This window comes from Ruegeria sp. YTSC106, assembly GCF_059609765.1.
Window position 1 is genome coordinate 170,186 of sequence record NZ_JBXWMI010000005.1, and the last position, 56,009, is coordinate 226,194.

Consider the following 56,009-nt stretch of genomic DNA (forward strand, 5'->3'; position numbering starts at 1 on the left):
TCACTGTGCCCACCGGAAATTTCGGCGACATCTTCGCGGGCTATCTGGCCAAGCGCATGGGGCTGCCCATCGACCGTCTGATCGTGGCGACCAACCAGAACGATATTCTGCATCGGTGTCTGTCGGGCGAGGGGTATTTCAAGGGCGACACCATCCCCTCGATCAGCCCGTCGATGGACATTCAGGTCAGCTCGAATTTCGAGCGCGCGTTGTATTACGCCTATGGCGAGGACGGTGGAGCCGTGGCGCAGCTGATGGATGAGCTCAAGTCCGGCGGCTTCAACGTCAGTCAGGGCGCGATGGAGGCGCTGCGCGAGAATTTCGACTCGGGCCGGGTGTCCGAGGACGAAACGCTGGCGACGATCAAGCATACGCTTGCCGACAGCGCGGAACTGGTCTGCCCGCATACTGCGGTCGGGATCAAGGTCGGTGAAGACCACCGTGCCACCGGCATCCCGATGATCACCTTGGCCACTGCGCACCCCGCCAAGTTCCCGGCCGCAGTCGAGAAGGCAAGCGACGTACATCCGCCTCTTCCATCCCGCATGTCTGATCTGTATGAACGTCCGGAACGGGTGACCCGCATCGCCAACGATCTGGGCGCCATCGAGGATCATATTAAAGGGCACATCGCCGAGTGACTGTCAGACAAGACCAACTGAAGAACGGCTTTCGTATCGTCAGTGAACACATGCCGGGGCTGCAATCTGCGGCCATCGGCATCTGGGTGACCGCCGGTGGGCGGCATGAGCGGATCGAACAGAACGGCATCGCGCATTTCCTTGAGCACATGGCGTTCAAGGGAACCGAGCGGCGATCGGCGCTGCAAATCGCCGAAGCGATCGAGGATGTGGGCGGTTACATCAACGCCTATACCTCGCGCGAGGTCACGGCCTATTACGCGCGTGTCCTGAAGGACGACGTGGCGCTGGCAATGGACGTGATCGGCGACATCGTTTTGAACCCGGTGTTTGACCCGCGGGAGATCGAGGTCGAGCGTGGTGTGATCCTGCAGGAAATCGGTCAGGCCTATGACACGCCCGACGATGTGATCTTTGACTGGTTGCAGGAGCAGAGCTATCACGACCAACCCTTGGGCCGCACCATTCTCGGCCCGACCGAGCGGGTCAGTGCGTTTTCACGAGAAGACCTCTCTGGCTTCGTAGCCGAGCATTATGGTCCCGATCAGATGATCCTGTCCGCGGCAGGCGCGGTGGATCACGATCAGCTTATGAAAATAGCCGAAGAGATGTTTGGTCATCTGCGACCACGAACTGGGCTTATCGCCGAGCTTGCGCGCTTTACCGGTGGTGAGGCACGGCAGGAGAAAGAGCTGGAGCAGGCCCATTTCGCACTTGCACTGGAAAGCCCGGGCTATCGTGACGATGCGATCTATACGGCACAGGTATACTCGACGGCTCTGGGTGGGGGCATGTCTTCGCGCTTGTTCCAGGAAGTGCGCGAGACCCGCGGGTTGTGCTATACGATATTTGCTCAAACCGGTGCTTATGCAGACACAGGGACGACCACGATCTATGCAGGTACTTCTGCCGATCAGGTTGCAGAACTGGCCACGATAACCATCGACGAGATGAAGCGCGCCGCCGACGATATGAGTGCCGAGGAAGTGGCACGTGCCCGGGCGCAGATGAAGGCCGGGATGCTGATGGGGCTTGAAAGCCCGTCGAACCGGGCCGAACGATTGGCGCGGCTTGTGCAGATCTGGGGGCGGGTGCCTCCATTGGAAGATACCGTTGGCAGGATCGACGCCGTAGGAATCGAGGATGTGCGCGCCTTCGCTGAGACAATGGCCCTGCAAGCACCGGCGGCGCTGGCGCTGTACGGTCCGGTGTCAGCCGCGCCGACACTGGCTGAACTGCAGGAGAGGCGGGCGGCGTGATGCTGTTGGGCAGACGCAAGCTGAAACTCGAGACCGCGCGGCTCAGCTTGCGCCCGCCTGTACATTCCGACTTCAACGATTGGGCCGCGTTGCGGCGGGCCTCGAAAGACTATCTGACACCATGGGAGCCGATCTGGGCCAAGGACCACCTGAGCCGCAAGTCCTTCACCAACCGTGTGTACTGGGCACAACGTTCGGTAGCGGCCGGGACGGCAATTCCGCTTTTTCTATTTCGCCGCGAGGATGACGTGTTGGTTGGGGCCATCACGCTGGACAACATTCGGCGCGGTCCCGCGCAGGCGGGCACATTGGGGTACTGGACCGGTCAGGCCTTTGCCCGACAGGGGTATATGCGTGAAGCAATTGGCGCGATGGTTCACCATGCCTTTACCCGATTGGACCTGAGCCGGATTGAAGCCGCCTGCCTGCCGGAAAACCGGGCGTCGCGCGGATTGCTGGAAAGCTCGGCCTTCAAGTACGAGGGCGTGGCGCAGTCGTATTTGCAAATCAACGGCCGTTGGCGGACGCATGTTCTGTATGCCAGCCTGCGGTCTGACCGGCGCGGAAAAACCGACGCGGGATAGGGTGGGGGCGCTGCCCCCTTCGCGGCAAGCCGCGCCTCCCCCGGGATATTTGGGGCCAGATGAACAAGGGGCATGACTTGTGGGCGTTCTGCGCTACACTTCGGAATATGCGCTGGTTGATTGCGGCATTTATGGTGTTTTCGGGCGGGGCCGTTGCGCAGGAGCGTCGGCCAAGCCACTGTATTGCCATTGCTGATGCGGCACCCGGACTTGAGTATCTGCACAAGGCAGCGTGGCAGGATCCTGTGCCAGTGTTCTCGGTGCGGATCAGCTATATCGCGCATGCCTCTTTCATGATCCAGACCCGCGGCGGGCTGAATGCGGTGACTGACTTTACCGGGTTTATCGGCAGCGCAGATTTGATCCCAGACGTAGTGACGATGAACCATGCCCACGGCACGCATTGGACGGCACATCCCGATCCGGCCATTCCGCATGTTCTTCCGGGGTGGGGAGAGTTCGGGAAAGGTATCGAGCATCATCTGGATCTGGACGAGATGCTGGTACGCAATGTCTCGACCGACATCCGGTCTGTTTATGGTGGAGTCGAAGAACGCGGCAATTCGATTTTTGTGTTCGAGGTTGAGGGGTTGTGCATAGGTCATCTGGGGCATTTGCATCACGTGCCGTCGGATGAACAGTTCGCTGCGCTGGGCCGGTTGGATGTGGTCATGGCTGCTGTTGATGGCGGGACCACCATGCCTCTGCCCGAGATGATTGCGGTTCTGAAACGGCTGAAAAGTTCAGTCATCATTCCGATGCACTGGTTCTCGCAGTTCTCGCTGGATCGCTTCCTGGTGGATATCAGGGATACATTTCCGGTTGAGCGCGACGGGGTGTCGGAAATTACCGTCTCGCTGCGGGACCTTCCGGACCGCCCCACGGTTGTGGTGCTTGAGCCGCGCTATCTGATTGATCTTGAATAAGGCTTGCGGCAACCGCATCGCTTGGGCATTGAAGGCGTATGAATTTGAACCCCGCTGATGACCGTTTTGCTGCATTGATCCGTTCGAAACTGGGCGATAGGGTGATGCGCCCCGTGGAAGAACGGTATCTGGAAGAACCGCGCGGGCGGTTTGCCGGACAGATCGGTCTGCTGGCCTTGCCCCGCAACACCGAAGAGGTGGCGGTGCTGGTGGAGTTGGCTGCGCAAGCGCGGGTCCCGATCGTTCCTTATGGCGGCGGCACCGGTCTGGTTGGCGGGCAAGTGATGTCAGAGGGTCCGGCGCCATTGCTGATCTCGTTGGAACGGATGACCGCCATCCGGTCTGTCTTCCCGACCGAGAACATTCTGGTCGCCGAAGCCGGAGCCATTCTTCAAGACGTTCAGGCCGCAGCCGAGGCGGTAAACCGATTGTTTCCTCTGTCGTTGGCGGCACAGGGATCCTGCCGGATCGGGGGCAACCTGTCGACTAATGCAGGGGGCGTCAACGTTTTGCGGTATGGCAACGCGCGCGACCTGTGCCTGGGGCTTGAGGCGGTGTTGCCCAGTGGCGAGATCTGGCACGGTCTCAGCCGGCTGCGAAAGGATAATACCGGCTATGACCTGCGCAATCTGCTGATCGGGGCCGAGGGGACGCTGGGGATCATCACTGCCGCATCGCTCAAGCTGTTCCCCCGCCCGGCCGCCGTTGGGACAGCGGTGTTTCAGGTGGCTTCTCCCGAAGCGGCGATCGACCTGCTGGCTTTGGCCCGGGACAAGGTGGGTGAGGCGGTCAGCACGTTTGAGTTGATCCACCGGCAAGGGCTTGATTTTCTGGCCGAGGTTCTGCCGGATGTCCGTCAACCGTTCCGCTCGCCGCCAGAGTGGAGCGTATTGATTGAGCTGGGTCTGGCTGACAGGCCGTCACCATTTGGCGCGCTGGAGGAACTCTTCGTTTGCGCTGAAGAACTCGGTCAGGCTCAGGACGGAGTAATCGCCCAAAGTGAAGCGCAGCGGGCCGATTTGTGGGCGGTGCGCGAACGCATCCCCGAAGCCAATCGTCTGATCGGGTCGGTGTCGAGCCATGATATTTCCATCCCGATTTCCAAAATTCCCGACTTCATTTGCGAAGGCAGAGAATTGATTGCGGGTCTAGGGCCTTTCCGGATCAATTGCTTTGGCCATCTTGGTGACGGCAATCTGCATTACAATGTGTTCCCGCCCAAAGGGCAGAGCCGATCGGATTTTGAGGGCCAAAGAGGCGCGATCAAGAGGGCCGTACATGATCTGGTTGACGCCTTCGACGGCTCGGTCAGTGCTGAACATGGGGTGGGGCGCCTCAAGACCGGCGATCTGGAGCGCTATGGCGATCCGGCCAAGCTGGGCGCGATGCGGGCCATCAAAACGGCATTGGATCCGCAGGGCATCATGAACCCTGGCGCGGTTCTGAAAGGGTGAACACGGCCCGAGCGTCGGACCGTGCCCGGTTGTTTCTTACGAGGCAGGCAGGATCACCTTGTCGATCACATGGATCACGCCGTTCTTGGTTTCGATGTCGGCCTGAACCACGTTGGCGTCATTCACCATCACACCCGAATCCAGATCGATTGTGATATCGCCGCCTTGTACGGTTGCAGCCGTCATGTCATCGCTCAGATCACCTGACATCACTTTGCCCGGCACGACATGGTAGGTCAGAATGGCTACCAGCTGATCCTTGTTTTCGGGCTTCAGCAAGTTTTCGACGGTGCCTTCGGGCAAAGCTGCGAATGCGTCATCGGTGGGGGCAAACACGGTGAACGGGCCTTCGCCTTTAAGTGTGTCCACCAGTTCGGCGGCCTGAACTGCCGCGACGAGTGTTTCAAAGCTGCCAGCGGCGACGGCTGTGTCAACAATGTCCTTGCCGTGACCATCGGCGAATGCAGCAGTGCTAAACAGGATCGAGGCGACACCGGCGGCGGCGAAATTGCGGAACATGAGCTAAACTCCCTAGGTTGAAATGCTTCAAGCAGCATCACCCAAGGTACGGGGCAACCTGACCACAAGATCACTTGTATTGATCCGTTTTGCGCCTTGATCGGCGCAAAAACCGCGCTAAGCCTGCCCGGTTTTCAGTTTCCAATCACGCTTTTGTGAAAAACTCTTGGTCAGAGACCTTGGAATTCGCACAGGACATGCACGTCCATGCCCATCTCCTCCAGCACTTTACAGCCGCCAAGCTCGGGCAGGTCTATGATGAAGGCGCATGATACGATTTCGCCCCCAAGCCGTTCGATCAGCTTGATACCTGCCGCTGCCGTTCCGCCCGTAGCCAGCAGATCGTCGACCACCAGAATTTTTTCACCGGGTTGGATGGCATCGTCATGGATCTCGACGATCGCCTCTCCGTATTCCAACTTGTAATCTTGGCTGATTGTTGTGCCGGGCAGTTTGCCCTTCTTGCGGATCGGGACAAAACCGACGCTCAACTGATGTGCGATCGCACCGCCCAGAATAAAGCCGCGTGCTTCAAGCCCGACCACTTTGTCGATCCGCTCACCTGCATAGGGGTGCAGCATCTGGTCAATCGCCATCCGAAACCCGCGGGGATCGGCAAACAGGGTTGTCACATCGCGAAACATGATCCCTTCGTGAGGAAAATCGACGATGGTTCGGATATAATCTTTGACAGATTTGTTTCTGGACATGGACCAACCTTTTAGCGTCAAACAGCAATATTGTGTTTGGCCCAAGAGGATTGACCATGCAAGGAACAATTCCTTGGCAGGATTGGCGTCAATGTGAGGTTGCAGCTTTGAGCAGGCCAAAAAATCGGCGTAACCTGGGCCGTCACCACGATAGGTGCCTGACCCATTTATATTGTTGCTGCCGGCTCGACCAAATATCCCCAGCGCCCGGATTGCCGGGGGGACAGTGAGCAATCTGTTTGGGTTGCAATCCGATGGGCCTTGGCTCCGGGTGCGGTTTGATTCAATTGCCTTGCTCCGGCGAAAAAACTGCCTGTACGGCATGAAGCTTCATTGCCAATTTCCAATCATTATTGTTATGTGCCTGATAACGACAACAACTATGCTATGTATACACAAAGTATCGCCTATAGCAGCAAAGCTTCGTTAGGAAAATGCGCGTGGCCGGGAAGGATGGCAAAGGATCGACCAAGAAAAACAGTCAGTTGGTCTTACGCCTCGACAGGGACGAACGTGACTCATTTGTCGAGCTTTGCAAAGAACTGGACACGTCGGCCGCGCGCGAAATCCGCAGATTTATTCGTGGATTCATGAAAGAACACGCCGAAGACTGATGCGGTGTCAGGCCGGCCGGCGCAGGACCGCCGTGGCCATACCCATCCCGATCAAGGTCAAACCGCCAAACCGTGTCATTGCCGTAATGACGCTGGCGCGCCCGATCAGCCGCCGCAACCTGTCTGCCAAAAGGGCGTAGGCCAACGCGTTCAACCAGGCCAGCCCGACGAATGTGGCAATCAGGATGACGAACTGAGGTCCAAGCGGTTCAGCAGGGCGTATGAACTGCGGCACAAAGGCAATGAAGAAGGCGATGGATTTCGGGTTCAGGGCAGTGACGGCCGCTGCGTGGCCGAACACGCTGCGTGCGGTGACATCCCGCCCGGTGTCGACCATGCTCAATCCACCGGCTGGTGCGCTGCGCAACAGTTTGACCCCAAGCCAGACCAGATAGGCCGCGCCCACCCATTTGAGAACAGAAAACAACGAGGCCGAAGCCAGAACAAGTGCGCCCAGTCCCAACAAGGATGCGGTCATGGCCACAAGATCGCCCACTGCAACCCCCGTGGCCGAGGCAACGGCGACACTGCGCCCTTTGGATAAGGCGTAACTCAGTACCAACAGCACGGTAGGCCCCGGAATAAGCAGCAGGGCGGTGGATGCGGCAACAAAGGCCAGCCAGAGATCGAGTTGCATCGTCAAATTCCTGATCAGATCGCCCGAGAACGAGAGAATCAGTCCCGGGGATCAAGCTGCTTGAGCCGGGAGATTGTTCTGTAAGCCAGCTCCCATTTTCCGTGAATCACAAATTTAGTCAATCGCTTATTCGTGTTATGGGGGTTTCGGGACAATATATTCAATTTGTGCTATAACTACGCCGTTTTTTTTATTGTCACTTAATAAGGAGGTTCGTCATGAAACTTGTCGTTTCAATTTTTTTGTTGAGCGTATTGCTGATGCCGACTGCCACCGCTGCCTGCCCGGACGGGTATTTCAACTGCGGCGGGTCGCTATGCTGCCCTAAACCTCAAAACTAGTTCGGAGAGCTTGGGATGTCTGTTATCAGTTTACGCAACGCTGTCATTGTTGCTGGCGCACTGGCAATCATGGGCGCTGGTAAAACGCTTGTTTTGAATGCGAATGAACTGGATTTACAATACCAGAAACTTGTTGTTCCGAAGGGTTCACTACATGCGCCTGTGCTTGGTGCGGCTTATGCCTTGGATCATTCGACCGGAAAATTTAGACCCACAAAGATCTGTAATTTGTTTGTTGGGGGGAACGAATCTGGCCCGGAAGATGTTTCCTTCACCAGCCTTAGCCTTGTGGCAATCGGCTGGAACGGTGCCATGGATGCCGTAACCGACTACGTCGGTGACAAAATCGTAAAATCCATGAAGTTCTCGGATGAGAGCGCCAAGTGGGAATTCCAAAAAAGGTTCTGGAGTGCCCACGAGGGTATGTCATTCAGAAGCACCTGCAGGTCTCTTGTTGAGGAAACCGCTGCGAACCCCAACTACTCTGTTTTTCTTGTAGAAACCATCTTCTTTGATCCGGTTTCCGACGAAAAACAGGTTATGGTTCAAATGTCTCAGACTTCGGTAGTATTTGATGGTTGCGAAGATGCATGTCCAAAACCTGTCTCGCTTCAATCCGTGCTGAAAGTCGGCTGGCTTGCTCGCTCAAAGGGCGACTGGGGCATCGTTCGCATCCATTGAGGTCATTGAGACCCTGGCCGATTATCTCAAGTCGGTCTTACAGAATTCGCCCGGCCACAGCGTCCAGCTTGGCCAGCAGCGCCGCATCGCGACTATCGGGGGCCGTAAGGATCGCATACTCCAGCGCCCGATCGCAGCCATGCGGGCAGGGTGCGCGCTCGGAACCCAGTAGGGCAGGCAATCCCTTGACCAGTGCGCGGCCTTTTTCGGCATTGCCGGTCAGGGTGGCGATGATCGTGGACACGTCCACCTCGCCATGGTCCGGGTGCCAGCTGTCATAGTCGGTGACCATCGCGATCGACGCATAACACAGCTCGGCCTCTCGGGCGAGTTTCGCCTCGGGCATGTTGGTCATTCCGATCACGTCACAGCCCCATTGCTCGCGATACATCCTGGATTCTGCAAGGCTGGAAAACTGAGGGCCCTCCATCGCCAGATAGGTGCCGCCCCGGTGGATTGTGATGCCGGCGGCCTTACCCGCTGTCTCGCATGCGTCCGACAGGCGTGGGCAGGTAGGATGGGCAACGCTGACATGGGCAACGCACCCAGTTCCGAAGAAGCTCTTTTCCCGCGCAAAAGTGCGATCGATGAACTGATCGACAATCACGAAGTCACCCGGTGCCATATGTTCGCGGAACGATCCGCAGGCCGAAACCGAGATCACATCCGTCACGCCCAATCGTTTCAGCGCGTCGATATTGGCGCGATAGGGTACATCTGTCGGCGAGTGCACATGGCCGCGCCCATGACGCGGCAGAAAGGCCATTTCGATACCGTCCAGCGATCCGGTCAGGATCTGGTCTGACGGCGTTCCCCATGGGGTCTCAACCTCTACCCACTCCGGGTTCTCCAGCCCATCGATGTCATAGATGCCTGATCCGCCGATGACGGCTATCCTGGTTTGGGTCACTGTCCTGCTCCGCCTGAATACCTGATGTTGAATTTGTGCGGGTTCAGCCCGAATTTGACAAGAGGCCTATTCCTGTATCGCCAACAGGTTGCGCTGTTGTGATTGCCCGGTGAAATCGGCCCAGGCTATGCCAAACGCGCCCAGAGACCAGGTCAGATCCTGTGATTGCCCGTGTCTGTCTCGGAACACGAAGCGGAACGCATCTCCGGTCAGCATGGCGTCCAGCACGTCCTTGGCGCGTTGTTCTTCGAAGGTACAGCCAAGCCCGGTCAAGCATCCGGGGCGCCGGGTGCGCCATATGGTTTCTTCGCCTTGGTCGATGCGAAATCCGGATGCGGTGAAGAAAGTACCCGGCTCTATCCCGAATTCAACTTTGAAACCTTCCGGTTCCGGCGTAACGAAAACGAACTGTGCCGCGAATTTTGGCCGAAGGGAAAACACTTCTGCCCGTCGGATGTAGCACCGCTGCCGCAACGCACCGTTTTCTTCGCGCTCGTCACAGATCGAATTCCAGATGCCGAAAATCTCGTGATGCGTCACCCGCCAGTTTCCTGCCGTGTCATTGCCATTCAAATCCTGCGCGAGGGCGGGAAGGGCTGAGAAGAGAAAGAGGATGATCCAACGCATGATCTGACATGTGGTGGCTTCTTCGTGGTCCCGCAAATCAACTTGCCGCGAGCCCGAGATATGCATTATTCGCATGGCTGCATCCCGCTTAGTGCGGTAGCTCAATGCCAGCGCGCCAGCTACAACAACGCCTTCGCGCGAACATATAACCCCATAGGACTGTCTGATGCCCCGAGCCTTGCTGGCAAGCTTTGCCAATCGCCTCGCTATTCCCGATCTGCGCTGGGTGCCAGATGAGGGACTGACCTTCTCACGCCTGCGGATTGAGCTGCTGTCCGGTCTGACGGTTGCCCTTGCACTGGTGCCCGAGGCGGTGGCCTTTGCCTTTGTGGCGGGCGTGCACCCGTTGGTCGGACTCTACGCCGCGTTTTTGGTGGGGCTGATTACGGCACTGATCGGTGGGCGACCGGGCATGATCTCGGGCGCGACCGGCGCGCTTGCGGTTGTCATGGTGGCACTGGTGGCCGAACATGGGGTCGAATACCTGTTCGCGACCGTTGTTCTTATGGGAATCCTTCAGGTCATTGCCGGGGCCATGCACTGGGGGCGTTTCATTCGATTGGTGCCGCATCCGGTCATGCTGGGCTTTGTGAACGGTCTGGCCATCGTGATCTTTCTGGCCCAGATGGGACAGTTCAAAGTGCCCGGAACCATGGAAAACACCGGTCATGGATTGAGCGGTGGCGAATGGTTGTCCGGGATACAGCTTTACACCATGCTGGGTCTTGTCGGGCTGACCATGGCAGTGATCTGGATCATGCCGCGTATCACGCGCATCATCCCAGCGCCTCTGGCCGGTATTCTGGTTGTCGCGGCAATCGTGATCGGGTTTGGCCTTGATGTGCCGCGCGTCGGCGATCTGGCATCGATCGAAGGCGGTCTGCCTGCGTTCCATGTTCCAATGGTTCCTTTGAACTGGGAAACTTTTGAGATCATTCTGCCTTATGCGGTCATTCTGGCCGCCATTGGCCTGATCGAATCCCTGCTGACTCTGAACCTTGTGGGTGAGATCACAGGCAAGCGCGGTGGGGCCTCTCAGGAATGTATCGCGCAGGGCGCGTCGAATATCGTGACCGGGTTTTTCGGCGGCATGGGCGGTTGCGCGATGATTGGCCAGTCGATGATCAACGTGAAATCCGGCGGGCGTACACGTATAGCCGGTATCGCGGCAGCGCTATTCCTGCTGACCTTCATCCTTTTCGCATCACCCCTGATCGAGCAAATTCCGCTGGCCGCGCTGGTCGGTGTGATGTTCATGGTGGTGATCGGCACCTTTGCGTGGAACTCATTCAAGATTCTGCGCAAAGTGCCAATGACCGATGCCTTCGTCATCGTTCTGGTCACCGTCGTAACGGTGATGGAGGACTTGGCCGTTGCCGTCGTGGTCGGCGTCATTGTCTCGGCTCTGGCCTATGCGTGGAACAATGCCAAGCGCATTCATGCGGTGACCCGTGAATCCGAGACCGAACAAGGCGCGAAAGTGTATGAAATTCAGGGACCACTGTTCTTTGGGTCCTCTGAGGGCTTTATCGAACTGTTCGACGTCCAGAACGATCCTGAAACCGTTATCATCGATTTTGCCGAAAGCCGCGTGGTGGATCAGTCCGCCCTGCAAGCCATCGAGAATATCGCAGGAAAATACGAGGCAGCAGGCAAACGAGTCATGCTTCGCCACCTGAGCCGCGATTGTCACAAACTGCTGAACAAAGCCGGACACCTCATGGTCGACAGTGATGATGACCCGGACTACGAGCTGGCGGTAGATTACTCTGTCCGCACCGGTATTCTGGGCGGGCACTGACTTCGAAGGGCGGCCAATCAGGCCGCCTTTTTCAAGGGTCCAAGCGCTCCAGCTTATCGATATCTCCCGTCAGCAGAGCGCTTTCGGCTTCGGCGATCAGTTCGGCTGGCCAGTCCCACCACTTCAAAGAAAGCAGCCGCTCGATTGTGTCGGCGTCAAACCGGTATCGCCGTACCTCGGCAGGATTGCCCGAGACTATCGCATAAGGCGGGATGGTTCCACGCACGACTGAACCCGCGCCGATTATCGCTCCGTCACCGATATTGGCTCCGGGCAGGATCAATGCGCCATAGCCGATCCAGACATCATTGCCTATCACGGTGTCCCGGACGTCCGGCTGGAATTCCAACATGTGTTCCGGATCGAAAACTGGAAAGGGAAAGCAGGTTATCCCATCCATCGCATGATTTGCCGAGGCTGTCACAAAGCGGACGCCGTGGGCAATTTGGCAAAACTTCCCCAAAATCAGCTTTTCGCGCGAAAACTCGAACAGATAAGGGGCCAGCCGATTGGCCCAATCCTCGGGTTCGTCAAAATCTGATGCGTAAGTGTAATCTCCCACCTGAATTCTGGGGTGGTCGATCACTCGTGACAGAAAAGCCGTTCCTTTGTGTTCCGTGCCGTCAGGCAGAGTGACAGGATATCGGCGCGAAGCGTCAGGCAGGGGCATCAGTCATCCGGTCTAGAAAGGCTGAACAACTCGGAAACGACAGAGTAATCGCGATACCCAAGCCGCGCCAAAGGTTGGAACGAGGTCACGTCGAACATGCCATCCCGAATATGATCGTCGTGCAGGTGTACACCTGTCACTTCGCCAAACACCACCCGGTTGGCTTCACCGGGTAGGGTGACGATTTGGGTCAGCTTGCATTCCAGGGCGGCTGGGACCCCTTCAATCCGTGCGCAGGTGATGGTTTCGCATTCGATGGGTGAAAGCCCAGCATGTAAAAACTCATCAACTTCTTTCGGCAATCCGGCGGAACTTGCATTCATCGCGTCCCGGTGCGCATAGGCCACGACATTCACGCAAAACACACCCGTAGCCTCGATATTGGCGATGCTGTCCTTGCCGAAGCTCTGATCCTGTTTGGTGCCGGTCGAGGCAAACATGACCTGCGGTGGCGTATAGGCAACGCCGTTGAAGAAGGAATAGGGTGCCAGATTGTTGATCCCATCCGCATCCCGGGTCGAGATCCAGCCAATCGGGCGCGGCGTGATAATGGCATTGAACGGGTTGTGCGGAAGGCCGTGGCCGTCTTCGGGGCGATAGAACATCTGAACTCCAAGCGTTTGCCCAAGGCGTAGCGAAGTGCTAGGGCGATTTCCAGCAAGTAAAAGAGGGCAGGGTGCAGCAATTCGGGATCAGGCCGGAAGAGCCGGACGACTGGTGGGAGGTCGAAGCCCTTTATGACCTGTGTTTTGCACCGGGTCGTGAGGCCTTGTCGTCGTACCGGTTGCGCGATGACGTGCCGCCGGTTGCGGACCTGTCTCTGGTCGCGCGTGACGGTCAGGGGATTCTGGCCGGTGCGATCCGGTTCTGGCCGGTTCATGTCGGCGATCACGACGCTCTGCTGTTGGGGCCGGTTGCCGTGCATCCCACCCACCAAGGTGAGGGTCTGGGCGGATTCCTGATACATGAAGGGGTCGAAGCGGGGCGAACCCGCGGGTGGCAACGGGTCATGCTGGTAGGGGATGAGCCCTATTACATTCGGTTCGGGTTCACCCTATTACAAGGGGTCGAGATGCCTCCGCCCACAAATCCTGACCGGGTTTTGGGGCTGGAATTGTTGCCCGGTGCCTGGTCCGGCATTGAGGGGGCAGTGACACGTTGGAGCCTGTGACCTATTGAAACCATGCTGCGTAACGCCGATGTTTATAGACAGGAGGGCGTGAATGCAGAACGTAGTTCTAGTCGAAAACGTGGATACCGAGGCCGAACTGGATCGTTTGGCGGATCACTACCGATCTGCCGGAGGCGTTGGTGTCAAGTTGTTGAACAAACTGGGCGGCTCGGCCGAGTCATTGCTGGAACAGTTGCCGGAACCTGTGCGAAATGGCCTGACCGGCGCAACCGAGCAGGCGTTATGGCTGGCGATGCATGCGGCTCAGGGGTCACGGCGCGCTGTTCCCGATCAGCAGCCTTGGGTGAATACTGCCGTCACCACGGCCATGGGTGCGGCCGGGGGGCTGGGCGGTGTTTCCACAGCCCTGATGGAACTGCCTGCAACAACCGCGATGCTTCTGCGCGCCATTCAGGGGGCTGCGGCACGCGAGGGGTTCGATCCTTCTGCTGAAAACGTAAAGTTCGATTGTGTTCGCGTATTGTCGGCGGCAGGACCATTGTCGCATGATGATGGGGCAGATCTGGGTTTTTTCTCGGTTCGACTGACCCTGACCGGGCCGGCCATGCAACGTCTTATTGCCGCCGTTGCGCCGCGCTTTTCGATTGTGCTGGGGCAAAAACTGGCAGCCCAGTCCGTTCCTGTGCTGGGCGCATTGGCCGGTGGTGGTACGAACTACGTCTACACGCGCTATTACCAACAGATCGCGCGCGTGCATTTCGGTTTGCGCCGGCTGGCAATTGACGCTGATATTCCCCATGACGCTCTGGCGCGGCGGCTCTCTGCCAGAATGTAGGCGATCCCTTGCTCGACCTGACTGCCTTGGCGAACGACACATCATGTGGTATGTTTGCAGATGTCAGCCGCTAGATAGGTAAGCGTAAGATTTTTCGGTTGGCTGACGTTTGACCAAAAGGGTGCGTCGCTCAATGAAAGCACGATTGCTGCTTCATGACTTTCCCAAAGCTGCAAAGCAGCCTGTTTTGCGGCAATCTTCGGCTTTGTGTTTCCGGATCAAGCGCGGTCGTCCCAAGGTCCTGTTGGTCACGACACGCAAGTCACGGCGATGGATCGTTCCCAAAGGGTGGCTTATATCCGGCCTGAGCCCACAGGAAACCGCCTTGCAAGAGGCGTGGGAAGAGGCGGGCGTATGTGGCCGGTGCAACGGGACGCGATTGGGGCAGTTCCTGTATCTCAAGCACCATTTGAACCGGTCTCCAACCTTGTGTCTTGTGGATGTTTTTTCAGTGCATGTGCGGGTTTTGTCGCCAGACTACCCGGAAAAGAGCGAGCGCAAGCGCAAATGGTTTTCGCCGAAAAAAGCGGCGCAAAAGGTTGATTCCCGTGAACTTGCTGAATTGTTGCGCGACTTTAAGCCGTACACACATTAAAGTAGCATCTGGTAGGCTTGATATTGTCACCTTGATCGGTATCTATTCGCCAATCGATTTTTTGGACTGAACATGATTCAATACGCGTTGAAATGCAGCGAAGGCCACACTTTCGACAGTTGGTTCCAATCCGCCGAAGCCTATGACAAGTTGGCCTCTGTGGATATGGTCACCTGCGCGGTTTGCGGGTGCACGCAGGTCGAGAAGGCGATCATGACACCTCGCGTCCGCCCAGCGCGGAAAGCTCTGAAAAAAAACGAAATCCGGCCTGCCACAGAAGAAAAGATCGACGTGGCCAACCCATCGCCTGAGATCGAGAAGGTTTTGGCCGAGATGCGCCGCCATGTCGAAGAGAACTCGGATTATGTGGGGAAAGACTTCGCCAGAGAGGCGCGCAAGATCCACCTTGGCGAAGCTCCGGACCGCGCCATTTACGGAGAAGCCAAGCTGGATGAGGCGAAATCGCTGATCGAAGATGGCGTGCCGGTGGCCCCGCTGCCATTTGTCCCCAGCAGAAAGACTAATTGATCATGCACATCGTGATTACCGGCGCCAATCGCGGCATCGGGCAAGCGCTGGCACAGCGTTACGTCAGTCGGGGGGAGAAAGTCACCGGAACGGCGCGCGACGGCGGCATGCAGGTTCGTCTTGATGTGTCCGATCCCGCGCAACAATCGGCCATGGCGGAACAGTTGAAAGGTCAGCCTATCGACCTGCTGATCTGCAACGCCGGAGTGTATTTGGACAAAGGGCACTCGATCAATGATTATCCGGCTGACATGTGGGCGCATAGCTTTGCGGTAAATGTCACGGGTGTCTTTCTGACGATACAGGCCCTGTTGCCCAACCTGCGCGCGGCGGGGGGCAAGGTCGCGATCCTTTCGTCGAAAATGGCGTCGCACATCCTCGCGCCGGGTGGCAGTTATATATACCGCGCGTCCAAAGCGGCGGTTTTGAACCTTGGGCGGAATCTGGCAATGGATCTCAAAGATGACGGGGTTGCCGTTGGTATCTATCACCCGGGCTGGGTTCAGACAGATATGGGCGGTGCTGCGGCTGATATCGATGTGGATCAGGCCGTATCCGGCCTGATTGAACGATTTGATGTCTTGTCGCTAGGCACCACGGGGTGTTTTGAAACCTATGACGGTCAACCGCACGCTTATTGAGAGGTCAAAGCGGCTTTGGGGATTTCAAAGACCTCACCGGGTTCAATGTAGACCACCATCAAATCGCCGCGCGTTTCATGTGAGATTTTCGAGGTCGAGTTGCTGGAGTCCGGCACACCATCCTTGAAGTAGATATTACGCACATGTCCGCCACCCAGGGCCACCGCAACGGTTATACTGCCGTCGTCATGGCGGCGCAGCTCGGCGTTGCAGCTTTGCATGGGATCACCGGCATTTGCGGCGCAGGGAATTTTACCCAGCGCGTTCTTGCCGTCCGTCCCGGCGACACTCGCGACCTGGGCCAGTGCAGGCGATGAAAGTAAGGCAAAGGCAAGGGCTAGGCGAAACATGAAGAACCTCTTGAATTGGTTGTTCTTCATAGGCTGACACCGTGCCGGTGCAATGTAAAGCGGCCCTGCGCCGCAGGGGTGACCCCTTTGCGCCCTTGCCCTTGCGGTGCCCCTCGCTTATGAGGCACGGAACTTATCATCCAAGGCGCGGAGACTTTTGCCCCCATGCCCGTACTCGTTATGAAATTCGGCGGCACATCAGTCGCCCATCTGGACCGTATCCGCCGCGCTGCCAAGCGTATCGGCGTTGAAGTTGCCAAGGGCTATGACGTGATCGTCATCGTCTCGGCCATGTCGGGCAAAACCAACGAGCTTGTGGGCTGGGTGAACGAGACATCACCTCTGTTCGATGCGCGCGAATACGATGCCGTCGTGTCCTCGGGTGAGAACGTGACCGCCGGCCTGATGGCCCTGACCTTGCAGGAAATGGACATCCCTGCGCGCAGCTGGCAGGGCTGGCAGGTGCCGCTGATGACCACCAGTGCGCACAGTCAGGCGCGGATCGAGGAAATCCCGACCGAGAACCTGAACCAGAAATTCGGCGAAGGTATGCGCGTGGCCGTGGTTGCCGGGTTCCAGGGCATCAGCCCGGAAGGCCGGATTACCACGCTGGGCAGGGGTGGGTCGGACACCACAGCTGTTGCCTTTGCGGCAGCCTTCGGTGCTGAGCGCTGTGACATCTACACAGACGTTGATGGCGTCTATACCACCGACCCGCGCATCTGTGAAAAAGCACGCAAGCTGGACCGCATCTCATTTGAGGAAATGCTTGAACTGGCGTCGCTTGGTGCCAAGGTGCTGCAGACCCGCTCGGTTGAACTGGCGATGCGGTACAAGGTGAAACTGCGCGTTCTGTCAAGCTTTGAAGAACAATCCGATGAGGCCGGCACGCTGGTCTGCGACGAGGAGGATATCATGGAATCCAATGTTGTGGCCGGTGTGGCCTATTCCCGCGACGAAGCCAAGATGACCGTTGTTTCCGTGGCCGACCGGCCGGGCATCGCCACGACCATCTTCTCGGCCCTCAGCGAAGAGGGCGTGAATGTCGATATGATCGTCCAGAACATTTCGGACGAGGGCCGCACGGACATGACGTTCTCGTGCCCCACCGATCAGGTGGCCCGTGCCGAAAAAGCGCTGCTGGCGATCAAGGAAAAGGGCGAGTTGAACTATGCAGAGCTGGTGGCAGACACCGATGTCTGCAAAGTCTCGGTTGTGGGAATCGGGATGCGCTCGCAATCGGGTGTTGCGGCCAAGATGTTCAAGGTGCTCTCGGATGAGGGGATCAACATCAAGGTCATTACAACCTCCGAGATCAAAATTTCCGTACTTGTGGATCGGAAATACATGGAACTTGCCGTTCAGGCGCTGCATGATGCCTTTGAACTGGACAAGGCGGCCTGAGCTGATCGGCCAAAGGTTTCGCCTGACACATTAAATCGGTTGGGCCATGTCAGACGGCACGGAAACAGAATCCCGCAAGCTGCTGCGTCGGCTACGCGAAGAAATGGCAAGCGAAGCCGCCGGTCAGGAACGTCTTGACCGGATCACGCACCTGATTGCTGATAGTATCAGGGCCGAGGTGTGCTCGATCTACCTGTTCCGCGATGAAGACACGCTCGAGCTTTGCGCGACCGAAGGCCTGTCGCCCGAAGCGGTCCACAAAACCCGGATGCGCATGGGCGAAGGTCTTGTCGGGCGGGTTGCCAAGTTCGGCAAGGTTGTCAACACCGCCAACGCGCCGTCGGCCAAGGGCTTCCGCTATATGCCGGAAACCGGCGAGGAACGATATTCCTCCTTCCTGGGCGTGCCGGTTCAGCGCCTTGGGGAAAAGCTGGGTGTTCTGGTTGTCCAGTCCCGCGAGGCGCGCGAGTTTACCGCTGACGAGATTTATGCGCTTGAAGTGGTGGCCATGGTGTTGGCCGAAATGGCCGAATTGGGTGCCTTTGTCGGCGAGGGCGCGGCCTTGTCGCCACTGCACCAGCAATCCGTTCTGTTGCGCGGTGGCCCGGCGCAGGAAGGTTCCGCCGAAGGGCATGTCTGGCTGCACGAACCGCGCGTGGTTGTCACCAATCCAATTGCCGAAGACCCGCACCGGGAAAGCGAACGTCTGGTCGGCGCAGTAGAAGAACTGCGCGTCGGTGTCGACAAGATGCTCGAGATTTCTCAGGGCGGCGATAAGGAACAGCTGAAGGTGCTGGAAGCTTATCGTATGTTCGCCAATTCCAAAGGCTGGATGCGGCGGATGGAGGAAGACATTGCCCTGGGTCTCAGCGCCGAGGCCGCGGTGGAGAAAGAACAATCCCAGGCCCGTGCGCGCATGGGGCAGGTCACCGATCCCTATCTGCGTGAACGGCTGGCGGATCTGGACGATCTCAGCAACCGGCTGCTGCGCATTCTGACAGGGCAGGGCAAGACAGACAGTGCCGATCTGCCCACTGACCCGATCCTGATCGCGCGCAATATCGGCCCCGGCGATCTGCTGGAATACGGGCGGGCGCTGAAGGGGATTATCCTCGAAGAAGGCTCGGTTGGCAGCCACGCCACGATCGTGGCACGGGCGCTGGCGATTCCTTTGGTCGTTCACGTGGGCCGGATCACCACCGAGGCGCTGAATGGTGACCACGTTTTGGTCGATGGCGATCAGGGTGTTGTGCATCTGCGCCCCGAAGACAGCGTGGTCAGTGCCTTCCGTGACAAGATCGCGATGCAGGCCAAGGCGCAGGAACGCTATGCCTCGATCCGTGAAACCCCATGCGTCACGCGCGATGGATCGCGTATCAATCTGGTGATGAACGCAGGTCTGATGGCCGACCTGCCATCGCTTGGCACTTCAGGGGCCGAAGGCGTAGGTCTGTTCCGAACCGAGCTGCAATTCCTGATCCGCAACCAGATGCCGAAACGGTCCGAACTGGTGGGCCAGTATCAGCGCGTTCTGGACGCGGCGGGGGACAAAAGGGTGGTGTTCCGCACACTCGATATCGGGTCGGACAAGGTTCTGCCCTATATGAAACACGTGGCCGAACCAAACCCGGCGCTGGGCTGGCGCGCCATTCGCGTTGGTCTGGACAAGCGTGGTGTCATGCGGATGCAGTTGCAGGCCTTGTTGCGGGCTGCGAATGGTCGGCCTTTGACCATCATGTTCCCCTTTGTCGCCCAGGCCGAGGAATACCGCGAAGCCCGCTGGGAGGTGAACAAAACCATCGAGCGGGAAAAACGACTTGGCCATGTCCTGCCCGAAACGCTTGAGGTTGGCGCGATGCTGGAAACCCCGTCGCTGGCCTTTGCACCGCAGAAGTTCTTTGATGAGGTGGACTTCATTTCAATCGGCGGCAACGATCTCAAGCAGTTCTTCTTTGCCGCTGACCGTGAAAACGAACTGGTCCGCCGTCGCTATGACACACTGAATGTCAGCTTCCTGAGCCTGATGGAACGTATCGTAGAACGCTGCGATATCTCGGATACCCCGCTCAGCTTCTGTGGCGAAGATGCGGGTCGCCCGGTTGAGGCGTTGTGCCTTGCGGCAATGGGGATACGGACGCTGTCGATGCGCCCTGCCTCAATCGGTCCGGTCAAAAGCCTTCTTTTGCGGTGTAACCTGACGGAGGTTCGCAAAATCATCGCTGATGCACGCCATCGCGGCGACCAATCCGTGCGTCCTGCGGTGATGGATTGGCTGCGCAATCAGACTTAATGCGCAAAACGAGCCGGTTTTGTCAAACTATGCTTGATTTTTTATGGGCGACTTTCTAATAGACAAGCAATGTTAGCGATAACATATCAGGTTTTGCGGGTTTTCACGCCGTGCTAAGCTGATATCGGCAAACTCAAAAGGAGCCCGTGATGGTTTCACGCGTAATTCCGGTAGAGCCATTCGATCTGGTGCTTTTCGGCGCGACCGGCGATCTGGCGCAGCGTAAGATCCTGCCGGGCCTGTACCATCGCTTCGAGGTCGGGCAAATGCCCGACGGCGCGCGGATCATCGGTACCGCACGCTCTGATATCGACAGCGACGGGTTTCGCGATCAGGTCCGCAAATCGATGCAACAGTTCGCGCCGGGTTTTTCCCAACAGACATTGGATCGGTTCCTTGCCCATGTCGAATACGTGCCCGTGGACGCTCTGGGTGAGGCCGGGTGGTCTGATCTGAAAGAGCTGATGCGCGATGACGTCGTGCGGGCCTTTTATTTGTCCGTTGGTCCAAGCCTTTTTTCGGGTATCGCGCAGCGGCTGCATGACGCTGGCCTTGCGACACCGGACAGCCGCATTGTCGTCGAAAAACCATTTGGGCACGACCTGGCCTCAGCGAAGGCGCTGAACGAAGGCTTGCGTGCCTGTTTCGAAGAACATCAGGTTTACCGAATCGACCATTATCTAGGCAAAGAGACCGTGCAGAACCTGATGGCGCTGCGCTTTGCGAACTCGCTGTTCGAACCACTCTGGAATTCGACCCATGTTGATCACGTGCAGATCACAGTAGCCGAGACCGTAAGCGTCGAAGGGCGCGGGGCCTATTACGATCAGTCCGGCGCGATGCGGGACATGATCCAGAACCATCTTGTGCAGTTGTTGTGCCTGACCGCGATGGAACCGCCGTCGAAATTCTCGCCCAATGCGGTGCGAGACGAGAAGGTCAAGGTTATCGAAGCGCTGGAACCCGTTGCCCAGTCCGACATCGCGCGCGGCCAGTACCGGGCCGAAAAAGGCGAGGGCGGCTATGTCGATCATGTCGGCAACCCCGCCAGCCGCACCGAAAGCTTCATTGCCCTCAAGGTTCATATCGGTAACTGGCGCTGGGCAGGTGTGCCGTTCTATCTGCGCACCGGTAAACGCCTGCGGGCACGCGAATCCGAAATTGCGGTGTTCTTTCGTGACCCTCCGCATACGATTTTCCCCAATGTCGGTCCACTGCATGGCAACGTATTGGTGATCCGGTTGCAACCTGATGAAGGCATCACCTTGCGCACCACGATAAAGGATCCGGGGCCGGGGGGCTTCCGCCTGTCGGACGTTGCGCTTGACATGAGCTTTGCCGATGCACTGGGGGCCGAAGCGCAAGCGCCGGACGCTTATGAACGTCTGGTGATGGATGTTATCCGTGGCGATCAAACCCTGTTCATGCGCGGGGATGAGGCCGAGGCCGCCTGGGCCTGGGTCGATCCCATCGTTCAGGGGTGGGAACAACGGGGTGATCGACCCGCACGATACGATCAGGGCGGTTCAGGCCCCGAAGAAGCATTGATGCTGATGCATCGCGATGGGCGTCGCTGGCGTCAGATCGGAGGGTAATCATGGTTCACTCAGTCATTTCCGATGTCACCGGACGGATCATCGACCGCAGCGCCGATCTGCGCGGCCCCCATCTTGAACGGATGGAGCAGGCCAGATCCAAAGGTCCTGCCCGTGCGCATCTGTCCTGTAGCGGTCAGGCCCATGCCTATGCGGGCGCAGGCGCAGATCAGCAATCGATGGCCACCGGCACCGCCGGCAATCTGGGCATCGTCACGGCCTATAACGACATGCTTTCGGCCCATCAGCCGTTCGAACGGTATCCCGCCCTGATCCGCGACGCGATCCGCGCCGCCGGTGGAACGGCACAGGTGGCAGGCGGTGTGCCCGCCATGTGTGACGGTGTCACCCAGGGCGAAGCGGGAATGGAACTGTCTTTGTTCTCGCGCGATGTGATTGCGCTGGCGACCGGTGTGGCGCTCAGCCATAACACGTACGACGCGGCCGTGTTCCTCGGGGTTTGTGACAAGATTGTCCCTGGTCTGATCATCGGCGCGCAGGTCTTTGGCCATCTGCCAGCCGTGTTCCTGCCCGCAGGACCAATGACCAGCGGCTTGCCGAACGACGAAAAAGCCAAGGTCCGACAGAAATTCGCCTCCGGAGAGGTGGGCCGCGAAGAGCTGATGGCGGCTGAAATGGCGGCTTATCACGGCCCCGGCACCTGTACCTTCTACGGCACCGCCAATACCAACCAGATGCTGATGGAGTTCATGGGCCTGCACCTGCCGGGCTCCAGCTTCGTCAATCCGAATACCCCGCTGCGTGACGCCCTGACCGAGGAAGGCGCGCGGCGAGCCCTGTCACTCAGCGCGTTGGGCAACAGCTATACACCGGTCTGTCAGATTCTGGATGAACGCGCCTTCGTCAACGGTATCGTGGGCCTGATGGCGACTGGTGGTTCAACCAATCTTCTGATCCACCTGATCGCCATGGCGCGCGCCGGTGGTATCGTGTTGGACTGGCAGGATTTTTCCGACATTTCCGCAGTCGTGCCGCTGGTCGCAAGGGTTTATCCCAACGGTCTGGCAGATGTGAACCACTACCATGCGGCCGGCGGCCTAGGGTACACGATCGGAACGCTGCTTGAAGATGGCTTGCTGCATCCGGACACGCTGACCGTCGCGGGGCAGGGGCTACACAACTATACCAAGGAACCCAAGCTGATTGATGCCGAGTTGATCTGGCAGGACGGCGCGGGTCACAGCCTGAACGAAAAGATCCTGCGCCCGGCCAAAGACCCTTTCCAACCCACCGGTGGCCTCTCGCGCCTGACTGGAAATCTGGGCACTGCTGTCATGAAAGTCTCGGCGGTTGCGCCAGAACATCAGGTCGTCGAAGCCCCCGTGCGCGTGTTTCACGGTCAGGACGAGGTCAAAACCGCATTCAAGGCCGGAGAGTTCACCGATGACGTCATCGTGGTTGTTCGCTTCCAAGGTCCCAAGGCCAATGGAATGCCTGAGCTGCACTCGCTGACACCTATCCTGTCGATTTTGCAGGGCCGCGGGCAGAAAGTGGCACTGGTCACCGATGGCCGCATGTCGGGTGCTTCCGGCAAAGTACCCGCTGCCATTCATGTCTGCCCCGAAGCGCTGGATGGCGGGCCCATCGCCTACCTGCAAGACGGTGATCTTCTGCGCGTTGATGCGGTCAAGGGTGAGTTGGAAATCCTGACCGAAGGCGTTCTGGATCGTGCGCCCACAACCGCCGACCTTTCAGCCAACCAACACGGTTTCGGGCGCGACCTTTTCGATGCGTTCCGGCAGAATGTCGGGTCTGCCGACGCAGGCGCCAGCATATTCGGAGCATAAGAGATGTCCAAAACCCAACGCACCCGTGAAATCTGCGCACTTGCGCCCATTGTTCCGGTTCTGGTCGTCGATGACGCCGCTCTGGCTCGCCCTCTGGCCGAGGCGCTGGTCGCAGGTGGTTTGCCGGCGCTTGAAGTGACCTTGCGCACCCCGGCGGCGCTGGATGCGATCAAGGCCATGTCCGAAGTGCCCGGCGGCGTGGTCGGTGCAGGTACACTGGTCACGCCCGATGATGTCCGTGCTGCCAAACAAGCCGGCGCGCTGTTTGGCGTTTCCCCCGGCGCCACAGATGTCCTGATCGCAGCGTGCGAGGCCGAAGGTCTGCCGCTGCTGCCCGGCGCCGCCACAGCAAGCGAAGCGATGGCGTTGCTGGAAAAGGGCTATGACATGCTGAAGTTCTTCCCGGCCGAGGCTTCAGGTGGTGCGCCTGCACTGAAGGCGATCGGCGCGCCGCTGCCACAGATCAGCTTCTGCCCTACGGGTGGTGTGTCCCCAACCAACGCCCGCGATTACCTGTCTTTGTCCAACGTGGTCTGCGCTGGCGGTAGCTGGGTCGCGCCGAAGAAAATGGTCGAAAACGGCGACTGGGCCGGGATCGAAACACTTGCGCGCGAGGCATCGAAGCTGGCGGATTGACGCTGCGCGGCCTCTCGGTAATGTGGGCGTCAATTCATACAGGTTGACTCCATGACACAGACAGTTTCCCTTTCCCAGGGGCGGGCATATTTGGCCATTCCAGGCCCTTCGGTCATGCCGGACGCGGTTTTGCAAGCCATGCACCGTCCGTCGCCCAACATCTATGATGGCGAACTAATTGATATGATGCCCGGCCTGACGCGCGATCTGTGCCGGGTTGCTGGCACAAAACACAACGTCGCCATTTATATCGCCAATGGCCACGGCACATGGGAGGCGGCGCTGTCCAACGTGATCGCCCCCGGCGAAACCGTTCTGGCCCCCGCCTCGGGCCGGTTTACCCACGGCTGGGCCGAAATGGCCGAGGGGGTTGGAGCCAAAGTGCAGCTGATCGATTTCGGCAGCTCGTCCGCCTGGGATTTCGACCGGATCGCAGATGCGTTGCGTGCGGATCAAAACCACCAGATCAAGGCCGTTCTGGCGGTGCACGTGGATACATCCAGTTCGATCCGCAACGACATCCCGGCATTGCGTCAGCTTTTGGACGATCTGAACCACCCGGCGCTGTTGATGGCAGACTGTATCGCCTCGCTGGGCTGTGACCGGTTCGAGATGGATGAATGGGGCGTCGATGTCACTGTCACCGCCTGTCAGAAGGGGCTGATGACCCCGGCAGGCGTCGGCTTTGTCTTCTTCAACGAAAAGGCGCAAGCCAAGCGGGCCACCATGCCGCGTGTTTCGCAATACTGGGACTGGCAACCGCGTGCCCATCCAGACCTGTTTTACCAGTATTTCAACGGCACAGCGCCCACGCACCATCTCTACGGTTTGCGCGCCGCGTTGGACCTGATCCATGCAGAGGGGATCGAACAGGTCTGGGCCCGTCACGAACGACTGGCCAAGGCCATATGGGCAGCCTGCGAAACCTGGGCACAAGGCGGCGCACTGCATCTGAACGTCGCTGACCGCGTCCACCGCAGCCACGCCGTCACCGCATTGCGCCTGACGGACAGCCGCGGCACAGCCCTGCGCGCATTCACCGAAAACCAGTTGGGCCTGACACTGGGCATCGGATTGGGAATGGAGGACTATGACGGCTGTTTCCGCCTGGGCCATATGGGTCATGTCAACGGGCAGATGGTGATGGCCATTCTGGGTGGAATGGAAACAGCCATGGCCGCACTTGATATACCGCGTGGCACGGGTGCCCTCGAAGCCGCCGCCGCCGTACTGGCCGCCTGACACCCTATTGGGGTCCCTGCGCGATCCGCCTCTTCATCTGGTTAAAAATATCCTCGGGGGGATCGCGCAGTGGCGCGATGGGGGGCAGACAGCCCCCCTTTGCTGTCTGACCGTATGGAAAAGGATCAGTCAGCCCGTCCGCGCGCGACCACAAGCGCCTTGGGCAAAGCAGCGGCAAACGCGTCCAGATCAGACGCCGCTCCACAGCTGATCCGAATGCACCTGTTCTGAGGTGCAGCAAACGGCATTCGGACAAATATCCCTTGCGCGACCAATGCATCCAGAACGGCCTTGGCAAAACCCCCGTCCTGCCCACAGTCAATCGCCACGAAATTGGTGGCCGAAGGCAGGGCCGCCAATCCATTTTCCCGGGCAATCGCGCCGATCCGCTCACGTGCCTCTGCGATCTTCGCTTGGATATGCTCCAGCCACGCGCCATCCTGTAAAGCCGCCAAAGCCCCGGTCTGCGCGGCGCGGTTCATGCCGAAATGGTTGCGCACTTTGTTGAAGGACGCGATCAGATCCCGCGTGCCCATGGCATACCCAACCCGTGCACCCGCCATGCCATAGACCTTCGAGAAGGTTCGCATCCGGATAACGCGGGGGTCGTCGATACCTACAGGCGCAGCCGTCCCCTCTGGCGCGCATTCCACATAGGCCTCATCCAGAACCAGCAGGCTCCCATCGGGCAAAGCGTCCATGGCGGCCACAATATCCGCGCCAGAATGCCAGCTTCCCATCGGGTTGTCCGGATTGGCCAGATAGACCAGCTTGGCGTCGACCTCAGCAGCCTTGGCAAACAGGGCTGAGGGGTCTTCGTGATCACCTGAATACGGTACCTTGTGAAGAATGCCGCCGAACCCGGCCACATGATAGTTGAAGGTCGGATAGGCCCCGTCCGAGGTGACAACGGCATCCCCGGGGCCGACAATCAGCCGCACCAGATAGCCCAAAAGCCCATCAATCCCTTCGCCCACAACAATATTTTCCGACGATATGCCGTGATGGTCTGCCAAAGCATGGCGCAGGTCATTGTTTTCGGGGTCGCCATACATCCAGATCTCTGACGCCGCTTGTGCCATGGCCTCGATCGCGCGGGGGGACGGTCCGAAAATGCTCTCGTTGGCTCCCAATCGCGCAACAAATGACGCGCCACGTTGACGCTCTTGCGTTTCGGGGCCCACAAAGGGCACGGTGGCGGGCAGGGTTTGGGCTAGCGGGGTGTATCGAGGTTCGGTCATGTCCGCAGATAACCCCAAGCCCGATCAATGAGCAAGCATGCACCATGTTTTGGCGCGCAGGAAAAGATATTTGAAAAAGGAGCGCAAATGCGCATTTTCGTTGCTGTTATTCTCCTGGGCCTCGCCTATCTACTATTCTGGCCTGTCCCGGTTGAACCTGTTGCCGTCGAGATGCCGGAAGATGCCGGATTCACTGGGGATTTCGTCGAAAATACAGCACTGGACGCAGCGCAACTGATCCACCTGCCGGGGGAAGAGATCGGCCCTGAAGACATCGCCGTCATGCCCGATGGATCAGTCTACACGACCAGTCTGGCAGGCACCCTCTATCGCATCGACGCGGCGGAACCGGTTGCAGTTGACCAACTTGGCGGGCGTCCCCTGGGCCTCAAGGCCGGACCGGATGGCGCGCTTTACATCGCCGACAGCTTTCGCGGCGTAATGCGTTGGACTGGCCCGGGCACGTTGGACAGGGTGGTGAGTGACATCAACGGCGCGCCAGTGATCTACGCGAACCAGTTGGATGTGGCGCAGGATGGCACGATTTACTTCTCGAATTCATCTGACCGCTTCGACCCGGAAACCATGGGCGGGACCAAACCGACCTCTGTCCTCACCATCTGGGAACAGTCCGAAACAGGTTACGTCGCGCGTCGCACAGCCGATGGCCGCACCCAGAAGATCGCCGAGGGTTTCGTCTATACCAACGGTGTCGCGCTTTCACCTGATGAGGATTTTCTGCTGATCGCGGAAACAGGTCGCGCGCGCGTGCACAAACTGTGGCTGACCGGACAAAAAGCAGGGCAACAAGAGATCCTGTTGGAAAATCTGCCCGGCTATCCTGACAACCTCGAGGCTCAGGGTGACGGCACCTATTGGATGGCCTTCGCCAGCCCGCGGGTCCCGTCCGAGGCATTGATGGCGTACCCGTTCCTGCGCAAGGTGATCTGGCGGTTGGGTCCGGCAGTACGCCCCGCGCCAATCCATCGCGGCATGATGGTGCAGTTTGATGGCGACGGTACGATCCTGCGCACGCTACAGGACCCGCAAGGCCGCTTGGGCATCACGACCGGAGGCAAGATCGTAGGCGATCAGTTCTATGTCATGACCCTCGATTCCCCGTGGTTCGGACGAATGCCTGTCAGCGAAATGCCCTGACGTCGCAATGGTATTCCGCACTCTGTCCGGGCATGTTTGCAGCAATTGAATTTCGGGAGGTCCCCATGTCACGCGTATCCGTTGCCTATCAAGACCACGTTGCCCATGTCACTCTGACCCGAGGCGACAAGATGAATGCGCTGGATGATGCGATGATCAAGGCGCTTCTGTCCGCCGGGCAAGAGGTCGCCGCATCGGATGCCCGTGCCGTGGTCCTGTCCGGCGAAGGCAAAAGCTTTTGCGCCGGGCTCGACATGGCAAGCTTTGCCAAGATGGCCCATATGGACCCAACGGAATGGCTGATGACCCGCAGTTATGAAGACGCCAACGAAATGCAGGAACTTGCCCTGATCTGGCGTCGCGTTCCGGTTCCGGTGATCTGCGCAATTCAGGGTGTAGCGTATGGCGGTGGCCTGCAAATCGCGTTGGGCGCGGATATCCGTATCGCGCATCCCGAGGCGAAACTGGCCGTGATGGAGATGAAATGGGGCATCATCCCCGACATGGGTGGCATGGTTCTGCTGCCTCGGCTGGTCCGCTCGGACGTGCTGCGCCTGCTGACTTACGCAGCCCGCCCAATCGGCGCGCCGCAGGCGGCCGATTGGGGCCTTGTCACGCAGCTGTCCGATGACCCGTTGACCGAGGCGCTTGCCATCGCCGAGAACATCGCCGGCCAAAGCCCTTCGGCCATCCGTGCCGCCAAGCGATTGATCGAAGTCGCCGAAACTCAGGCACGCGCAGACGTTCTGATGGCGGAATCCGCTGAACAGGTGGAATTGATCGGCAAGCCTGATCAAATGGAAGTGGTGATGGCGCAGATGCAGGGCCGCAAGCCTGAATTCAAATGATCACCGCATAAAAGACCGCCGTGCGTCACGGGCCATGTTGTAGCGCATCTCCAGATCGGCGATGCGAGCGATGGCTGCCTTACGCTCGGCGGGGTCCGTCAGGGTCGCGTAGTCCTGTCTCGCGATATCGAGCTGCTTTTTGATGTCGAATTCTTCTGGCAAAACACCTGCCTGGGCCATGATCCGATGGCCGACGGCGGTGGCCGGATCGCTCAATGCCTCGGATGACCGGTCAGGCAGCGGTTGGCCTACGCCCTCGAGGCCCTGCAACTGACCTTCGGCCTGGGCTTTCTTGATCTGGCGCTCGACCAGTTTTCCCAACGCTCCAAACATAGCCTCTTCATACGTGATCCGCAGGGAGGTTGAAACCGGCTATCTGACGCGTTGCGTAACCAGATAGGCAATGCCACCCGCCAACAGACCCCAGACAGCCGCGCCGAGTCCAAACGCGGTAATGCCGGATGCAGTGATGGCAAAGGTCAGGATGGCCGCTTCGCGCTCGGCTGGAACTTCTAGCGCCGCTGAAGTGGCATTGGCCATCACTCCGATCAGCGCAACACCGGTCAGCGTGCCCATCAACAGTGGATCAGCATGAATTGCGAACCCGGTGATTGCCACGGCGAACACTCCGAACAGGCAATAGAATACCCCACCCATTATCGCGGACCAGTAGCGTTGTTCGGGGTCTGGATGGCTGTCTTTGTTGGAACACATCGCCGCAGTGATAGCGGCAAGACAGGTTGCGGGCGCACCGAACGGAGAGGACAAGATGCTGGAAATGCCTACGGCCGAGAACAGGTTGCCTGTCTGCGGCGCATAACCAAAGCTGCGGATCACCGCGATTCCGGGGATGTTCTGAGTTGCCATCGTGACAATGAAAAGCGGCACGGCAATTCCGATGACCGAAGCCACAGAGAAGCTGGGCGTGGTCCAGACCGGAGCCGCGATCCATTGCGTCGGTGTCAGCGACGCGTCCCCGGCGTTCAAAACCACGACGGCTGCCGCTGCTACAACCGCAGCCGGAACGGCAAACAGGCGGTTGATCCGGCCGGCGATGAACCAAGTCAGGATCACCGGCAAGGCTTGCCATGGCAGCTCGACCGCCGCCTGAAAGGGTAGTATGCAAAGCGGCAGCAACACGCCCCCCAACATGGCCTGCGCCAGAGTCGTAGGTATCGCCGCGGCCAACCGCCCCAAAGGTCGCCACAACCCGGCCAACACAGTCAATGCCCCTGCACATAGGAACGCGCCCGTCGCCTCAGCGAATCCGAGAGCCGGTGTGGCAGACACCGCCAACAAGGCAGCACCCGGTGTGGACCAGGCCACGCTGATCGGCTGCCTATACCACAGGCTTAGCACAATGGCGGTCAGGCCCATGGCGATCGCCGCCATCATCAATCCGGACGCTGCCTGCGCCGGGGATGCGCCCATCGCCGCCAACCCTTGCAATACAATCGGGAAAGAGCTGAAGAAGCCGACGATTGCCACAACCAGCCCGGTCGAGACTGTCTGGAGCGGTGGGGCTGTGTGCGTCATGACGGCCTCGGAATATTGTGGTCGCAGATTGCTAACAAGCGGGGGCAGGGTCGGGCAAGGTCCCATCGTGCAAAAGAAAACCCCGCCGGATCAGCGACGGGGTCAGGGGTTTGAACATTAAGGACAAGATGAAGATCAGGCGATTTCAGCCAGCCGGGCGAGGGCTTCGTTCAGCTTGGCCTCTTCTTCCTCGCGGGCGGCGAGGTTGGCTTTGGCTTCCGCAACCACCTCTTCCGGGGCCGAGGCCACGAATTTGGGGTTGTTCAGACGGCCTCGCAGGCCACCAAGTTCCTTGGCCAGTTTGCCCTTGGCTTTCTCCAACCGTTCCTTTTCCGCGCCGATGTCGATGATATCCGCCAGCGGCAGGCCAAAGGAGGCTCCGGGGGCGGCAATCGAGATGGTGCCCTTGGGCAATTCATCCGCTTTGGTCAGGCTGTCGATCCGCGCCAGACGTTTGATCAGCGCCTCGTTCCGGTCCCAGGCGGCCTGGCCGTGCGCGTCGATCTCGGTCACCAGCATCGGCACGTACAGGCCCGCCGGAACCCGCATCTGGGCGCGGGCCGAACGGGTGTTCTCGATCACCGAGATCACCCAGTTCATCTCGCGATCCGCGTCGGCATCGACCAGATCCGCGGCGGCATAGGTTGGCCAGTCGGCATGCACCAGCATCTTGGCGCGGTTGCCGGTCAGGCTCCACAGCTCTTCGGTGATGAAGGGCATGATCGGGTGCAGCAGAACCATGCACTGGTCCAGAACCCAGCGCATTGTGGCGCGGGTTTCAGCCTGTGCTTCGGCATCGTCGCCTTGCAGCAGCGGTTTGGACAGTTCCACGTACCAATCACAGACCTTGCCCCAGACAAAGGCATAAAGCCCGTTCGCCGCATCGTTGAAGCGATAGCTTTCCAACGCCGCGTCGACCTCTTCGCGCACGCGTGCGGTTTCGCCGATGATCCAGCGGTTCACGGCGGCCTTGGGCTCCAGGTCGGCCACATCCAACTGCGGCACTGCGTCGGTAAAGACTTCGTTCATTTCGGCGAAGCGGACGGCGTTCCACAGCTTGGTGCCGAAGTTGCGATAACCGGTGATGCGTTCGCGCGACAGTTTCAGCACGCCGCCAATCGCCGCCATCGACGTGTTGGTAAAGCGCAGCGCGTCGGCGCCGAATTCGTCCACGATTTCCAGCGGGTCGATGACGTTGCCGGTGGTCTTGGACATCTTCTTGCCCTTCTCGTCGCGGACGAGCTGGTGCAGGTAGACGGTGTGGAACGGGACCTGATCGACCACGGCCAATTGCATCATCATCATCCGGGCGACCCAAAAGAACAGGATGTCGAAGCCAGTGATCAGAACGTCCGTAGGGAAGTAGCGTTCCAGCTCCTCGGTCTGCTCGGGCCAGCCCAGCGTGCCGATGGGCCAGAGGCCGGAGGAGAACCATGTGTCGAGGACGTCAGGGTCACGCCAGACCGGGTAAACCAGCTTGGTCGGATCCTGTTCGATTGCATACTGCGCAAGGCTTTCGGCGAATTGATGGATCGCTTCCTGCTTGTCGGCGACCTCGATGACAGTCGCGTGGCTCAGTGGGCTGGGGATGTTTGCGTTGTCGTCGAGGAATTTCTCGGTCACCGCCGCAAGGCTCGCTGCGCATTCCATGACATTGCCACGGTGCAGCATGCCACCTTCATTCAGCAAGCGACCCATCTCGACCAAATCAAGATTGCCATCATTCTCGTCGTCGATGAACTCTTCTGCTGATAGGTCGAGACCGTACCAAACCGGTATCTGGTGTCCCCACCACAGCTGGCGACTGATGCACCAGGGCTCGATATTTTCCAGCCAGTGGTAATAGGTCTTCTCGCCCGACTCGGGGATGATCTTGACCGTGCCGTCCTTGACTGCGTCCAGCGCGGGGCCGACGACCTTTTCGGCGTCGACGAACCACTGGTCAGTGAACATCGGTTCGATCACGACCTTTGAACGGTCGCCGAAGGGCTGCATGATCGGCTTGCTCTCGACAAGCGGCACCTGCGCTGCGGGATCATCATCTTCGCCCAGCTTGGTGCCCAGAACTGGATCGTCAGCGCGCGTCATGACGGCCAGACCGTCAGCGGTGATTTCTTCCACCACCTTCGCCCGGGCCTCGAAGCGGTCGAGCCCGCGCAGGTGATCAGGCACGAGGTTGATCGCGTCGATTTCGTTCTCGGTGAATTCGCGCCCGCGCGCGTATTCCTGAGCCTTGCCTGCCGCTTCGGCGTATGGCGCACCATCTGCCCGCATTGCACCTTTGGTGTCCATCAGACGGTACATCGGAATGCCGCCGCGCTTGGCCACCATGTTATCGTTGAAGTCATGCGCGCCGGTGATCTTCACCGCGCCCGAGCCGAAATCGGGATCGGGGTAGTCATCGGTGATGATCGGAATCTGGCGGCGATGCTCTTTCGGGCCAACCGGGATTTCGCACAGTTTGCCGACGATGGGCGCATAGCGTTCATCCGACGGATGAACCGCAACCGCGCCATCACCCAGCATTGTCTCGGGGCGGGTCGTGGCGATCGAGATGTAATCGCGCTCTTCTTCCAGCACGATATTCCCGTCCTCGTCTTTTTCGACGTAAGTATAGGTCTCACCCCCGGCCAGCGGATATTTGAAGTGCCACATATGGCCGGCGACCTCGATATTCTCGACCTCGAGGTCAGAGATAGCGGTCTCGAAATGTGGATCCCAGTTGACCAGCCGCTTGCCGCGATAGATCAGGCCCTTCTCGTACATGTCGACGAAGACCTTGATCACCGCATCATGGAAGTTGGCCGAGTTCTCATGCCCCGTGCGCGGATCGCCCGCCGCACCGGCCATAGTAAATGCGTTGCGCGACCAGTCACAGGAAGACCCCAGACGCTTAAGCTGCTCGATGATCGTGCCGCCATATTCGCCTTTCCACTCCCAGACTTTCTCAAGGAATTTTTCACGGCCCAGTTCATTGCGGCTGGGCTGTTGGGTGGCGGCCAGCATCTTTTCGACCTGCATCTGCGTGGCGATGCCGGCGTGGTCCTGACCCGGTTGCCACAGCGTGTCAAAGCCACGCATGCGGTGCCAGCGGATCAGGATGTCCTGCAGCGTGTTGTTGAAGGCGTGTCCAACGTGAAGCGCACCCGTCACGTTGGGCGGCGGGATCATGATGGTAAAGCTTTCATCGCGCGAACGGTTCGCGCCAGCCTTGAAGGCTCCGGCCTGTTCCCAGGCCTCATAAATGCGGGCCTCGGCCTCGGCCGCGTTGAATGTCTTTTCCATCGCCATGGGATGCGTCCTGCGTCAACAAATTCGGGTCAGCGACTGCAATAGCGAATGCGCGCGGTAAGGGGAAGGCCTAGTGCGCCTAAGCCATGCCAAAGCGCGCTTTGAAATAGGCGTCAACGCGTTGATAGGCGGGATCATGGAAATCCAGCGTCAGCAGCGAATGATCCTTGCCGGGATATTCGACCGTTTCCAGCAGATCGCCGAATGCCTGTTTGAGCGCCTGCATCAGTTTCTTGGGTGCAAGCTTGTCTTCTGAATACCGCATCGCCAGACCGGGGCCCTTCGCGGCCATGCCCGCAGAGGCCGCGCCGACGTCGTCAGCGCTCATGTGCAGATGACGGCCCCCGAGGATTGGCAGTGCAGGTTGGCTGGCTACCCCACCCAGTACTGCGTCTTCGGCCATCAGAGTAAGGGCAAAACTGCCTGTCAGGCACATGCCGATGACGCCCACACCGGCGCTGTTTTCGCGCTGCTTGATCTCACGGATCAGGGCGCGCATCCATCCTGCAATTGGGCTCTGTCTGCCACGGGCGAAAATGTTGAACTCGCGCCGCACGCAGAACAACCGGGCCATGTTCTTGGCCATTTCAACCTTGCCATAGGTTCCAAACAAATGAGGCAGGTAGACGCGAAAGCCGGATGCATTGAGCTTTGCGGACAACGCCAGCGTTTCGGGCCCGATCCCTGGCAACTCCTGAAGGATCAGGATCGGTGGGCCTTCACCGCCGACATAAACGTCATGTGTGGTCGTCTGCCCGCTGGTCATCGGGGCAGAGAAGGGAAAAACGGTATCATGCTTCCAGCTCATGGCCCAAGGCTAGCTGAACATCCTTTGCGCGCAAACGAATTTCGGTGAACCCCGCTGGACATTGCCGAGTCGCGGGCTAGGCTCGCCCCTGAGATCGCGCAGGAGGGCCACCCCATGGAAAAGTTCGGCAGAAGCCAGCCGGTGAAACGGACCGAGGATCAACGATTCCTGACCGGGCAGGGGCGTTACATGGATGATGCGGTGCCCGGGAACGCTTTGTTTGCCGCTTTCTACCGCAGTCCGGTGGCGCATGGTGACATCACGTCTCTGGATATTGAGGCCGCACGGGGTGCCGACGGCGTTCGGCTGGTCATGACGCTGGACGATCTGGCCGCAACAGGCACCGACACGGTGCTAAATGCGGCCGTCCTGCAGAACCGCGATGGGTCCAAGGCGGCTGCGCCGGACCGGCACATGCTGGCCAAGGACCGTGTGCGCTTTGTGGGCGAGCCGGTGGCGGTTGTCGTTGCGGATACACTGATCCAGGCGCAGGACGCGGTCGAGTTGATCTGGATGGACACAGAAGAACGCCCGGCCAAACTGGACGTTGACGCAGGTGGTGAGACTTTACACACGCAAGCACCTGATAACCGCGCTTTTGATTGGGGATTGGGCGACGAAACCGCGACCCAGACTGCCTTTCAGTCCGCCGCACATACCGTGTCGCTGAACGTCGCCGACAACAGGGTCATCATCAGTTCGCTGGAACCGCGTGGCTGCCAGGCCGATTGGTCTGACGGGCGTCTGCATTTCTCTTACGGAGGTCAGGGCGTCTGGGCGATGAAGGCCCAACTGGCACAAAAGCTGAAACTGGATGCGGACGACATACGCGTCACGACCCCGGATGTCGGTGGTGGTTTCGGTATGAAAGTGATGCCATACCCTGAATATTTTTGCGTTTCAGTGGCGGCGGTGAAGTTGGGTCAGCCGGTGCACTGGATGTCCGACCGGTCCGAGGCGATGCTGTCCGACCATCATGGCCGCGATCTGACCTCGCTGGCCGAGCTGGCCTTCGACGCCGATTGCAAGATCATTGCCTACCGCGTCCACAGCAAGGTGAATCTCGGCGCCTATAACAGCCACTTCGGTCAGGCGATCCAGACCAGCCTGTTCAGCAAGGTGTTGATGGGTGTCTACGACGTCCAGACCACTTATTTGCGGGTCGAAGGGTTCTATACGAACACGACGCAGGTCGACGCATATCGCGGTGCAGGTCGGCCCGAGGCGATTTACGTGCTTGAACGCGTGATGGATCGCGCCGCGCGCGAACTGGGCGTTGACCCGTGGGAGCTGCGGCGCAGAAATTTCATCCGCCCCGGTGATTTCCCTTACACCTCCTCCACCGGCGAAACTTATGATGTCGGTGATTTCGACATGGTCCTCACCCGCGCGGCTGACCAGACCACCGGGTTCGAGGGCCGCAAGGTTGCGGATGCGGAACGCGGGCTGATCCGGGGGCAGGGTCTCTGTTACTATATCGAAAGCATTTTGGGAGACCCTTCCGAAAACGCGAAGGTCGCGTTTTGCGAGGATGGCACGGTGAACCTTTACGTCGGCACACAATCGAACGGGCAGGGGCATGAGACTGTTTACGCCCAGTTCCTGTCGGATCAGACGGGTATCCCCATGAACATGATCACCGTCATACAGGGCGATACCGACCGGCTTGCCCATGGCGGCGGCACTGGTGGTTCTCGCTCGGTCACGGTGCAAAGCACCGCCACTCTGGTCACGATTGACAAGATGATCGCCGCATTCACGCCTTATCTTGCCGATAAGATGGGGGTCGAGGAAAGTGATGTGAGTTTTGACCACGAGACATTCCGAGCGCCGGGCTCCAACCTGACGCCGACGCTGACCGAAGCCGCCGAGATGGCGCGTGCCGATGGTCGAATGGATCTGCTGCAACATGAGGCCCGCGCCAACCTGGATGCGCGCAGCTACCCGAATGGCGCGCATGTTGCCGAAGTCGTGATCGATTCTTACACCGGCCAAACGTGGGTGGACCGCTACACCGTGGTTGACGATTTTGGAAATCTTATCAATCCGATGCTGGCCGAAGGGCAGGTGCATGGCGGAGTGGTACAGGGCATCGGGCAGGCCCTGACGGAACATGTCGTGCACGATGCACATGGGCAACTGCTCACGGCTTCGTTTATGGACTACGCCTTGCTCCGTGCAACCGACATACCCATGATTAAGTTTACCTCGGCGCCGGTTCCATCAACCTCAAACCCGATGGGAATGAAAGGGTGTGGCGAGGCTGGCACCGTGGGCGCGCTGGCCGCTGTGGCAAATGCGGTTCAGGATGCGCTTTGGGATCACGGGGTGCGGCAGGCGGACATGCCTTTCACACCTCAAAGAGTATGGGAATTGCTGACGCATGAATCTGTCGCGGCTGAGTAGAAAGGTTCTGGGATGGCTTGGACGGCCTTTGCGGTCCGAGCATTCCGCTGAGTCGCGGCACCGTGAACCGATCAGTCATGTCATCATCCTTGATGGCACCATGTCCACCCTCGAGCCCGGATTTGAAACCCATGCCGGTCAGACATTTCGCCTGTGCCGTGAGATGGGCAGCAAGGTCTCGGTGTTCTATGAGGCAGGGGTGCAGTGGGAAAGTTGGAAATCCTCGCTGGATGTGATGATGGGCAAGGGTATCAATCGCCAAATCCGTCGCGCTTACGGTTATTTGGCGTCCCGTTACAAGCCGGGCGACAGGATCTTTTTCATTGGGTATTCGCGCGGTGCCTACGGCGTACGCAGTCTTGCCGGTGTAATCGACATGGTCGGGTTGCTGAAGGCGGAACACGCCACCGAACGAAACATACTGCAAGCGTACCGGCACTATGAGTGCAATGCCAGCGGGTCGGCTGCGGCCGAGTTCCGGAAGCAATTTTGTCACGAAGATGTGGCGATTGAGATGGTTGGCGTCTGGGATACGGTCAAAGCGCTGGGCATGCGTCTGCCGCTGCTGTGGCGCTGGGCCGAAGAGCGTCACGCCTTTCACTCCCACCAGCTTGGACCGGCGACGCGCCACGGGTACCACGCAATGGCACTGGACGAGACTCGCGAAGTGTTTGAGCCGGTCTTGTGGAAATGTACGCCCGAATTCAAAGGTCATGTCGAGCAGGTCTGGTTCCGCGGCACACATGGCGATGTCGGTGGCCAATTGAACGGGTTCGAAGAGGCGCGTCCGCTTAGTAACATCTCTCTGGTTTGGATGCTGGACAAGGCCGAGTTGCACGGCTTGCCGTTGCCCGAAGGGTGGCGCGACCGTTACCCAACAGACACGTCGGCTCGTTCAGTCGGCACGTGGCGTGGCTGGGGAAAGATTTTCCTGCTGCGCAAGCACCGCAAAGTGGGGCGGGATCGGTCAGAGAAACTGCATGTCTCGGTGTCGCCAGATGAACTGCCGGGCTGGGTGCCTATGCCGGACTTGCCGTCCCACCCGGCGCAATAACGGGTCAGGCTGGCGTGCAAACGTTTCTAACGGGTTTGATAAATCCATCCGGACGTTCAACCTGATCGAAACGCCATCTTCGTGGTGACCAGTTGTAGACACGTTGCTCTTCAGGGTAATCGACGATCATCAGGCCGTGGAAGTACCACGCGGATGTAGATTTGTATCCGGTCTTGGTGGTGTAGAAAGAAAATCCGCGCAATTCGTACAGGGCTTTGACTGGAGAATTCTCTGCATGTTCGGCGATGCAATAGGGTGCGCCGTCTGAGATTGTGCGCGCCTGAACAAGAACCACCGGAACTGTTAACAGAGACCAAAGCGCAGTCACGGTCGCAACCGATATCCCAATCTTTGCCGCCCATGAAGGTTGTGGTTTCCCATTGAGACCAGACCAGATGAGGAAGCTGGATGCGAGGGCAATGGTCAAGCTCACACCATGCAGGGCCTGAGTGTCAGTAAAGGGCCCAAAAGCGCCAGATGCCAGTGTCAGAAAAAGTCCCAGAACGACTGAGAAACCCGCAAGAATTCTGGCAAGAAGTCGCGGGATCGGAAACATTCCCAGCAAGGCAAGGCCTCCAACGATTGCGGGTATAGCGGGAATGAGCCACAAAGAAAAAAACAAACTTTGAAAGAGCAATAGCCGAGCTTTCTTGTCCGTGTCAGCTTCGAACAGGTACGGGTCTAAGGGCTGTATGTAGGCAGCAAAGATCAACGCAGCATACGCACAGTACAGTGCTTTGTATTTTAGGTCTGGCTGAATAGCGAAATCTCTCTAGTCAAAAAATTACCACCCACCTGTCTTGCGACGGGTGGGTAGTCAGAAAAAACTGTAACTTTCACACCGAAATTACCGGCGTGCATAACTAAACTTCTACCGCCGACGATCCCGGCGCGAGCTCATCGGCTGGAACGCCACGCCCACATGTGCCTCGCAATAGGGTTTGCCTGCCTCAACCGGAAGGCCGCAGAACCAGAAATCCTCGGTCGCGGGGTCGCCCACGGGCCACTTGCAGGTTTTCTCGGTTAATTCCATCAGAGTCAGCTTCTTGGCCTTTTTCTCTATCTCGTTGACCTTGGCCAGCGCTTCGGGGCTGATCTCATTGGCCGACGGTTGCGGTGGCAGCGGCTGACCGGCGGGGATGATCTGACGGCGGGCCGGAACGACCGGTTTTGACTCGGAGGTCGGGGCAGGGGCCGGGCGCGCCGGTTCGGTCTTGGGCGCAGGTCTGGGTTTGGCCTCGGCCTTGGGGGCAGGCGCCGGTTTTTCTTTCGGTTCCGCCTTGGCCGGGGATGCGCCTGCCGTCCGGTTGGACAGGCCCAGGCGGTGCACCTTGCCGATCACCGCATTGCGGGTCACGCCACCCAGTTCCTTGGCAATCTGGCTGGCCGACTGGCCTTCGCCCCACATCTTCTTCAGCAGTTCTACGCGCTCGTCTGTCCAGGACATCGTTAGCCTTTCAAAAGCGGAAAGCGGCCCCGGATTCGGGCCGCCTTGGGAATTCGTCTCAGCCCCCTATTCTAAACACTGCAGCCCGAGTTACAAGCTGTCTTCGAATCAGTTTGAGGGCAAAACATGCAGAATCCCGCAGATCAGACCGCGCGTCGCTTCGGAGCAGTCAACTGGATGGGCCTTTACACGCTGGCGCAGCGCGAAACCCTGCGCTTTCTGGCCGTCTGGACCCAGACGGTTCTGGCACCACTGGTTACGGCGGGGTTGTTCCTGTTGATCTTCACCATCGCCATCGGACCCAGCCGGCCTGATGTCATGGGCGTGCCGTTTGTGATGTTTCTGGCGCCGGGGATCATGATGATGACGGTGATCCAGAACGCCTTTGCCAATACCTCGTCCTCGATGGTGATCGCCAAGGTGCAAGGCAACATCGTTGATACCTTGATGCCACCGCTGTCACCGCTTGAGATTCTGCTGGGCTACCTCGCGGGTGGCATCGCCCGCGGCGTGATGATTGCAGTGGTGATCTCGATTGCGCTTTTGGTCTTGCTCTCCATCGCGCCTCAGCACCCGTTGATCGCGTTGACCTTTGTCGTTCTGGGCGGAGCGTTCATGGGCGCGTTGGGACTGTTTGCAGGTATCTTTGCCAACAAGTTCGACCAGATGGCTGCGATCACCAACTTTATCGTCACGCCGCTGGCCTTCCTGTCGGGTACGTTCTATTCGGTCGAGGCACTGCCGCCTGTCCTGAATCGCCTGACACACCTGAACCCGGTGTTCTATCTGATTGATGGCTTGCGGTATGGGATGATCGGGGTGTCGGACAGCTCTCCGTGGCTGGGAATAGCGGTCTGTACGTTTGCAACACTCGTGATCGGAGTCATCACCTGGCTGATGCTGCGCACCGGTTACCGTCTCAAGGCTTAGCGCCGCTCTGCCAGCGCGTCGGGTTTCAAGGGCAGGTTCGGCCTTCCCAGCAAGGGGTGCGGGCGCCTCCGTTCCGGAATACGGGGCCTGTGCAAGGCAGGCTCTCAGGCACGGCGCTGCACCGCTTCTCGCCAGACCAGGATCAGCCCGCCGGCCAGGATAGTCGCAGACCCGACCAGACTGATCCAGTCAGGGATCACATCAAAGACCGCAAAGTCGTAAAGGGCGGCAAAGATCAGCGTGGCATAGCTGATCGGGGCCACAAAGGATGCGTCCGCCCGCGCCATGCCGTTGACGAAACAAGCCTGAGCGCAGGCCATCAGAACGCCGATCCCCACCAATGCTGCCCATTGCTGCGAGGTCGGCATCTGAAAGACGAAGCTGACGGCTGTCGTGGCGATCACCAGCCCCATCGAGTTATTGATCAGCAGGATCTGCATCGGTGGCTCGCGCCCGGAAAGTTTCTTGATGAAAATCAACTCCATCCCGATCAGCGCGGCCGCTGCCAGCGCCAGAAGGGCAGCGGGCTGAAAACTGGCTGGGGTCGGGCGAAGCAGGATCAGTGCACCCGTCAAGGCAACAGCCGCAGCCAGCCAGCGCCACAGTCCCACGCGTTCTTGTAGCAGAGGAATGGCCAGCACCATACCAAAGACAGGGTTCAGAAAGGATATAGCCGTCGCATCCGCCATCGGAATGAAGGCAACCGACGCGAACATCAATGTCACCCCCGCCCAGCCAAAACTGGTCCGCCCGATGTGAAGACCCCAGTGGGGCCGCACCAATCGGGGCCGCAGAATTGCAACCGCCAACAGGATCGCCAGCAGGGCAAACAGAAACCGCCCGTGACTGATCTGCATCGCATGCAAGGGCGGGCCCAACGCATCCGTCCCCAGCGCCTTGGCCAGCAGCGTCGTCGCCGCGATAAAGGCGGTGGCGACAAAGATAAGCGCGGCGGCAAGCGGTGGATTATGGTGTTTGGGTTCGAACATGGCCAAGCGGTGCGCGGTTGCGCAGGCGTTGGCAAGCGCAAAATGGGATCGTTTCAAAATACCGGCTTCCCAACCTGCGCAAGCATCGCTATACGGACGGCCATGATCAAACATGTGCATATCCAACTGCTCCGACGCCGACGCATCTTTGCGTAACCGGCCTGTTTGATCCCGTGTGCCCAGCTATTCGGCACAAACCTCACCAAATCTGTTGACGAACCGGGCCTTCGTGCCTCACTCACGAGGCTCATACTACCTGAAAAGGATGATCCCATGATCCCGTCCGTTCTGCCGACCTATAACCGTGCGCCCCTGACATTCGTGAAGGGCGAAGGCGCCTGGCTGACCGAGGCGGATGGCCGACGTTTTCTGGACCTCGGCGCAGGGATCGCGGTGAACGCGCTGGGTCACGCCCATCCGGCATTGGTGGCCGCGCTGACTGACCAGGCCCATGCGCTGTGGCATGTCTCGAACCTGTACAACATTCCTCAGCAACAGGCGTTGGCTGACAAGCTGGTGGAACACACTTTTGCCGATACGGTTTTCTTCACGAACTCTGGCACGGAATCCTGCGAACTGGCCGTGAAAATGGCCCGCAAGTATTTCTATGACAAAGGTCAGCCCGAGCGGGTTGAAATCATCACATTCGACGGTTCCTTCCACGGCCGGTCGTCAGCCGGTATCGCTGCTGCCGGGTCCGAGAAAATGACCAAGGGCTTCGGCCCGCTGCTGCCCGGCTTTGTCCACCTGGCATTCGGAGACCTCGATGGCGTCACCAACGCCATAACCGATGAGACGGCCGCGATCCTGATCGAACCGGTGCAGGGCGAAGGTGGTATTCGCCCCGTACCTGATGCCGAACTCAAAGCGCTGCGCCAGATCTGCGACGAAAATGGCCTTCTGCTGATCCTTGATGAAGTCCAATGCGGCGTTGGCCGGACAGGCAAGCTCTTTGCCCATGAATGGGCGGGGATCACCCCTGATATCATGATGGTCGCCAAGGGCATCGGCGGGGGCTTCCCGCTGGGGGCTGTACTGGCGACCGAAGACGCGGCGTCCGGTATGACCGCGGGCACCCACGGTTCGACATATGGCGGCAACCCGCTGGGCTGCGCCGTGGGCTGCGCGGTGATTGATCACGTGGCAACACCCGCCTTCCTTGAAGGCGTCAACCGCAAATCCGGGCTTCTGCGCCAGAAGCTCGAAGGCCTGATCGCCGACCACCCTGAAGTGTTCGAAGAAGTGCGCGGATCGGGCCTGATGCTCGGCCTGAAGTGCAAGCCGACCAATATCGACGTGGTCAATGCAGGGTATGACAACGAGGTTATCACCGTTCCCGCCGCCGACAACGTGATCCGTCTGCTGCCACCGCTGACCCTGACCGAGGACGATATCGCTCAGGCCGTGATCCGCCTCGACAAAACAGCCAAACAGATCGAAACCCAGCTTGCGACTGCCTGAGTTTCACCTTTCTTCAAATACTTTGGGGGTGTTGGGGTCTGACCCCACCCGCCGTCAGCCAAAAGCGAAGCAAAATGAACCATTTTCTTGATATCCACAAAACCGATTCTACCGATCTGCGGGCCATGATCGATCAGGCGGGCGTGATGAAACAGGCGCGTTTGGGTCGCCCCAAGGCCGCCCCTGACGACGAACAACCGCTGAAAGATCGCATGGTGGCACTGATCTTCGAAAAGCCGTCGACGCGGACGCGCGTGTCTTTCGATGTGGGCGTGCGCCAGATGGGCGGGCAGACCATGGTGCTGTCCGGCAAGGACATGCAGCTGGGTCATGGCGAGACCATTGCCGACACCGCCCGTGTGCTGTCGCGCTATGTTGACATGATCATGATCCGCACCTTTGATGAAACCATCCTGACCGAAATGGCCGAATACTCGGACGTGCCGGTGATCAACGGCCTGACCGACCGCACCCATCCCTGCCAGATCATGGCTGATGTTCTGACATTCGAGGAACACCGCGGCCCCATCGCCGGCAAAAAAGTGGTCTGGACCGGCGACGGCAACAATGTCTGCGCCTCCTTCCTGCACGCCGCTGGTCAGTTCGGGTTCGATCTGACCTTCACCGGGCCCGCTCAGCTTGACCCGGAAGAAGGGTTCATAGGGTTTGCCCGCCAGAAAGGGTCGAAAATCGTGATCGAAAGGGATCCGCACAAAGCGGTGGAAGGCGCTGACCTCGTCGTCGCAGACACCTGGGTCTCGATGCATGATTCCCAGTCGGCCAAGGAACGCCGCCACAACATGCTGCGACCATATCAGGTCAACGCTGAACTCATGTCGCATGCCAAACCGGATGCGCTTTTCATGCATTGCCTGCCGGCCCACCGCGAGGAAGAAGCGACCTCCGAGGTTATGGACGGACCGAACTCGGTCATTTTTGATGAGGCCGAAAACCGCCTGCACGCGCAGAAGGCGGTCATGCGCTGGTGTCTGGGCGTCTAAGGGCGCCGACGGACATCCCACACTTTCAGCTTGGCGAGTGCGCTTGCGCTCGCCAGCAGGACCAGTGTGCAAAGCGCTGTTTTGGTCATGATCTCCATCGTGCCTTCGATCAGCATGGCGTGAACAACGCTGCCGACAATCGTCACCGCGGCCAGCACGGTGTGGCTCAGCCGCCAAAGTCGAAAGCGCAGACGCAGGTGCTGGCGGAAGACACCCAGCAGGGCCGCCCCGAAAGCTGTCCACATGGCAATGACGCCCCAGGCCGAGAACGGTGTCGGAGAGACGAACAACAACGCATCCACCACATCCGGCGGGCTGGTAAGCCACAAACCCGCGACATGGACCACAATCACCAGCACCAGGGTCAGGCCGACCCAACGGTGAATGTGGCGGCTCTTCACTGCGGACAAGCCCGGAAGGTTTTTTCCGGCTAGAAGCGGTTGCAGCAACAGCAGATCCAAGCTCAGAATTCCGGCAAACCCGGCGAGGATGTAGACAGGGTCGCGCCATGCAAGGTAAGGGCTGCCTGCCGCAGCGATCAGAGGAACGGCAAGGGCGGCGATCAGGGTCGCCCAAATGACACCGGTTCGGATCACCGGGATCAGAGCGGTTGCAACACGAAATGCGCAGCCAGTGTCTTGTCCTTGGAACTGGACATCACAGGCCGCAGGAACACCGTCTCGAACGCGCCGCTGTCATAGGCCAGATGCCCGTGCGGTTGGCCGAAAGCGGGCACGATCTGCGGCATTTCCAGGCGGAATTCACCCTTTTCATTCGTCAAAGTCGCCCCATGGCTTTGCGGGTCACGCTCGTGCCCCTCGGTGGTATGGGCCCAGATTTGAATGCGTTGGCCGGGCAGGGGTGCGCCGTCGCCCGCCCGTCGTACGGTGCCGGTCATCCAGAACCCCCCTCTGCCGATCCGGTCCACGACCGGTGCGCCAGGGCGATAGTTGTTTGATCCGCCCCGCATCGAAGGCGTCGGCGCAAGCCCGGCTGCGCGGGCAGGAACCAAAAGCCCCGCAGCCCCGGTTGCCAAAACGGCAGCACCTTGGGTGATCAGGGAACGACGGGACAGCAACGCATCTGTCATCGAGAAACCTCCAATACGCGATCCAATCTTGTCAGTCTGCGGCTTCCATCTGAAACATAGCATGTTTCTTTAAAAATCCGAGGCTGTGCTCGGTTCAACCCATGCACGCTCACTGTACTGTGAGCGATTCTGGGTCGTCGAAACGAATCTCTTTGACGTCTCGTGCTGTGCGGTGCGATGCTCAGGGTCACCGAACCACTTCGGGATGATCATTCCATGACGACAGCAGACCTGGTCACAAAGGAAGACATCGGCGCCTTCCAACGCGATGGGGCTGTTGTTCTCCGGTCGAAATTCTCATCTGACTGGTTGTCACTGTTGCGCGCCGGTATCGATGCCGACCTTGACACTCCAACCGACAATTTCACTCGCCACACCAAGGATCCGGACGCCCCGGGTTATTTCGAAGACTACTGGGCCTGGAATAAAATTCCGCAATTCAACGAATTCGTTCACAATTCACCCTGCGCACCGCTTGCTGCCGGGTTGCTGGGCGCGCCATCCGTAAACCTTGTCATGGACAACTGGTTTCTCCGCGAGGCCGGCTCGACATCGCGCCCGCCCTTCCATCAGGATCTGTCTTACTTCGATTTCGAAGGTACGATGTGCGTCCTTTGGCTGCCGCTGGAACCAGTGACCAAGGAAAACGGCATCGCTTTCGTCAAAGGCTCACACCTATGGGACAAGCTGTTCATGCGGGTGCGGTTCGCCGATGGTCATCCCAGTTATCAGCCCACCGAAGTTGCCGGGCAGACCTATCACCCACCACCTGATGTCAATGCAGACCCCGGCGCGTTTGATTTGCTGCAATGGGATCTTGAGCTTGGGGATTGCATTTTCTTCGACATGCGAACGCTGCATGGCGGGCTGTCTTCAACCACCCCGTCGGAAACGGTGCGTCGCTTCACCCTTCGCATGACCGCACCAGACGGTGTCATCCGATACCGTGGCGACTGGGCCAAGGACGAGCGCGCGCAGTTCGAGGCAGCAGGTTATGGCGAGGGGGATCGGATTGACGGACCCTTTTTTCCCAAGCTCTGGCCGCGTTAGTCGGAACGGCGCCGCACTCCACCTGTGCAATCGTGCACTTTATAGGCTGCTTTGCGCGGCTATTTCTTACCTGAGAGAGCGCAGACGGCCTGACCATCTGCAACGAGGGGAGTGCTGAAATGAGTTGGAACCCGACACACAATCCGGACTGCATCTCGGAAAATCCGGCGCTGGACACGTTGATCATCCCGCGTGCCCGTGACCTGGGAGGGTTCGAGGTGCGCCGTGCGCTGCCTTCGGTAAAACGACAGTTGGTGGGCCCGTTCATCTTTTTCGATCAAATGGGGCCTGCTGAATTCATCACCGAAGGCGGCATCGATGTTCGCCCCCACCCGCATATCGGATTGGGCACGGTCACTTATCTGTACCAGGGCGAGTTCGAGCACCGCGACAGCCTTGGCACACATCAGATGATCTATCCCGGCGAGGTCAACTGGATGGTCGCAGGCCGCGGTGTGACCCATTCAGAACGCACCAGTGATGAGACCCGAGGCAAGAAACACAGCCTGTTCGGCATTCAGACCTGGATTGCCTTGCCCGAAGCGCATGAGGATATGGCCCCGGATTTCGAACACCACAAACAGGCCGCACTGCCGCATCTTCAGGATGCGGGTGTCAGCGCCCAGTTGATCCTGGGTTCGGCCTATGGTGAGACCAGCCCGGTCACGATGTTGTCCGAAACCTTCTATCTCGATGTGCAATTGGAACCCGGCGCGTCCTTCCCTCTGCCTGACGACCACGAAGATCGCGGTGTCTATGTCACGCAAGGTTCGGTCGAAATCGCAGGTGACACGTTTGACGAGGGCCGCATGATGGTGTTCCGTCCCGGGGACAGGCTGTCTGTCACAGCGGGCGCACTGGGCGCGCGGCTGATGCTGCTGGGCGGAGCGACCCTGAATGAAGACCGCTACATCTGGTGGAATTTCGTTTCGTCTTCGAAGGAAAAGATCGAAACGGCAACCCGTGAGTGGAAAAGCGCCGATTGGGCCAACGGTGCGTTTCACCTGCCTCCGGGTGACGATCAGGAATTTATCCCTATTTCCAAAGAGCTTGAGCACACAAAACCCCGGCTGGCCCGCTAGCGCGCGACGTCAGGGGCAAGTGGGCTTGTGTCACGGGCCGTTTGCGGTGATCCTTTTCGGGAATACCGGAGGGGGTATCATGAAAATTGTCCTCGCAGGCGCGGGCAGCATTGGCTGCTACTGCGGTGCCTTGCTTGCCCGTTCGGGGCACTCCGTGACCCTTCTGGGACGGGCACGTGTGCTGGACCCGATCCGTGAGCACGGGCTGACGGTCACGGATTTTGACGGCCTTGATTACACGGTTCCGCCCGAATCTTTGTCTCTCAGTGAAGATCCGGCCTGCTTGGGTCAGGCCGAACTCGTCATCGTATCCGTCAAATCGGGCGCTACATCAGACATGGCCGAGCTGATTGGCACTATTGCACCGCGAGATGTGCCTGTCCTGTCCTGGCAAAACGGGATCGAGGCCGCCACAACACTGCGCAATGCCCTTCCCGGGCGCGACGTTCGCGCCGGAATGGTTCCGTTCAATGTGGTGCCGACTGCCCCCGCCACCTATCACCGGGCCACGTCCGGAGAGATTGTCATCCAGAGCGGCACCGGAGATCTGGCGACGCAGCTGAGCAGTGCGGACCTTCCCGTTATGTCCAGCGACCGGATCGAGGCCGTGCAATGGGGCAAGCTTGTGATCAACCTGAACAATGCGCTCAATGCCTTGTCGGGCCTCACGCTGGTGGATCAGCTGATGAACCGCGACTGGCGCAATCTCATGGCGGATCAGATGTCCGAGGCGCTGACTGTTCTCAAGGCGGCGGGGCATCCCGTGGCTTCGACCACACCACTTCCGGCATGGATGACGCCGCATATTCTGCGACTTCCGACGCCGCTGTTCACCCGGATCGCGGCCCGGATGCTGACAATCGATCCGAGTGCGCGAACGTCCATGGCCTATGACCTGATGGCCGAGCGCCAAACGGAAATTGACAGTCTGCAAGGGCATATCATCCGGATGGGTCACGAAACCGGAGTTCCAACACCCATCTGCACGCAAGTGTCCGACCTAATCAAACACGCACCCGATCACCCGTTGTCACCTGAGCAGATCAGGCTCTGACGGTATTCGTCAGACGAATGCAGTCAGTACCCAGTATATTACGGCCGACATGGTTGCAGCGGCTGGCACGGTCACAACCCATGCCGCCACGATGGTCATGAAATGCGACCGGCGCACCAGCTTGCGACGGCGGTATTCTTCCGGGGCAAGGTGTTGCGCCGTGCGCTGTAGGTTTCCCTGCTTGCGCCGATGCTCGGAATGCCACTCGCGATAGAAGCCGACGCCAAAGACTGCTCCAACGGCAATATGGGTCGAACTGACCGGCAGACCCAGCGAGCTGGCCAGAATTACGGTGATCGCCGCCGACAGGGCGACGCAAAAGGCGCGTATCGGGTTCAGCTTGGTGATCTGACTGCCCACCATGCGGATCAGCCTGGGGCCGAACAGGAACAGACCGAACGAAATCCCGAACGCGCCAATGATCATCACCCACAGAGGGATTGAAACCTTGGCTGCGAACTCTCCGAATTCAGCCGCGTGAACAATCGCGGCCAGCGGGCCGACCGCATTGGCCACGTCATTTGCGCCGTGGGCGAAACTCAGGAACGTGGCCGAGATCACAAGGGGAAGCCCAAACAACGTTTTCAGAGACCGGGTCCGGTTTTCCATTCCTTCGGATTTCCGTTTGACCCACGGGACGGTCACGGACCAGGCCAGAAGCCCCACAGACAACCCGATCAGCAAAGCCATCTCCAGATCGATTGTGACGATCCGCTTCAGCCCTTTGACGGACATATATGTGGAAAAGGCCCCAGCCATCACCGCCAAAAGGATTGGCACCCATTTGCGCGCGGCTGCAATCTTGTCGTCCTGATGCTGGATCTTTGACCTGATCAGCGCCAGAAAACCCGCTGCAATCACACCCCCAAGCACCGGCGAGATCACCCAGCTGGCCGCAATTGCGCTCATTGTGCCCCAGCTCACCGCGCTCAGGCCCGCTGCGGCAATACCTGCACCCATGACCCCGCCCACGACAGAATGCGTGGTGGAAACAGGAGCGCCGATCCAGGTTGCCAGGTTGACCCACATGGCTGACGATATCAGCGCCGCCATCATGGCCCAGATGAACACCTCGCTGTTTTGCACCGAGGCCGGATCGATGATCCCCTTGGAGATGGTCGAAACCACATCACCCCCCGCAAGCAAAGCGCCTGTGCTTTCGGCAATGGCGGCAATCACGATGGCGCCGCCCATGGTGAGCACATTCGCACCAACCGCAGGGCCCATATTGTTGGCCACGTCATTGGCGCCAATATTGATTGCCATATAGGCCCCGAACGCAGCCGCTGCGACGACGATATAGCTACCATCCGCCTGACCAAACAGAACTGCCGCCGTCAGCCCGGCCAATGCCATGAAGGCAAGCGCGACTCCCGGTGCCAGCAAATGGCGTGCGACATGGATATTGGCGGCTTCGACACGCGAAATTCGGTGCAGGTCGCTGTCTAGCTTTTGCCAGCGTGGTTTTGGATTCGTGTCAGACATGAACTTGGTCAAATATTGAACGAGCGCGCAGCTAGCGGTTTCCTGCTGCGCAGGCAAGCTGGGTGCCACAGAATCGTTGCGAATTCCTTAGAGATTACGCAACAAGGCCTGTAACTCGGGCTCCTGTACCTGTGTGGCCGCATCAGCCGGCGAAAACCAGCGGCGTTCGCGCTGATCGGCCTCGGGAAACTCTTCAGCCAGTGCGTGCGCCGAAATCCGGTAGACACTGGTCAAAACCGGCTGCGCTGATCCGTCTTTGAGGATCTTGTCGTAAGTGTAACGACCGATTGGATCATTGTGTACTGTATCCCCGCGTACTCCGGCCTCTTCCCAGGCCTCCTGCAGGGCCGTTTCCGCTCCACTCAAACCATCAATTGGCCAACCTTTCGGGATGATCCAGCGTCTGGTGTCGCGGCTGGTGATCAACAGCACTTCGTCCTTCCCGTCATGAATGCGGGTGCACAACGCTGCAAACTGCACCCGCCGGGGGCGCAGAAAAAGAGGTCGTCCAACCTCTTCCCAGATGTTTTGCAGCCATGCACTCATCGGTTTCTTGTTGTCTACTCTATGCCTTCAAAGTTGATAAGACATAACAACAGAAATGGTGAGTTTCAATTGTATCTTCCGATTTTGGCCGATATTTGAGGGTTTTTAGCCTGAAATTGTGGGTTTTTGGCCAAACAGCAGAATTTTCTGACTGCTCTATTCCCGTCTGCGCTTCGCTCTCAGCGTGGGATCAGCCCGGGTCGGATCTTCGGGCCAGGGGTGTTTGGGGTATTGCGCCCTCATGTCCTTGCGTACATCCGCGTAAGAGCCCGCCCAGAAACCGGGCAGGTCGCGCGTTATCTGGATCGGGCGCTGTGCTGGTGACAGCAGGGTGATCTTCAAAGGCTGGCCGCCGATTGCCGGATGTCGGGTCACGCCAAACACTTCCTGCAAGCGGACCGAGATTTCAGGCACGGCAGCGCTGTAATCAATTGGCACCTTGCGCCCCAGCGGCGTTTCAAATGACCCCGGAGCGCGCCGGTCCAGTTCCTGCGTCTGTGCCCAGTCCAGCCGCGCGCGCAGGGCGGGCATAAGGTCGAACTTCTTCCAGTCTTCGGCGCTTTTGACACCTGACAGCATGGGCAGCAACCAGTCGTCCATCTCGGCCATCAGGCCTGCGACCGAAAAATCGGGCAGATCGACGCCATCGGCACGCACCAGCTCGACACGGGCAGCCAAACGCGCGGCGGCACCCTCCAGCCGCAAGCCCAGATCGCGGACCCCGTCCAGCATCGCGCGCGCCACGGCGTCGTCTGGAACGTCCTTCCAGATGCGGTCATCCAGCGTGATCGCGCCGAACCGCTCTTGCCACCGCGACACGACCCGCCGCTCGCGTTTCGACCAGGCGCAAGTCTCAACCCAATCGATCTGATCCGCGAACAGATCGCGAGTCTCGCGTTCCGAAATCTGGGTGGCCATCCGGACCTTAGCCTCGCGCGGGTTGCCATCAGTGTCGATCACGACCAGAAACGGAGCGTTGGCCAGTGGATCCGCACTGTCCAGAACAACACCTTTTCCCCCTGACAGTACATAGCGCGGCGCGTCACCTTTGCGCCGCTGCCCGATGCGGTCAGGATACGCCAGCGCAGCCATGGCGGCAGGGCTCAGATCAGCAGAGTCGCCCTTGGCCTGTTTCCGCAACCGTTTGGTCTCGGCATTGATCCGATCCACGGCGCCCATGTTGACCTGCCAGACCCTGTTGCGCTGAAAAGTCCGTGGATCACGCAGCGCCTCTTGCCGCAGGGTGATATCCACCGGCGCACCGCGAAGGGGGTCACGCTCTGCCATCAACGCCGCCAAAGGTGCGGCGTTCGGACCGGCCCGCACAAGCATATGCCCCAACCGTGGATGCAAGGGCAGTGCTGCCAGGGCGCGCCCATGATCAGTGATCCGCCCATTGGCGTCGAGTGCGCCCAGCATTGTCAGCAAAGCCCGCGCCTCGGCCATCGTCCCTTCGGGAGGTGGAGTCAGAAAGGCAAGATCGGCCGCGCCAGCGCCCCACAGGGACAGCTCCAGCGCCAGCCCGGTCAGGTCAGCCGCTTCGATCTCGGCAGGCGGGTAGGCGGCCAGCGCACCGTCTTCCCCCTTCGACCAGAGCCGGTAACACACCCCTTCGGCGACACGTCCGGCCCGGCCCGCGCGCTGTGTGGCCTCGGCCCGTGTCACCCGTTCGGTCACCAGCCGTGACATTCCCGATCCCGGATCGAACCGAGCCCGTCGGGCCTGCCCCATGTCCACGACAACCTTGATATCGGGGATCGTCAGCGACGTTTCGGCAATCGACGTCGCCAGCACAACTTTGCGCCCATGTTCCACCGGGGCGATCGCCGCACGCTGGGACGCAAAGGGCATGGCCCCGAATAACGGGCGCACCACGCAACTATTGGGTAATCGACTGTTCAAAGCGCCCTCAGCGCGCCGAATTTCGCCCTCTCCCGGCAGGAAAACCAGAATTCCGCCGCCGGACTTGCGCGTCTCACGCTCGGCCTGAGTCACCAGATCGATCAACGCATCCAACCGTCGCGCTTGCGGTCCCAATGGCCGATCAAGCCAGCGCGTCTTAACCGGAAAGCTGCGCCCGTCTGATGTGACCAGCGGGGCCGCCATCAACGCGCCGACGGGATCTGCATCCAGCGTGGCTGACATGGCCAGCAGGATCAGATCGTCTCGCAGTGCGCCCGTTACCTCAAGGCACAAGGCTAGCCCCAGATCGGCGTTCAGAGACCGTTCATGGAATTCGTCGAAAATCACCGCGCTGATGCCGGACAGGTCGGGTTCGGATTGCAGCATCCGCGTCAGGATGCCTTCGGTTACCACTTCGATCCGGGTGTCTTTTGACACTTTCGCATCGCCGCGCACACGGTAACCCACGGTCTGCCCTGCGCGCTCTCCCAGGGTCTCGGCCATCCGCTCGGCAGCGGCCCGGGCCGCCAGCCGCCGGGGCTCCAGCATCACGATCCTGCCGTCACACAGACTTGCCTCGAGCATTAGCAGAGGAACCCGCGTGGTCTTGCCCGCCCCGGGTGGCGCCTGAAGCACCGCGCGACCATGCGCACGTAAAGTGTCTAGCAGTTCGGGAATGGCGTCGTCGATGGGCAGGCGTATCGTCATCCGGCTCTTATCCGCCATCATGCAGGTGACGTCCAGTTCTCGCACAGTGCGAGCACTTTGGTGTAACCCATGGTGCCAAGACCATATCCGGAAGTGCCACGCGGCGCACGAATTGACGCAGCTATTGCCTTGATCGCATTTCCAGAGACCTCCGGTCTGGACAAACGCCCCCGGAGCGCGGCAACTATTCTTGCCTCTAGGATCGGGACAAGAATGCAGACAGACAGCCTCAGCGACAGGATTTTGAAGGGCGAGCGCCGGGCGCTGGCACGTGCAATCACTCTGGTGGAAAGCAACCGCGCCGATCATCGCGCACAGGCGAGCGAGCTGTTGGCACAGCTCGCCGGATCGGGGCGCCAGGCGCTGCGGATCGGTTTGTCGGGCACGCCAGGAGTGGGCAAGTCCACATTCATCGAAAGCTTTGGAATGATGTTGACGGGGCAGGGACTGAGCGTCGCGGTTCTGGCAGTCGATCCCAGCTCTGCCCGTTCGGGGGGCTCGATTCTGGGGGACAAAACCCGGATGGAACGCCTGAGCCGTGAGAAGAACGCTTTCATCCGCCCGTCCCCCAGCCAGAGCCATCTCGGCGGCGTTGCCCGACGGACCCGTGAGGCCATCGCCCTGTGCGAGGCCGCGGGCTATGATGTGGTGCTGATCGAAACCGTGGGCGTAGGGCAGTCCGAAACGGTGGTGTCTGAATTGTCGGACCTGTTCCTGTTGTTGTTGGCCCCGGCGGGTGGGGACGAATTGCAGGGTGTCAAACGTGGCATCATGGAGATGGCCGACATCATCCTGATCAACAAGGCGGATGGCGACCTGAAGGCCACGGCGACACGGACATGCGCAGACTATGCCGGCGCGCTGCGATTGCTGCGCAAGCGCCCCCAGGATCCCGAAGGTTTCCCCACGGCAATGACCGTTTCAGCGGTCGAAGAACAGGGGCTGGAGCAAGCCTGGGACGAGATGCAATCCCTGATCCAATGGCGCAGCGACAACGGTATCTGGGAGGCCAACCGCGCCGCGCAGGCACGTTACTGGTTCAATCAGGAGGTCCGTCACGCCCTTCTGGCCCGCCTCGACACGCCGCAAGCCAAGGCTGAGATGGAGCGTCTGAATGCCGAAGTCTCGGCCGGGCATCTGAACCCGGTCCTGGCTGCCCAGGAACTGCTCAATACGCTGACCTGACGGGTTGAAAAAGGGCGGGGTTTCAAAGGTTGGCGCAAAATGAAAGAATTCGCGCAGCCCGTCTTGACCCTCCCTGCGATTCCCACTACACGCATCCAACCAGTTTTCGGGCGCGACTTCGGGTTGTGCCCCTTGTGATTTGGCCGAGGGCTTTGTGCCCGGCCTCCAGAAACAAAGGAAGAAACCATGTCGCGCCGTTGCGAACTGACCGGAAAAGGCCCGATGACTGGCAACAATGTCAGCCACGCCAAAAACAGAACTCGTCGTCGTTTCCTGCCGAACCTGAATGACGTCACCCTGCAGTCCGAGACCCTGGGCCGCGGCGTGAAGCTGCGCATCTCGGCCGCTGCCCTGCGTTCGGTTGACCACCGCGGTGGTCTGGACGCATTCCTGGCCAAAGCCAAGGATGACGAGTTGTCGTCGAACGCTCTGAAAGTGAAGAAGGAAATCGCCAAGGCACAAGCCACGGCCTAAGCTTTTTCGCTAACGGTATTTCAAGCCCTGTACCTCTTTGGTGCGGGGCTTTTTCTTTTTTGAAACGCCCACACTGCCTCATATTGTTTTCAATTTCGAAATTATTTTTCGCTATTGGTGAATTGCTTCACATACGGACTCTCGAATCTGACCTAACGTAGCTGTCATTCATCAGGCGGGGGCCACACTATGACGTTAAAAAGTTTCTACCTTTTCCTGTTCCTGGCCGCGGTCTTTCGCAAAGCAATTTCGGCTTGCACGCGGATGCAGCGCAGGGTGAACCGTTCCCACACCAGCTTCAATACAAGCAAGGTGAAACGACCGGGAATTGACTACTGAAGCCAGCTTCAAGCGCGACCCTTTGGCGCTTGAAGCTACTCTGCTGACTGACCTATACCCGGGTCAGGATGAGACCAGTTTTAATCAGAATACTACCTTATGTTCTGTCCCTGCTTTTGGTTCTGACCGGGCAGGGCCTTGCTGTTTCGCGCGGCATGGACAGGGCCGTGGGTCAGATGGTGCTGTGCACAGGCACCGGTCCGGTCGTTGTCTATATGGACGAAGACGGGCAACCGACCGCACCACCGCATTACTGTCCGGACTATGCGCTGTCCCTGATGGGCGCGATTGCCGTCGCCCACCCATCGATGCCTGTGGCGCCGAAACAGGCGCAGCCTTCGCCGTTGCGGCATCTGGTCAATCAGATCGCTTTGCCAGTCCCCGGCTCCCCGGCGCGCGCGCCGCCTGTAAGTATTTGAAAACCAACCTTTTTCAAACTCAAAACACAGGAGAGGCACGATGTCCCTCAAGACTACTCTGTTTACAACTCTGGCCGTTGTGACACTGGCTTTGCCGGCTTTTGCCGAAGGTACAATCAAAGTTGATGACGCCTATGCCCGGTCATCGGGAAAGACCGCCAAGGCGGGTGCTGCGTTCATGATGATCCGGAATCAGGGTGATACAGATGACCGGCTGGTCGGCGCGTCTTCGGATGCCGCGGCCCGGGTCGAACTGCATACGCACAAAGTCGACGAAAATGGCGTGGCCAAGATGATGCATGTCGAGGAAGGCTTTGCCATTCCGGCCGGCGAGACCCATATGCTGAAACGCGGCGGGGACCACGTGATGTTCATGGGGCTGACGGCACCGTTCGAGCAGGGTGCCACGGTTCCGGTGACGCTGATCTTCGAAAAAGCTGGCGAGGTTGAAGTCGAAATCCCGGTCGATCTGGAGCGCCAGGACATGGGCGGGGGATCACATTCGAACTAGGGCAACGCCTGTCTTCAGGCCGCGCTGCGGCCGTCATTCATGCGTCAGGCCGGGCATTGCCCGGCCTGTTGTCCTTGTGGCTGTCGCTGGTGCTACTTATTGACGGTCTTCAGGCCAACACGGTCGCCGGCCTGACGGAATCGGGATGCCAGCCAGAACATGACGGCAGCAATGGCCAGTGCCGAAAAGGCGATGCCCCATCCCAGCGCAACAAGCGCGACCGCGGGCCAGATCATCAAAACGAGCCCGACGACAAGCGCGACGAATCCCGATACGCGCATCGAGCCGCGTTGCGGATCTCTCTCATGCATTTGCCCGGAGGCCGCCAGCGAGCCGATCCCGATGATCAGCGCCCATGCGCCCATCAGGAAAAAGGCCAGTTTGACCGTCCCTTCTGGCCAGAACAGCAGGACAAGCCCGATCAGAAGCGCACCAATCGCAGCGCCGCCCATCACACCACGTCGCCCAACGCCCAAGAGCGTCAGGCCGCCATCGAGGATCAGCAGCACGCCAACCAGTCGCAGCAGCAACGCGATGCTGCCCGACGGCCAGAAAAGTGCGGCA

General features: G+C 59.3%; 55 protein-coding genes (2 of these 55 running past the window's edge). 33 read left to right on the forward strand and 22 right to left on the reverse strand.

The features are described 5' to 3' along the window. From thrC to AC2FEB_RS09150, 5 genes are all read left to right on the forward strand, one after another. Positions 1–641: the 3' end of a threonine synthase gene (gene thrC, locus AC2FEB_RS09130; RefSeq protein WP_496673841.1), read on the forward strand. It extends 748 nt beyond the left edge of the window; only the last 641 of its 1,389 coding nucleotides appear in the window; its start codon lies off the left edge, out of view; its stop codon occupies positions 639–641. Then, positions 638–1,900: a M16 family metallopeptidase gene (locus AC2FEB_RS09135; RefSeq protein WP_496673844.1), complete on the forward strand. Its 1,263-nt coding sequence runs from the start codon at positions 638–640 to the stop codon at positions 1,898–1,900. The genes thrC and AC2FEB_RS09135 overlap by 4 nt, the downstream gene beginning before the upstream one ends. Further along, positions 1,900–2,484, forward strand: a complete 585-nt coding sequence (locus AC2FEB_RS09140; protein WP_117869702.1) for a GNAT family N-acetyltransferase — start codon at positions 1,900–1,902, stop codon at positions 2,482–2,484. The genes AC2FEB_RS09135 and AC2FEB_RS09140 overlap by 1 nt, the downstream gene beginning before the upstream one ends. Before the next feature lie 107 nt (positions 2,485–2,591). Beyond that, positions 2,592–3,410 (forward strand): MBL fold metallo-hydrolase, encoded by an 819-nt coding sequence (locus AC2FEB_RS09145; RefSeq protein WP_117872817.1) that lies wholly within the window; start codon positions 2,592–2,594, stop codon positions 3,408–3,410. 38 nt (positions 3,411–3,448) lie between these two features. After that, the gene (locus AC2FEB_RS09150; RefSeq protein WP_496884003.1) at positions 3,449–4,864 is read left to right on the forward strand and encodes an FAD-binding oxidoreductase; all 1,416 of its coding nucleotides are present in this window, start codon (positions 3,449–3,451) and stop codon (positions 4,862–4,864) included. A 36-nt stretch (positions 4,865–4,900) separates the two neighbouring features. Here AC2FEB_RS09150 and AC2FEB_RS09155 read toward each other — a convergent pair whose 3' ends face one another. Beyond that, on the reverse strand, positions 4,901–5,383 hold the full coding sequence (locus tag AC2FEB_RS09155; RefSeq protein ID WP_496673851.1) for a fasciclin domain-containing protein: 483 nt from the start codon (positions 5,381–5,383) through the stop codon (positions 4,901–4,903). Positions 5,384–5,553: 170 nt separating this feature from the next. Next, a complete protein-coding gene (locus AC2FEB_RS09160; RefSeq protein ID WP_496673854.1) occupies positions 5,554–6,093 on the reverse strand; it encodes an adenine phosphoribosyltransferase in 540 nt (179 codons plus the stop codon). A gap of 434 nt (positions 6,094–6,527) precedes the next feature. On the opposite strand from AC2FEB_RS09160, the gene AC2FEB_RS09165 reads away from it, so the two are divergent. Next, entirely contained in the window at positions 6,528–6,707 is a 180-nt protein-coding gene (locus AC2FEB_RS09165) for a hypothetical protein (protein ID WP_496673857.1), read from the forward strand. A 7-nt stretch (positions 6,708–6,714) separates the two neighbouring features. On the opposite strand, the gene AC2FEB_RS09170 is transcribed toward AC2FEB_RS09165, so the two are convergent. Next, complete coding sequence (locus tag AC2FEB_RS09170) at positions 6,715–7,344, reverse strand: LysE family translocator (RefSeq protein WP_496673860.1); 630 nt, start codon at positions 7,342–7,344, stop codon at positions 6,715–6,717. A 356-nt stretch (positions 7,345–7,700) separates the two neighbouring features. Here AC2FEB_RS09170 and AC2FEB_RS09175 point away from each other — a divergent pair, with 356 nt between their 5' ends. After that, positions 7,701–8,366, forward strand: coding sequence for a hypothetical protein (locus tag AC2FEB_RS09175; protein ID WP_117869696.1), 666 nt, complete (start codon positions 7,701–7,703; stop codon positions 8,364–8,366). A gap of 37 nt (positions 8,367–8,403) precedes the next feature. Here the strand turns inward: AC2FEB_RS09175 and AC2FEB_RS09180 are convergent, their stop codons facing one another. Then, the gene (locus tag AC2FEB_RS09180) at positions 8,404–9,276 is read right to left on the reverse strand and encodes an S-methyl-5'-thioadenosine phosphorylase (RefSeq protein ID WP_496673863.1); all 873 of its coding nucleotides are present in this window, start codon (positions 9,274–9,276) and stop codon (positions 8,404–8,406) included. A 66-nt stretch (positions 9,277–9,342) separates the two neighbouring features. After that, complete coding sequence (locus tag AC2FEB_RS09185; protein ID WP_496673865.1) at positions 9,343–9,978, reverse strand: hypothetical protein; 636 nt, start codon at positions 9,976–9,978, stop codon at positions 9,343–9,345. A gap of 91 nt (positions 9,979–10,069) precedes the next feature. Here AC2FEB_RS09185 and AC2FEB_RS09190 point away from each other — a divergent pair, with 91 nt between their 5' ends. Next, complete coding sequence (locus AC2FEB_RS09190) at positions 10,070–11,704, forward strand: SulP family inorganic anion transporter (RefSeq protein WP_496673868.1); 1,635 nt, start codon at positions 10,070–10,072, stop codon at positions 11,702–11,704. Positions 11,705–11,735: 31 nt separating this feature from the next. Here the strand turns inward: AC2FEB_RS09190 and AC2FEB_RS09195 are convergent, their stop codons facing one another. Both AC2FEB_RS09195 and AC2FEB_RS09200 read right to left on the reverse strand, forming a co-directional pair. Then, entirely contained in the window at positions 11,736–12,374 is a 639-nt protein-coding gene (locus AC2FEB_RS09195) for a CatB-related O-acetyltransferase (protein WP_496673871.1), read from the reverse strand. Further along, entirely contained in the window at positions 12,374–12,979 is a 606-nt protein-coding gene (locus AC2FEB_RS09200; RefSeq protein WP_496673874.1) for a flavin reductase family protein, read from the reverse strand. The genes AC2FEB_RS09195 and AC2FEB_RS09200 overlap by 1 nt, the downstream gene beginning before the upstream one ends. Before the next feature lie 71 nt (positions 12,980–13,050). Here AC2FEB_RS09200 and AC2FEB_RS09205 point away from each other — a divergent pair, with 71 nt between their 5' ends. The 5 genes from AC2FEB_RS09205 (at position 13,051) to AC2FEB_RS09225 (ending at position 16,105) form a co-directional block, all read left to right on the forward strand. After that, the gene (locus tag AC2FEB_RS09205) at positions 13,051–13,545 is read left to right on the forward strand and encodes a GNAT family N-acetyltransferase (protein WP_496673877.1); all 495 of its coding nucleotides are present in this window, start codon (positions 13,051–13,053) and stop codon (positions 13,543–13,545) included. Between the two features lie 52 nt (positions 13,546–13,597). Next, on the forward strand, positions 13,598–14,341 hold the full coding sequence (locus AC2FEB_RS09210) for an EcsC family protein (protein ID WP_496673880.1): 744 nt from the start codon (positions 13,598–13,600) through the stop codon (positions 14,339–14,341). Between the two features lie 133 nt (positions 14,342–14,474). After that, a complete protein-coding gene (locus AC2FEB_RS09215) occupies positions 14,475–14,936 on the forward strand; it encodes an NUDIX hydrolase (protein WP_496673883.1) in 462 nt (153 codons plus the stop codon). 72 nt (positions 14,937–15,008) lie between these two features. Continuing rightward, entirely contained in the window at positions 15,009–15,464 is a 456-nt protein-coding gene (locus AC2FEB_RS09220) for a DUF1178 family protein (RefSeq protein WP_496673886.1), read from the forward strand. 2 nt (positions 15,465–15,466) lie between these two features. Beyond that, positions 15,467–16,105 carry an SDR family oxidoreductase gene (locus AC2FEB_RS09225; RefSeq protein ID WP_496884004.1) on the forward strand — a complete coding sequence of 213 codons (639 nt, stop codon included), beginning with the start codon at positions 15,467–15,469 and terminating at the stop codon, positions 16,103–16,105. On the opposite strand, the gene AC2FEB_RS09230 is transcribed toward AC2FEB_RS09225, so the two are convergent. Continuing rightward, positions 16,099–16,455, reverse strand: a complete 357-nt coding sequence (locus AC2FEB_RS09230; protein ID WP_117872815.1) for a hypothetical protein — start codon at positions 16,453–16,455, stop codon at positions 16,099–16,101. The genes AC2FEB_RS09225 and AC2FEB_RS09230 overlap by 7 nt on opposite strands. 165 nt (positions 16,456–16,620) lie before the next feature. Here AC2FEB_RS09230 and AC2FEB_RS09235 point away from each other — a divergent pair, with 165 nt between their 5' ends. From AC2FEB_RS09235 to AC2FEB_RS09260, 6 genes are all read left to right on the forward strand, one after another. Next, complete coding sequence (locus AC2FEB_RS09235; RefSeq protein ID WP_496673892.1) at positions 16,621–17,859, forward strand: aspartate kinase; 1,239 nt, start codon at positions 16,621–16,623, stop codon at positions 17,857–17,859. Between the two features lie 46 nt (positions 17,860–17,905). Further along, a complete protein-coding gene (gene ptsP, locus AC2FEB_RS09240) occupies positions 17,906–20,149 on the forward strand; it encodes a phosphoenolpyruvate--protein phosphotransferase (protein ID WP_496673895.1) in 2,244 nt (747 codons plus the stop codon). Between the two features lie 149 nt (positions 20,150–20,298). After that, positions 20,299–21,744: a glucose-6-phosphate dehydrogenase gene (gene zwf, locus AC2FEB_RS09245; protein ID WP_496673897.1), complete on the forward strand. Its 1,446-nt coding sequence runs from the start codon at positions 20,299–20,301 to the stop codon at positions 21,742–21,744. Between the two features lie 2 nt (positions 21,745–21,746). Next, positions 21,747–23,552 (forward strand): phosphogluconate dehydratase, encoded by a 1,806-nt coding sequence (gene edd, locus AC2FEB_RS09250; RefSeq protein WP_496673900.1) that lies wholly within the window; start codon positions 21,747–21,749, stop codon positions 23,550–23,552. Positions 23,553–23,555: 3 nt separating this feature from the next. Beyond that, the gene (eda, locus tag AC2FEB_RS09255; protein WP_496673903.1) at positions 23,556–24,188 is read left to right on the forward strand and encodes a bifunctional 4-hydroxy-2-oxoglutarate aldolase/2-dehydro-3-deoxy-phosphogluconate aldolase; all 633 of its coding nucleotides are present in this window, start codon (positions 23,556–23,558) and stop codon (positions 24,186–24,188) included. A 51-nt stretch (positions 24,189–24,239) separates the two neighbouring features. After that, entirely contained in the window at positions 24,240–25,430 is a 1,191-nt protein-coding gene (locus AC2FEB_RS09260; RefSeq protein ID WP_496673906.1) for a pyridoxal-phosphate-dependent aminotransferase family protein, read from the forward strand. A gap of 125 nt (positions 25,431–25,555) precedes the next feature. Here AC2FEB_RS09260 and AC2FEB_RS09265 read toward each other — a convergent pair whose 3' ends face one another. Further along, positions 25,556–26,671 (reverse strand): pyridoxal phosphate-dependent aminotransferase, encoded by a 1,116-nt coding sequence (locus AC2FEB_RS09265; protein WP_496673909.1) that lies wholly within the window; start codon positions 26,669–26,671, stop codon positions 25,556–25,558. 87 nt (positions 26,672–26,758) lie between these two features. Between AC2FEB_RS09265 and AC2FEB_RS09270 the strand changes: the two genes are divergently transcribed. Both AC2FEB_RS09270 and AC2FEB_RS09275 read left to right on the forward strand, forming a co-directional pair. Then, positions 26,759–27,829 (forward strand): SMP-30/gluconolactonase/LRE family protein, encoded by a 1,071-nt coding sequence (locus tag AC2FEB_RS09270; RefSeq protein ID WP_496884005.1) that lies wholly within the window; start codon positions 26,759–26,761, stop codon positions 27,827–27,829. A 65-nt stretch (positions 27,830–27,894) separates the two neighbouring features. Further along, positions 27,895–28,677, forward strand: a complete 783-nt coding sequence (locus AC2FEB_RS09275; protein WP_496673915.1) for a crotonase/enoyl-CoA hydratase family protein — start codon at positions 27,895–27,897, stop codon at positions 28,675–28,677. On the opposite strand, the gene AC2FEB_RS09280 is transcribed toward AC2FEB_RS09275, so the two are convergent. The 4 genes from AC2FEB_RS09280 to AC2FEB_RS09295 all read right to left on the reverse strand — a co-directional run bounded on the left by AC2FEB_RS09280 (position 28,678) and on the right by AC2FEB_RS09295 (position 34,312). Continuing rightward, a complete protein-coding gene (locus tag AC2FEB_RS09280; protein ID WP_496673921.1) occupies positions 28,678–29,010 on the reverse strand; it encodes a DnaJ family domain-containing protein in 333 nt (110 codons plus the stop codon). It lies immediately after the preceding gene. A 39-nt stretch (positions 29,011–29,049) separates the two neighbouring features. Further along, positions 29,050–30,213, reverse strand: a complete 1,164-nt coding sequence (locus AC2FEB_RS09285; RefSeq protein ID WP_496673924.1) for a benzoate/H(+) symporter BenE family transporter — start codon at positions 30,211–30,213, stop codon at positions 29,050–29,052. A gap of 135 nt (positions 30,214–30,348) precedes the next feature. Further along, positions 30,349–33,504: a valine--tRNA ligase gene (locus tag AC2FEB_RS09290; RefSeq protein WP_496673927.1), complete on the reverse strand. Its 3,156-nt coding sequence runs from the start codon at positions 33,502–33,504 to the stop codon at positions 30,349–30,351. 79 nt (positions 33,505–33,583) lie between these two features. Then, positions 33,584–34,312 (reverse strand): dienelactone hydrolase family protein, encoded by a 729-nt coding sequence (locus tag AC2FEB_RS09295; RefSeq protein ID WP_496884006.1) that lies wholly within the window; start codon positions 34,310–34,312, stop codon positions 33,584–33,586. A gap of 114 nt (positions 34,313–34,426) precedes the next feature. On the opposite strand from AC2FEB_RS09295, the gene AC2FEB_RS09300 reads away from it, so the two are divergent. Then, the gene (locus AC2FEB_RS09300) at positions 34,427–36,718 is read left to right on the forward strand and encodes a xanthine dehydrogenase family protein molybdopterin-binding subunit (protein ID WP_496673933.1); all 2,292 of its coding nucleotides are present in this window, start codon (positions 34,427–34,429) and stop codon (positions 36,716–36,718) included. Continuing rightward, a complete protein-coding gene (locus AC2FEB_RS09305) occupies positions 36,696–37,772 on the forward strand; it encodes a T6SS phospholipase effector Tle1-like catalytic domain-containing protein (RefSeq protein ID WP_496673936.1) in 1,077 nt (358 codons plus the stop codon). Before AC2FEB_RS09300 ends, AC2FEB_RS09305 begins: the two co-directional genes overlap by 23 nt. 4 nt (positions 37,773–37,776) lie before the next feature. Here the strand turns inward: AC2FEB_RS09305 and AC2FEB_RS09310 are convergent, their stop codons facing one another. Both AC2FEB_RS09310 and AC2FEB_RS09315 read right to left on the reverse strand, forming a co-directional pair. After that, the gene (locus AC2FEB_RS09310; RefSeq protein ID WP_162896803.1) at positions 37,777–38,337 is read right to left on the reverse strand and encodes a hypothetical protein; all 561 of its coding nucleotides are present in this window, start codon (positions 38,335–38,337) and stop codon (positions 37,777–37,779) included. A 306-nt stretch (positions 38,338–38,643) separates the two neighbouring features. Continuing rightward, complete coding sequence (locus AC2FEB_RS09315) at positions 38,644–39,219, reverse strand: GcrA family cell cycle regulator (protein WP_117869672.1); 576 nt, start codon at positions 39,217–39,219, stop codon at positions 38,644–38,646. Between the two features lie 126 nt (positions 39,220–39,345). Here AC2FEB_RS09315 and AC2FEB_RS09320 point away from each other — a divergent pair, with 126 nt between their 5' ends. Further along, positions 39,346–40,149, forward strand: a complete 804-nt coding sequence (locus tag AC2FEB_RS09320) for an ABC transporter permease (protein WP_117869671.1) — start codon at positions 39,346–39,348, stop codon at positions 40,147–40,149. Between the two features lie 104 nt (positions 40,150–40,253). On the opposite strand, the gene AC2FEB_RS09325 is transcribed toward AC2FEB_RS09320, so the two are convergent. Continuing rightward, on the reverse strand, positions 40,254–41,138 hold the full coding sequence (locus tag AC2FEB_RS09325) for a DMT family transporter (protein WP_496674118.1): 885 nt from the start codon (positions 41,136–41,138) through the stop codon (positions 40,254–40,256). Positions 41,139–41,411: 273 nt separating this feature from the next. On the opposite strand from AC2FEB_RS09325, the gene AC2FEB_RS09330 reads away from it, so the two are divergent. Further along, positions 41,412–42,599, forward strand: coding sequence for an aspartate aminotransferase family protein (locus AC2FEB_RS09330; protein WP_496683991.1), 1,188 nt, complete (start codon positions 41,412–41,414; stop codon positions 42,597–42,599). Positions 42,600–42,673: 74 nt separating this feature from the next. Then, positions 42,674–43,600: an ornithine carbamoyltransferase gene (gene argF / locus AC2FEB_RS09335; RefSeq protein ID WP_299898669.1), complete on the forward strand. Its 927-nt coding sequence runs from the start codon at positions 42,674–42,676 to the stop codon at positions 43,598–43,600. On the opposite strand, the gene AC2FEB_RS09340 is transcribed toward argF, so the two are convergent. Together AC2FEB_RS09340 and AC2FEB_RS09345 are read right to left on the reverse strand one after the other, a co-directional pair. Further along, positions 43,597–44,193 (reverse strand): ferric reductase-like transmembrane domain-containing protein, encoded by a 597-nt coding sequence (locus tag AC2FEB_RS09340; protein ID WP_496674121.1) that lies wholly within the window; start codon positions 44,191–44,193, stop codon positions 43,597–43,599. The genes argF and AC2FEB_RS09340 overlap by 4 nt on opposite strands. 8 nt (positions 44,194–44,201) lie before the next feature. Then, positions 44,202–44,690: a peptidase associated/transthyretin-like domain-containing protein gene (locus AC2FEB_RS09345; protein WP_117869667.1), complete on the reverse strand. Its 489-nt coding sequence runs from the start codon at positions 44,688–44,690 to the stop codon at positions 44,202–44,204. Positions 44,691–44,906: 216 nt separating this feature from the next. On the opposite strand from AC2FEB_RS09345, the gene AC2FEB_RS09350 reads away from it, so the two are divergent. The 3 genes from AC2FEB_RS09350 to AC2FEB_RS09360 all read left to right on the forward strand — a co-directional run bounded on the left by AC2FEB_RS09350 (position 44,907) and on the right by AC2FEB_RS09360 (position 47,876). Continuing rightward, positions 44,907–45,740 (forward strand): phytanoyl-CoA dioxygenase family protein, encoded by an 834-nt coding sequence (locus tag AC2FEB_RS09350; protein ID WP_496673947.1) that lies wholly within the window; start codon positions 44,907–44,909, stop codon positions 45,738–45,740. Between the two features lie 119 nt (positions 45,741–45,859). Beyond that, complete coding sequence (locus AC2FEB_RS09355) at positions 45,860–46,822, forward strand: pirin family protein (protein WP_496884007.1); 963 nt, start codon at positions 45,860–45,862, stop codon at positions 46,820–46,822. 79 nt (positions 46,823–46,901) lie between these two features. Next, positions 46,902–47,876 carry a 2-dehydropantoate 2-reductase gene (locus AC2FEB_RS09360; RefSeq protein ID WP_117869664.1) on the forward strand — a complete coding sequence of 325 codons (975 nt, stop codon included), beginning with the start codon at positions 46,902–46,904 and terminating at the stop codon, positions 47,874–47,876. Positions 47,877–47,885: 9 nt separating this feature from the next. Here AC2FEB_RS09360 and AC2FEB_RS09365 read toward each other — a convergent pair whose 3' ends face one another. From AC2FEB_RS09365 to hrpB, 3 genes are all read right to left on the reverse strand, one after another. Continuing rightward, a complete protein-coding gene (locus AC2FEB_RS09365; protein WP_496884008.1) occupies positions 47,886–49,361 on the reverse strand; it encodes an inorganic phosphate transporter in 1,476 nt (491 codons plus the stop codon). A gap of 87 nt (positions 49,362–49,448) precedes the next feature. After that, positions 49,449–49,907 carry an NUDIX hydrolase gene (locus AC2FEB_RS09370; protein ID WP_496673956.1) on the reverse strand — a complete coding sequence of 153 codons (459 nt, stop codon included), beginning with the start codon at positions 49,905–49,907 and terminating at the stop codon, positions 49,449–49,451. 156 nt (positions 49,908–50,063) lie between these two features. Beyond that, positions 50,064–52,538, reverse strand: a complete 2,475-nt coding sequence (hrpB, locus tag AC2FEB_RS09375) for an ATP-dependent helicase HrpB (RefSeq protein WP_496673959.1) — start codon at positions 52,536–52,538, stop codon at positions 50,064–50,066. A gap of 192 nt (positions 52,539–52,730) precedes the next feature. Here hrpB and meaB point away from each other — a divergent pair, with 192 nt between their 5' ends. The 4 genes from meaB (at position 52,731) to AC2FEB_RS09395 (ending at position 55,445) form a co-directional block, all read left to right on the forward strand. Further along, positions 52,731–53,702: a methylmalonyl Co-A mutase-associated GTPase MeaB gene (meaB, locus tag AC2FEB_RS09380; protein WP_496673962.1), complete on the forward strand. Its 972-nt coding sequence runs from the start codon at positions 52,731–52,733 to the stop codon at positions 53,700–53,702. A 186-nt stretch (positions 53,703–53,888) separates the two neighbouring features. Then, positions 53,889–54,176 (forward strand): 50S ribosomal protein L28, encoded by a 288-nt coding sequence (gene rpmB, locus AC2FEB_RS09385; protein WP_117869660.1) that lies wholly within the window; start codon positions 53,889–53,891, stop codon positions 54,174–54,176. A 407-nt stretch (positions 54,177–54,583) separates the two neighbouring features. Next, positions 54,584–54,934, forward strand: a complete 351-nt coding sequence (locus tag AC2FEB_RS09390; RefSeq protein WP_496673966.1) for a glycosyltransferase family protein — start codon at positions 54,584–54,586, stop codon at positions 54,932–54,934. 40 nt (positions 54,935–54,974) lie between these two features. After that, positions 54,975–55,445: a copper chaperone PCu(A)C gene (locus AC2FEB_RS09395; protein WP_496673969.1), complete on the forward strand. Its 471-nt coding sequence runs from the start codon at positions 54,975–54,977 to the stop codon at positions 55,443–55,445. 92 nt (positions 55,446–55,537) lie between these two features. Here the strand turns inward: AC2FEB_RS09395 and AC2FEB_RS09400 are convergent, their stop codons facing one another. Then, positions 55,538–56,009 carry the 3' portion of an HdeD family acid-resistance protein gene (locus tag AC2FEB_RS09400; protein ID WP_117869657.1) on the reverse strand. It continues 137 nt past the right edge of the window, so 472 of the gene's 609 nt are visible here — the last part of the coding sequence; its start codon lies beyond the right edge, outside the window; its stop codon occupies positions 55,538–55,540.

Coding starts and splice junctions, on each gene's coding strand:
- AC2FEB_RS09140 (WP_117869702.1), top strand. CDS start 1,900: ATGCTGTTGGGCAGACGCAAGCTGAAACTCGAGACCGCGCGGCTCAGC.
- AC2FEB_RS09145 (WP_117872817.1), top strand. CDS start 2,592: ATGCGCTGGTTGATTGCGGCATTTATGGTGTTTTCGGGCGGGGCCGTT.
- AC2FEB_RS09150 (WP_496884003.1), top strand. CDS start 3,449: ATGAATTTGAACCCCGCTGATGACCGTTTTGCTGCATTGATCCGTTCG.
- AC2FEB_RS09155 (WP_496673851.1), bottom strand. CDS start 5,383: ATGTTCCGCAATTTCGCCGCCGCCGGTGTCGCCTCGATCCTGTTTAGC.
- AC2FEB_RS09160 (WP_496673854.1), bottom strand. CDS start 6,093: ATGTCCAGAAACAAATCTGTCAAAGATTATATCCGAACCATCGTCGAT.
- AC2FEB_RS09165 (WP_496673857.1), top strand. CDS start 6,528: ATGCGCGTGGCCGGGAAGGATGGCAAAGGATCGACCAAGAAAAACAGT.
- AC2FEB_RS09170 (WP_496673860.1), bottom strand. CDS start 7,344: ATGCAACTCGATCTCTGGCTGGCCTTTGTTGCCGCATCCACCGCCCTG.
- AC2FEB_RS09175 (WP_117869696.1), top strand. CDS start 7,701: ATGTCTGTTATCAGTTTACGCAACGCTGTCATTGTTGCTGGCGCACTG.
- AC2FEB_RS09185 (WP_496673865.1), bottom strand. CDS start 9,978: ATGCGAATAATGCATATCTCGGGCTCGCGGCAAGTTGATTTGCGGGAC.
- AC2FEB_RS09190 (WP_496673868.1), top strand. CDS start 10,070: ATGCCCCGAGCCTTGCTGGCAAGCTTTGCCAATCGCCTCGCTATTCCC.
- AC2FEB_RS09195 (WP_496673871.1), bottom strand. CDS start 12,374: ATGCCCCTGCCTGACGCTTCGCGCCGATATCCTGTCACTCTGCCTGAC.
- AC2FEB_RS09200 (WP_496673874.1), bottom strand. CDS start 12,979: ATGTTCTATCGCCCCGAAGACGGCCACGGCCTTCCGCACAACCCGTTC.
- AC2FEB_RS09210 (WP_496673880.1), top strand. CDS start 13,598: ATGCAGAACGTAGTTCTAGTCGAAAACGTGGATACCGAGGCCGAACTG.
- AC2FEB_RS09215 (WP_496673883.1), top strand. CDS start 14,475: ATGAAAGCACGATTGCTGCTTCATGACTTTCCCAAAGCTGCAAAGCAG.
- AC2FEB_RS09220 (WP_496673886.1), top strand. CDS start 15,009: ATGATTCAATACGCGTTGAAATGCAGCGAAGGCCACACTTTCGACAGT.
- AC2FEB_RS09225 (WP_496884004.1), top strand. CDS start 15,467: ATGCACATCGTGATTACCGGCGCCAATCGCGGCATCGGGCAAGCGCTG.
- AC2FEB_RS09230 (WP_117872815.1), bottom strand. CDS start 16,455: ATGTTTCGCCTAGCCCTTGCCTTTGCCTTACTTTCATCGCCTGCACTG.
- AC2FEB_RS09235 (WP_496673892.1), top strand. CDS start 16,621: ATGCCCGTACTCGTTATGAAATTCGGCGGCACATCAGTCGCCCATCTG.
- ptsP (WP_496673895.1), top strand. CDS start 17,906: ATGTCAGACGGCACGGAAACAGAATCCCGCAAGCTGCTGCGTCGGCTA.
- zwf (WP_496673897.1), top strand. CDS start 20,299: ATGGTTTCACGCGTAATTCCGGTAGAGCCATTCGATCTGGTGCTTTTC.
- edd (WP_496673900.1), top strand. CDS start 21,747: ATGGTTCACTCAGTCATTTCCGATGTCACCGGACGGATCATCGACCGC.
- eda (WP_496673903.1), top strand. CDS start 23,556: ATGTCCAAAACCCAACGCACCCGTGAAATCTGCGCACTTGCGCCCATT.
- AC2FEB_RS09260 (WP_496673906.1), top strand. CDS start 24,240: ATGACACAGACAGTTTCCCTTTCCCAGGGGCGGGCATATTTGGCCATT.
- AC2FEB_RS09265 (WP_496673909.1), bottom strand. CDS start 26,671: ATGACCGAACCTCGATACACCCCGCTAGCCCAAACCCTGCCCGCCACC.
- AC2FEB_RS09270 (WP_496884005.1), top strand. CDS start 26,759: ATGCGCATTTTCGTTGCTGTTATTCTCCTGGGCCTCGCCTATCTACTA.
- AC2FEB_RS09275 (WP_496673915.1), top strand. CDS start 27,895: ATGTCACGCGTATCCGTTGCCTATCAAGACCACGTTGCCCATGTCACT.
- AC2FEB_RS09280 (WP_496673921.1), bottom strand. CDS start 29,010: ATGTTTGGAGCGTTGGGAAAACTGGTCGAGCGCCAGATCAAGAAAGCC.
- AC2FEB_RS09285 (WP_496673924.1), bottom strand. CDS start 30,213: ATGACGCACACAGCCCCACCGCTCCAGACAGTCTCGACCGGGCTGGTT.
- AC2FEB_RS09290 (WP_496673927.1), bottom strand. CDS start 33,504: ATGGCGATGGAAAAGACATTCAACGCGGCCGAGGCCGAGGCCCGCATT.
- AC2FEB_RS09295 (WP_496884006.1), bottom strand. CDS start 34,312: ATGAGCTGGAAGCATGATACCGTTTTTCCCTTCTCTGCCCCGATGACC.
- AC2FEB_RS09300 (WP_496673933.1), top strand. CDS start 34,427: ATGGAAAAGTTCGGCAGAAGCCAGCCGGTGAAACGGACCGAGGATCAA.
- AC2FEB_RS09305 (WP_496673936.1), top strand. CDS start 36,696: ATGAATCTGTCGCGGCTGAGTAGAAAGGTTCTGGGATGGCTTGGACGG.
- AC2FEB_RS09315 (WP_117869672.1), bottom strand. CDS start 39,219: ATGTCCTGGACAGACGAGCGCGTAGAACTGCTGAAGAAGATGTGGGGC.
- AC2FEB_RS09320 (WP_117869671.1), top strand. CDS start 39,346: ATGCAGAATCCCGCAGATCAGACCGCGCGTCGCTTCGGAGCAGTCAAC.
- AC2FEB_RS09325 (WP_496674118.1), bottom strand. CDS start 41,138: ATGTTCGAACCCAAACACCATAATCCACCGCTTGCCGCCGCGCTTATC.
- AC2FEB_RS09330 (WP_496683991.1), top strand. CDS start 41,412: ATGATCCCGTCCGTTCTGCCGACCTATAACCGTGCGCCCCTGACATTC.
- argF (WP_299898669.1), top strand. CDS start 42,674: ATGAACCATTTTCTTGATATCCACAAAACCGATTCTACCGATCTGCGG.
- AC2FEB_RS09345 (WP_117869667.1), bottom strand. CDS start 44,690: ATGACAGATGCGTTGCTGTCCCGTCGTTCCCTGATCACCCAAGGTGCT.
- AC2FEB_RS09350 (WP_496673947.1), top strand. CDS start 44,907: ATGACGACAGCAGACCTGGTCACAAAGGAAGACATCGGCGCCTTCCAA.
- AC2FEB_RS09355 (WP_496884007.1), top strand. CDS start 45,860: ATGAGTTGGAACCCGACACACAATCCGGACTGCATCTCGGAAAATCCG.
- AC2FEB_RS09360 (WP_117869664.1), top strand. CDS start 46,902: ATGAAAATTGTCCTCGCAGGCGCGGGCAGCATTGGCTGCTACTGCGGT.
- AC2FEB_RS09365 (WP_496884008.1), bottom strand. CDS start 49,361: ATGTCTGACACGAATCCAAAACCACGCTGGCAAAAGCTAGACAGCGAC.
- AC2FEB_RS09370 (WP_496673956.1), bottom strand. CDS start 49,907: ATGAGTGCATGGCTGCAAAACATCTGGGAAGAGGTTGGACGACCTCTT.
- hrpB (WP_496673959.1), bottom strand. CDS start 52,538: ATGATGGCGGATAAGAGCCGGATGACGATACGCCTGCCCATCGACGAC.
- meaB (WP_496673962.1), top strand. CDS start 52,731: ATGCAGACAGACAGCCTCAGCGACAGGATTTTGAAGGGCGAGCGCCGG.
- rpmB (WP_117869660.1), top strand. CDS start 53,889: ATGTCGCGCCGTTGCGAACTGACCGGAAAAGGCCCGATGACTGGCAAC.
- AC2FEB_RS09390 (WP_496673966.1), top strand. CDS start 54,584: ATGAGACCAGTTTTAATCAGAATACTACCTTATGTTCTGTCCCTGCTT.
- AC2FEB_RS09395 (WP_496673969.1), top strand. CDS start 54,975: ATGTCCCTCAAGACTACTCTGTTTACAACTCTGGCCGTTGTGACACTG.